Annotated in this window: 60 protein-coding genes (2 of these 60 only partly in view); 26 read left to right on the plus strand and 34 right to left on the minus strand. The window is 69.8% G+C overall.

Annotated elements, in window-relative coordinates:
• A protein-coding gene (locus tag AB0I12_RS31685; RefSeq protein ID WP_359936402.1) for an SAM hydroxide adenosyltransferase crosses the window boundary here: on the plus strand, positions 1–763 show its 3' portion. It extends 62 nt beyond the left edge of the window; the window shows 763 of its 825 coding nt (coding positions 63–825); the start codon falls outside the window, past its left edge; its stop codon occupies positions 761–763.
• Between the two features lie 3 nt (positions 764–766).
• Here the strand turns inward: AB0I12_RS31685 and AB0I12_RS31690 are convergent, their stop codons facing one another.
• Entirely contained in the window at positions 767–1,528 is a 762-nt protein-coding gene (locus AB0I12_RS31690) for a BTAD domain-containing putative transcriptional regulator (protein ID WP_359936405.1), read from the minus strand.
• A gap of 216 nt (positions 1,529–1,744) precedes the next feature.
• Here AB0I12_RS31690 and AB0I12_RS31695 point away from each other — a divergent pair, with 216 nt between their 5' ends.
• Genes AB0I12_RS31695 through AB0I12_RS31705 form a run of 3 tightly spaced genes read left to right on the plus strand, consistent with a single transcriptional unit; the run spans position 1,745 to position 4,128 of the window.
• Entirely contained in the window at positions 1,745–3,505 is a 1,761-nt protein-coding gene (locus tag AB0I12_RS31695; RefSeq protein WP_359936408.1) for a S8 family serine peptidase, read from the plus strand.
• A gap of 39 nt (positions 3,506–3,544) precedes the next feature.
• Positions 3,545–3,892 carry a hypothetical protein gene (locus AB0I12_RS31700; RefSeq protein ID WP_359936411.1) on the plus strand — a complete coding sequence of 116 codons (348 nt, stop codon included), beginning with the start codon at positions 3,545–3,547 and terminating at the stop codon, positions 3,890–3,892.
• Complete coding sequence (locus AB0I12_RS31705) at positions 3,889–4,128, plus strand: hypothetical protein (RefSeq protein ID WP_359936413.1); 240 nt, start codon at positions 3,889–3,891, stop codon at positions 4,126–4,128. Before AB0I12_RS31700 ends, AB0I12_RS31705 begins: the two co-directional genes overlap by 4 nt.
• Here the strand turns inward: AB0I12_RS31705 and AB0I12_RS31710 are convergent.
• The 4 genes from AB0I12_RS31710 to murI form a co-directional block, all read right to left on the minus strand.
• Positions 4,125–4,706, minus strand: a complete 582-nt coding sequence (locus AB0I12_RS31710; RefSeq protein ID WP_359936415.1) for a TetR family transcriptional regulator — start codon at positions 4,704–4,706, stop codon at positions 4,125–4,127. The genes AB0I12_RS31705 and AB0I12_RS31710 overlap by 4 nt on opposite strands.
• A complete protein-coding gene (locus AB0I12_RS31715; protein WP_359936416.1) occupies positions 4,703–6,187 on the minus strand; it encodes a DHA2 family efflux MFS transporter permease subunit in 1,485 nt (494 codons plus the stop codon). Before AB0I12_RS31715 ends, AB0I12_RS31710 begins: the two co-directional genes overlap by 4 nt.
• Positions 6,188–6,254: 67 nt before the next feature.
• Positions 6,255–7,001, minus strand: coding sequence for an MBL fold metallo-hydrolase (locus AB0I12_RS31720; protein WP_359936418.1), 747 nt, complete (start codon positions 6,999–7,001; stop codon positions 6,255–6,257).
• A 127-nt stretch (positions 7,002–7,128) separates the two neighbouring features.
• On the minus strand, positions 7,129–7,932 hold the full coding sequence (gene murI, locus AB0I12_RS31725) for a glutamate racemase (protein WP_359936420.1): 804 nt from the start codon (positions 7,930–7,932) through the stop codon (positions 7,129–7,131).
• Positions 7,933–8,100: 168 nt separating this feature from the next.
• Here murI and AB0I12_RS31730 point away from each other — a divergent pair, with 168 nt between their 5' ends.
• Entirely contained in the window at positions 8,101–8,463 is a 363-nt protein-coding gene (locus AB0I12_RS31730; protein WP_359936422.1) for a hypothetical protein, read from the plus strand.
• A 139-nt stretch (positions 8,464–8,602) separates the two neighbouring features.
• Here the strand turns inward: AB0I12_RS31730 and AB0I12_RS31735 are convergent, their stop codons facing one another.
• The 7 genes from AB0I12_RS31735 to clpS all read right to left on the minus strand — a co-directional run bounded on the left by AB0I12_RS31735 (position 8,603) and on the right by clpS (position 13,237).
• Positions 8,603–9,085, minus strand: coding sequence for a DinB family protein (locus AB0I12_RS31735; protein ID WP_359936424.1), 483 nt, complete (start codon positions 9,083–9,085; stop codon positions 8,603–8,605).
• Positions 9,086–9,153: 68 nt separating this feature from the next.
• Positions 9,154–10,104, minus strand: a complete 951-nt coding sequence (locus AB0I12_RS31740; RefSeq protein WP_359936854.1) for a pyridoxal-phosphate dependent enzyme — start codon at positions 10,102–10,104, stop codon at positions 9,154–9,156.
• 2 nt (positions 10,105–10,106) lie between these two features.
• The gene (locus tag AB0I12_RS31745; RefSeq protein WP_359936426.1) at positions 10,107–10,385 is read right to left on the minus strand and encodes a MoaD/ThiS family protein; all 279 of its coding nucleotides are present in this window, start codon (positions 10,383–10,385) and stop codon (positions 10,107–10,109) included.
• Between the two features lies 1 nt (position 10,386).
• Complete coding sequence (locus AB0I12_RS31750; protein ID WP_359936429.1) at positions 10,387–10,845, minus strand: M67 family metallopeptidase; 459 nt, start codon at positions 10,843–10,845, stop codon at positions 10,387–10,389.
• Between the two features lie 71 nt (positions 10,846–10,916).
• Positions 10,917–11,894: an aldo/keto reductase gene (locus AB0I12_RS31755; RefSeq protein WP_359936432.1), complete on the minus strand. Its 978-nt coding sequence runs from the start codon at positions 11,892–11,894 to the stop codon at positions 10,917–10,919.
• A 504-nt stretch (positions 11,895–12,398) separates the two neighbouring features.
• Positions 12,399–12,953, minus strand: a complete 555-nt coding sequence (locus AB0I12_RS31760; RefSeq protein WP_359936435.1) for a DUF2017 domain-containing protein — start codon at positions 12,951–12,953, stop codon at positions 12,399–12,401.
• On the minus strand, positions 12,950–13,237 hold the full coding sequence (clpS, locus tag AB0I12_RS31765; protein WP_359936438.1) for an ATP-dependent Clp protease adapter ClpS: 288 nt from the start codon (positions 13,235–13,237) through the stop codon (positions 12,950–12,952). The genes AB0I12_RS31760 and clpS overlap by 4 nt, the downstream gene beginning before the upstream one ends.
• Before the next feature lie 49 nt (positions 13,238–13,286).
• On the opposite strand from clpS, the gene AB0I12_RS31770 reads away from it, so the two are divergent.
• Together AB0I12_RS31770 and AB0I12_RS31775 are read left to right on the plus strand one after the other, a co-directional pair.
• Positions 13,287–14,621, plus strand: a complete 1,335-nt coding sequence (locus AB0I12_RS31770; protein ID WP_359936441.1) for a nicotinate phosphoribosyltransferase — start codon at positions 13,287–13,289, stop codon at positions 14,619–14,621.
• Positions 14,618–15,088 carry a MarR family transcriptional regulator gene (locus AB0I12_RS31775; RefSeq protein WP_359936444.1) on the plus strand — a complete coding sequence of 157 codons (471 nt, stop codon included), beginning with the start codon at positions 14,618–14,620 and terminating at the stop codon, positions 15,086–15,088. Before AB0I12_RS31770 ends, AB0I12_RS31775 begins: the two co-directional genes overlap by 4 nt.
• On the opposite strand, the gene AB0I12_RS31780 is transcribed toward AB0I12_RS31775, so the two are convergent.
• Positions 15,075–16,307 carry an FAD-binding protein gene (locus AB0I12_RS31780; RefSeq protein ID WP_359936447.1) on the minus strand — a complete coding sequence of 411 codons (1,233 nt, stop codon included), beginning with the start codon at positions 16,305–16,307 and terminating at the stop codon, positions 15,075–15,077. The genes AB0I12_RS31775 and AB0I12_RS31780 overlap by 14 nt on opposite strands.
• 175 nt (positions 16,308–16,482) lie before the next feature.
• On the opposite strand from AB0I12_RS31780, the gene AB0I12_RS31785 reads away from it, so the two are divergent.
• Positions 16,483–17,481, plus strand: a complete 999-nt coding sequence (locus tag AB0I12_RS31785; protein ID WP_359936450.1) for a YdcF family protein — start codon at positions 16,483–16,485, stop codon at positions 17,479–17,481.
• On the opposite strand, the gene AB0I12_RS31790 is transcribed toward AB0I12_RS31785, so the two are convergent.
• Positions 17,478–18,149, minus strand: a complete 672-nt coding sequence (locus AB0I12_RS31790; RefSeq protein ID WP_359936453.1) for a response regulator transcription factor — start codon at positions 18,147–18,149, stop codon at positions 17,478–17,480. The two genes, AB0I12_RS31785 and AB0I12_RS31790, sit on opposite strands and share 4 nt — an antisense overlap.
• Positions 18,142–19,236: a histidine kinase gene (locus AB0I12_RS31795; protein ID WP_359936456.1), complete on the minus strand. Its 1,095-nt coding sequence runs from the start codon at positions 19,234–19,236 to the stop codon at positions 18,142–18,144. Before AB0I12_RS31795 ends, AB0I12_RS31790 begins: the two co-directional genes overlap by 8 nt.
• Before the next feature lie 100 nt (positions 19,237–19,336).
• On the opposite strand from AB0I12_RS31795, the gene AB0I12_RS31800 reads away from it, so the two are divergent.
• Entirely contained in the window at positions 19,337–20,710 is a 1,374-nt protein-coding gene (locus AB0I12_RS31800) for an alpha/beta fold hydrolase (RefSeq protein ID WP_359936459.1), read from the plus strand.
• Here the strand turns inward: AB0I12_RS31800 and AB0I12_RS31805 are convergent, their stop codons facing one another.
• A complete protein-coding gene (locus tag AB0I12_RS31805; RefSeq protein ID WP_359936462.1) occupies positions 20,711–22,249 on the minus strand; it encodes a fibronectin type III domain-containing protein in 1,539 nt (512 codons plus the stop codon). It lies immediately after the preceding gene.
• Between the two features lie 256 nt (positions 22,250–22,505).
• Between AB0I12_RS31805 and AB0I12_RS31810 the strand changes: the two genes are divergently transcribed.
• The 6 genes from AB0I12_RS31810 (at position 22,506) to AB0I12_RS31835 (ending at position 27,398) form a co-directional block, all read left to right on the plus strand.
• Positions 22,506–23,129: a pyridoxamine 5'-phosphate oxidase family protein gene (locus AB0I12_RS31810; RefSeq protein ID WP_359936465.1), complete on the plus strand. Its 624-nt coding sequence runs from the start codon at positions 22,506–22,508 to the stop codon at positions 23,127–23,129.
• A gap of 5 nt (positions 23,130–23,134) precedes the next feature.
• Positions 23,135–23,731, plus strand: coding sequence for a CGNR zinc finger domain-containing protein (locus AB0I12_RS31815; protein ID WP_359936468.1), 597 nt, complete (start codon positions 23,135–23,137; stop codon positions 23,729–23,731).
• A gap of 138 nt (positions 23,732–23,869) precedes the next feature.
• Entirely contained in the window at positions 23,870–25,048 is a 1,179-nt protein-coding gene (locus AB0I12_RS31820) for an MFS transporter (RefSeq protein ID WP_359936471.1), read from the plus strand.
• Complete coding sequence (locus AB0I12_RS31825) at positions 25,020–25,886, plus strand: alpha/beta hydrolase (RefSeq protein WP_359936474.1); 867 nt, start codon at positions 25,020–25,022, stop codon at positions 25,884–25,886. Before AB0I12_RS31820 ends, AB0I12_RS31825 begins: the two co-directional genes overlap by 29 nt.
• 90 nt (positions 25,887–25,976) lie before the next feature.
• Entirely contained in the window at positions 25,977–26,753 is a 777-nt protein-coding gene (locus AB0I12_RS31830) for an SDR family oxidoreductase (RefSeq protein WP_359936477.1), read from the plus strand.
• Between the two features lie 66 nt (positions 26,754–26,819).
• Positions 26,820–27,398: a nicotinamidase gene (locus AB0I12_RS31835; protein ID WP_359936480.1), complete on the plus strand. Its 579-nt coding sequence runs from the start codon at positions 26,820–26,822 to the stop codon at positions 27,396–27,398.
• Here the strand turns inward: AB0I12_RS31835 and AB0I12_RS31840 are convergent.
• Entirely contained in the window at positions 27,395–27,643 is a 249-nt protein-coding gene (locus tag AB0I12_RS31840) for an AbgT family transporter (protein ID WP_359936483.1), read from the minus strand. The genes AB0I12_RS31835 and AB0I12_RS31840 overlap by 4 nt on opposite strands.
• 16 nt (positions 27,644–27,659) lie before the next feature.
• Between AB0I12_RS31840 and AB0I12_RS31845 the strand changes: the two genes are divergently transcribed.
• On the plus strand, positions 27,660–28,142 hold the full coding sequence (locus AB0I12_RS31845) for a hypothetical protein (RefSeq protein WP_359936486.1): 483 nt from the start codon (positions 27,660–27,662) through the stop codon (positions 28,140–28,142).
• Here AB0I12_RS31845 and AB0I12_RS31850 read toward each other — a convergent pair.
• The 3 genes from AB0I12_RS31850 to AB0I12_RS31860 form a co-directional block, all read right to left on the minus strand.
• A complete protein-coding gene (locus AB0I12_RS31850) occupies positions 28,139–28,951 on the minus strand; it encodes a hypothetical protein (RefSeq protein ID WP_359936489.1) in 813 nt (270 codons plus the stop codon). The two genes, AB0I12_RS31845 and AB0I12_RS31850, sit on opposite strands and share 4 nt — an antisense overlap.
• Positions 28,948–29,493, minus strand: a complete 546-nt coding sequence (locus AB0I12_RS31855) for a sigma-70 family RNA polymerase sigma factor (RefSeq protein WP_359936492.1) — start codon at positions 29,491–29,493, stop codon at positions 28,948–28,950. Before AB0I12_RS31855 ends, AB0I12_RS31850 begins: the two co-directional genes overlap by 4 nt.
• Before the next feature lie 74 nt (positions 29,494–29,567).
• Positions 29,568–31,421: a 5'-nucleotidase C-terminal domain-containing protein gene (locus tag AB0I12_RS31860; RefSeq protein WP_359936495.1), complete on the minus strand. Its 1,854-nt coding sequence runs from the start codon at positions 31,419–31,421 to the stop codon at positions 29,568–29,570.
• A 114-nt stretch (positions 31,422–31,535) separates the two neighbouring features.
• Here AB0I12_RS31860 and AB0I12_RS31865 point away from each other — a divergent pair, with 114 nt between their 5' ends.
• Positions 31,536–32,333, plus strand: coding sequence for a polysaccharide deacetylase family protein (locus AB0I12_RS31865; RefSeq protein WP_359936498.1), 798 nt, complete (start codon positions 31,536–31,538; stop codon positions 32,331–32,333).
• On the opposite strand, the gene AB0I12_RS31870 is transcribed toward AB0I12_RS31865, so the two are convergent.
• From AB0I12_RS31870 to AB0I12_RS31880, 3 genes are read right to left on the minus strand one after another with little or no spacing between them, the layout of a single operon-like run.
• Positions 32,330–32,923, minus strand: a complete 594-nt coding sequence (locus tag AB0I12_RS31870) for a hypothetical protein (RefSeq protein WP_359936501.1) — start codon at positions 32,921–32,923, stop codon at positions 32,330–32,332. The genes AB0I12_RS31865 and AB0I12_RS31870 overlap by 4 nt on opposite strands.
• 25 nt (positions 32,924–32,948) lie before the next feature.
• Positions 32,949–33,638, minus strand: coding sequence for a hypothetical protein (locus tag AB0I12_RS31875; protein WP_359936504.1), 690 nt, complete (start codon positions 33,636–33,638; stop codon positions 32,949–32,951).
• Positions 33,639–33,661: 23 nt separating this feature from the next.
• Positions 33,662–34,855 carry a homogentisate 1,2-dioxygenase domain-containing protein gene (locus tag AB0I12_RS31880; RefSeq protein WP_359936507.1) on the minus strand — a complete coding sequence of 398 codons (1,194 nt, stop codon included), beginning with the start codon at positions 34,853–34,855 and terminating at the stop codon, positions 33,662–33,664.
• 69 nt (positions 34,856–34,924) lie between these two features.
• Between AB0I12_RS31880 and AB0I12_RS31885 the strand changes: the two genes are divergently transcribed.
• From AB0I12_RS31885 to AB0I12_RS31895, 3 genes are all read left to right on the plus strand, one after another.
• The gene (locus tag AB0I12_RS31885) at positions 34,925–35,788 is read left to right on the plus strand and encodes a hypothetical protein (protein ID WP_359936510.1); all 864 of its coding nucleotides are present in this window, start codon (positions 34,925–34,927) and stop codon (positions 35,786–35,788) included.
• Positions 35,789–37,003 carry a fumarylacetoacetase gene (gene fahA / locus AB0I12_RS31890; RefSeq protein ID WP_359936513.1) on the plus strand — a complete coding sequence of 405 codons (1,215 nt, stop codon included), beginning with the start codon at positions 35,789–35,791 and terminating at the stop codon, positions 37,001–37,003.
• Between the two features lie 174 nt (positions 37,004–37,177).
• Positions 37,178–40,930, plus strand: coding sequence for an endo-alpha-N-acetylgalactosaminidase family protein (locus tag AB0I12_RS31895; protein WP_359936516.1), 3,753 nt, complete (start codon positions 37,178–37,180; stop codon positions 40,928–40,930).
• Between the two features lie 88 nt (positions 40,931–41,018).
• Here the strand turns inward: AB0I12_RS31895 and AB0I12_RS31900 are convergent, their stop codons facing one another.
• The 7 genes from AB0I12_RS31900 to hppD form a co-directional block, all read right to left on the minus strand.
• Positions 41,019–41,423: a hypothetical protein gene (locus AB0I12_RS31900; RefSeq protein ID WP_359936519.1), complete on the minus strand. Its 405-nt coding sequence runs from the start codon at positions 41,421–41,423 to the stop codon at positions 41,019–41,021.
• A 69-nt stretch (positions 41,424–41,492) separates the two neighbouring features.
• Entirely contained in the window at positions 41,493–42,737 is a 1,245-nt protein-coding gene (locus AB0I12_RS31905) for a HAMP domain-containing sensor histidine kinase (protein ID WP_359936522.1), read from the minus strand.
• Entirely contained in the window at positions 42,737–43,435 is a 699-nt protein-coding gene (gene cseB / locus AB0I12_RS31910; RefSeq protein WP_359936525.1) for a two-component system response regulator CseB, read from the minus strand. Before cseB ends, AB0I12_RS31905 begins: the two co-directional genes overlap by 1 nt.
• 14 nt (positions 43,436–43,449) lie before the next feature.
• Positions 43,450–44,049 carry a hypothetical protein gene (locus AB0I12_RS31915; RefSeq protein WP_359936528.1) on the minus strand — a complete coding sequence of 200 codons (600 nt, stop codon included), beginning with the start codon at positions 44,047–44,049 and terminating at the stop codon, positions 43,450–43,452.
• A gap of 138 nt (positions 44,050–44,187) precedes the next feature.
• Positions 44,188–45,564 (minus strand): FAD-linked oxidase C-terminal domain-containing protein, encoded by a 1,377-nt coding sequence (locus AB0I12_RS31920; protein ID WP_359936531.1) that lies wholly within the window; start codon positions 45,562–45,564, stop codon positions 44,188–44,190.
• A 44-nt stretch (positions 45,565–45,608) separates the two neighbouring features.
• Positions 45,609–46,082 carry a hypothetical protein gene (locus tag AB0I12_RS31925; protein ID WP_359936534.1) on the minus strand — a complete coding sequence of 158 codons (474 nt, stop codon included), beginning with the start codon at positions 46,080–46,082 and terminating at the stop codon, positions 45,609–45,611.
• 149 nt (positions 46,083–46,231) lie between these two features.
• On the minus strand, positions 46,232–47,434 hold the full coding sequence (gene hppD, locus AB0I12_RS31930; RefSeq protein WP_359936537.1) for a 4-hydroxyphenylpyruvate dioxygenase: 1,203 nt from the start codon (positions 47,432–47,434) through the stop codon (positions 46,232–46,234).
• A 152-nt stretch (positions 47,435–47,586) separates the two neighbouring features.
• On the opposite strand from hppD, the gene AB0I12_RS31935 reads away from it, so the two are divergent.
• Positions 47,587–48,069 (plus strand): Lrp/AsnC family transcriptional regulator, encoded by a 483-nt coding sequence (locus tag AB0I12_RS31935; protein WP_355697145.1) that lies wholly within the window; start codon positions 47,587–47,589, stop codon positions 48,067–48,069.
• 84 nt (positions 48,070–48,153) lie between these two features.
• On the opposite strand, the gene AB0I12_RS31940 is transcribed toward AB0I12_RS31935, so the two are convergent.
• Entirely contained in the window at positions 48,154–48,798 is a 645-nt protein-coding gene (locus tag AB0I12_RS31940) for a helix-turn-helix domain-containing protein (protein WP_355472859.1), read from the minus strand.
• Positions 48,799–48,853: 55 nt separating this feature from the next.
• Here AB0I12_RS31940 and AB0I12_RS31945 point away from each other — a divergent pair, with 55 nt between their 5' ends.
• A complete protein-coding gene (locus AB0I12_RS31945) occupies positions 48,854–49,603 on the plus strand; it encodes a hypothetical protein (protein ID WP_359936542.1) in 750 nt (249 codons plus the stop codon).
• A 4-nt stretch (positions 49,604–49,607) separates the two neighbouring features.
• Here the strand turns inward: AB0I12_RS31945 and AB0I12_RS31950 are convergent, their stop codons facing one another.
• Both AB0I12_RS31950 and AB0I12_RS31955 read right to left on the minus strand, forming a co-directional pair.
• Complete coding sequence (locus AB0I12_RS31950; RefSeq protein ID WP_359936545.1) at positions 49,608–50,840, minus strand: MFS transporter; 1,233 nt, start codon at positions 50,838–50,840, stop codon at positions 49,608–49,610.
• Between the two features lie 29 nt (positions 50,841–50,869).
• A complete protein-coding gene (locus tag AB0I12_RS31955) occupies positions 50,870–51,631 on the minus strand; it encodes a phytanoyl-CoA dioxygenase family protein (RefSeq protein WP_359936548.1) in 762 nt (253 codons plus the stop codon).
• A gap of 119 nt (positions 51,632–51,750) precedes the next feature.
• On the opposite strand from AB0I12_RS31955, the gene AB0I12_RS31960 reads away from it, so the two are divergent.
• Positions 51,751–52,398: an AraC family transcriptional regulator gene (locus tag AB0I12_RS31960; RefSeq protein ID WP_359936551.1), complete on the plus strand. Its 648-nt coding sequence runs from the start codon at positions 51,751–51,753 to the stop codon at positions 52,396–52,398.
• 14 nt (positions 52,399–52,412) lie between these two features.
• Positions 52,413–52,961, plus strand: coding sequence for an NUDIX hydrolase family protein (locus AB0I12_RS31965; protein WP_359936555.1), 549 nt, complete (start codon positions 52,413–52,415; stop codon positions 52,959–52,961).
• Positions 52,962–52,968: 7 nt separating this feature from the next.
• Here the strand turns inward: AB0I12_RS31965 and AB0I12_RS31970 are convergent, their stop codons facing one another.
• On the minus strand, positions 52,969–53,697 hold the full coding sequence (locus tag AB0I12_RS31970; protein ID WP_359936558.1) for an SDR family oxidoreductase: 729 nt from the start codon (positions 53,695–53,697) through the stop codon (positions 52,969–52,971).
• A gap of 101 nt (positions 53,698–53,798) precedes the next feature.
• Here AB0I12_RS31970 and AB0I12_RS31975 point away from each other — a divergent pair, with 101 nt between their 5' ends.
• A complete protein-coding gene (locus tag AB0I12_RS31975; protein ID WP_359936561.1) occupies positions 53,799–54,641 on the plus strand; it encodes a helix-turn-helix transcriptional regulator in 843 nt (280 codons plus the stop codon).
• A 47-nt stretch (positions 54,642–54,688) separates the two neighbouring features.
• Positions 54,689–55,176, plus strand: the 5' portion of a protein-coding gene (locus AB0I12_RS31980; RefSeq protein WP_359936564.1) for a glycoside hydrolase family 16 protein. Its footprint extends 262 nt past the window's final position; only the first 488 of its 750 coding nucleotides appear in the window; it begins with the start codon at positions 54,689–54,691; the stop codon falls past the right edge of the window.

Genomic DNA, 55,176 nt, shown 5'->3' on the forward strand with positions numbered 1-55,176 from the left:
CCGGATCGGCGCCCTGTTCGGCCAGTCGCCGACGATCGTCGCCGCCGACGGACCCGATCCGGAGTCGTTCGCCGCGCTCACCCTGCTCGACTGCCTGATCGCCACGACGGCACTGGGCGAGGACGGGCATCCGACCATCACGCTGCTGAACATCGCGCCCCGCGACGGCGTCTGGCCGAACGGCGTGCCGTTCTGCTTCTTCCACGTCGGCATGCACCTGGTCGCGAGCACCTTCAACCCTCGCGTGCTCTCGCTGGTACGGCGTGAGCTCGGCATCGACCACGTCCACGTCACCGACATCCGCGAGGCCGTCACGGCAGCCGGCTTCGGCGCGGACGACGTCGACAAGATCGCCGGCACGCAGTTCCGCAGCCTGTGGTACCTGCCGCTGCTGGCGAAATGGGTCGCCGACGGCCGCCCGGTCCCGGCGACCGAGACCGCCGTACCCGAACTCGCCGACGACGAGCCGACCGTGACCGTGGTCGACAACTTCGGCAACTGCAAGCTGGACCGCCGGCTCGACCTGGTCCCCGGCGACACCCTTTCCGTTGCCCGACGCAACGACGACGGCAGCACCGGGTACGTCGACGTGACCTGCTACCCGCACCTCACCGCCGTACCCCGCAACACCCCGGGCATCGTCCCCGGCAGCTCCGGCACCGGATTCACCGAACTCGTCATCCGCGGCGGATCGGCAGCCGAGCACTTCGGCCTGCGACCGGGCGACGCCTTGCTGGAAACAGTCCGTGCGCAGGTGGCGTGAGCATCAGGAGATCCGGAGCCGGACCAGCTCGCGGTGCTGCGAAGGATGCTGGGACGGGTGGACGACGAGCTCGGTCAGCGATGCGTCCGGTTCGGCACCCAGCTCGCGCTGCAGCAGACTGCGGTACCTCATGTAGGCGCGAGCCGCTTCGGCGAGGTTGTGCTCGGCCAGGTGGCACTCGATCAGGGCGCGCTGCGCAGTCTCACGGAGCGGGTCGGCGCAGACGATGAGCAGGGCGACGTCAAGGGCCTCGGCGTACCGGTCCCGGGCGAGCAGCCGGCGGCTCTGCGCCTCGAACGCGTGCAGCAGGCGCTGCCGGATCCGCTCGCGCTCGAACAGGACCCAGTCGTCGGACAGCCCCGGCAGCAGCTCGAGCGCGTTCACGTCCCGCGGCGCCGCAGCCAGGTCCTCGGGGACTTCGCGGTGGCCGATCAGGCGGGTTGCCCAGTCGTCCACGACGTCGAGGTCGACGACGACGTTCTGCGCGACGGCGAGGGCGTGCCGCCGGGTCTCGACGAACCGCACGCCGTAGCCGTTGAGCCGCCACAACGCCGACCGCAGGTTCGCCGCGGCACGGTCGTCGTCGCAGTCCGGCCATAACGCCCCGGCCGCGTGCCTCCGGCTGACGGCGCCCTGATGGACCGCGACGAACGCGCACAGCCGCTTGCTCGTGTCCGGGATGCGGAGCGGGCGAGCTCCGAGCGAGGTCTCCGGGCCGCTGAAGAGACGCAGAACCGGCGGGCTTCCACGCACCACACGGCTCACGAGCCAACTCACGAAATCCGGCGACATGATCGCCCTCCCCGGCCATCGGCTCCCCCCCGAAGCCCCTGATTCCTTTGATAGCACGGTCCGCACACCGCGTCATCGCCCCTGCCGGGTGCTCCGGAAATGAACAAGCGTTGGACCTTGTGCGAGTGACGCCGTGGTGACGCTGCGCTGGCAGCGTCCGCAGCGCCGGCTCACGCAAGGGAGGGCGTCATGGCCGAACGAAGGACTCGGACGACGAAGGAGAAAGCAGGCGGCGGGGGCAACCGCGGAAGTCGTACCGGCGGCAACAGCGGCAGCAACAGCGGCAGCAACGGGTCCGGCACTCCGTCTGCGTCCCTGCGGCCGGAGCGGGAACTCATCGTGGTGGCGGAGCCGTCTGCCAGGTTGCGGGCTGCGCCGTACGCCGTCGCGTCACTGGCCGGTGCGGACACCTCACAGTTGTCGGCGGTACTGACCGCCGAGGAGATCACCCTCGAGCCGGTGTTCGGGCCCGACGAGGAGACGATCCGGGCGCGCGGCGCCGCGGCACCCGCGGCAGGTACGCCGGGGCTCGCGGAGTTCTACCGGGTACGCGCCGGCGACGACCGGCTGGACGCGCTGGCCGAGCGGCTCGCGGCCGCGGACCACGTGTCCGCCGCGTACGTGAAGCCGGCGGCGGAACCGGCCTCGGTCGAGGCTCCGCCCCGTCCCGAGGTACTGCAGCCACCCGCGGCGACGCCGGACTTCACCCCGCTGCAGGGGTACCTCGGCCCGGCGCCGGGCGGTGTCGACGCGCAGTGGGCGGCCACTCAGGCCGGCGGCCGCGGCGCCACCATCCGGATCATCGACGTCGAGGGCGAGTGGCTGTTCACCCACGAGGATCTCCTCCTCAATGCCGGCGGCGTGCTGACCGGGAACCCGCCCGGGGACCCCGACTGGCGTAACCACGGCACCGCGGTGATCGGCGAGATAGGTGCCGATGACAACGGTATCGGCGTGCTCGGGATCGCCCCCGACGCCGTCGTCCGCGGCGCGTCGATCTTCGGCAACACCGGATCGGCTACCTGCATCCAGCAGGCGGCCGACGCGCTCGGCCCCGGCGACATCATCCTGCTCGAGCTGCACCGGCCAGGCCCGCGGTTCAACTTCGCACCGCGCGGGGACCAGCGCGGGTACATCGCGATCGAGTGGTGGCCCGACGACCTCGCCGCCGTACGCTACGCGGTCGGCAAGGGCGTCATCGTCGTCGGCGCCGCCGGGAACGGCGCGGAGAACCTCGACGACCCCCTGTACGACACCCCGGCGGCCGGATTCCCGGCGACCTGGCAGAACCCGTTCAACCCCGCCAACCCGTCCTCCGGCGCGGTGATCGTCGGAGCCGGCGCGCCGCCCTCGGGCACCTTCGGCCCCGACCGGTCACGGCTCGACTTCTCCAACTACGGCGCCCGGGTGGACGCCCAGGGCTGGGGCCGCGAAGTGGTGACCACCGGGTACGGCGACCTGCAGGACGGGGCGGACGAGAACCGCTGGTACACCAAGCGGTTCAGCGGTACGTCGTCCGCGTCGCCGATCGTGGTCGGCTCACTGGCCGCGATCCAAGGCATGCAGGCGGCCGCCGGCCGGGCGAAGCTGACGCCGGCGCAGGCACAGAACCTGCTGCGCACCACGGGGTCGCCGCAGCAGGACGGGCTCAACGGACCGGCCACTGAGCGGATCGGCACCCGTCCGGATCTGCGCCAGGCAATGGCGGCGCTCGTACCGGTGGTGACGGAGACCGGTATCGCCAGCCAGTACTGGGACGAGCTGACACCGTATCCGGCCGGTAGCGCACGCAGCCTGTGGTTCTTCGTCAACTCGGCCTGGCGGCATCTGGACGACCCGAACGTGGTCATCCAGGACATGGTCCAGCGGGCGTTCCTCGGCTCCGGCTCGGCCGTCCAGGTCTGGCACCAGGGGGACGTCGTCGTCGGCCTGGTCGTCTCCGGCTCTTGATCTGCTGAATTCGGTACATACTTTGCTCAAGGAGTTCTCATGACCACCACCAATCCAGTCATCCAGTCGAGCAACGGCGGTCCGGCCGCCGGTGGCGGCCGTGCAGCCACCACCACTCCGACTGCCGGGCAGCCGGCGCGGGCCGCGACGCCCGATGCGGTGGCAGCAGTCACCTCCGCGATCGCCACGCAGTACTGGATGGAGCTCGTCCCGATCCCGTCCGGCCCGATGCGGCTGTGGTTGTTCGCCGACAACGGCTGGCGGGCTTTGACCAACCCGACGGCGATCCAGTGCGACATGGTGCAGCGGGCCTTCCTCGGCAGCGGCAGCACGGTCCAGGTCTGGTACGACGACGGCACCGTGGTCGGCCTGGTGGTGTCAGGTTGACCGTTGTCGCAAGACTGTCCGGCGACGACCCCGACGCGGTCGTCGCCGCGGCAGCTGCGCTCGGTATCGCGCTGCGCCCGCTCCACCCCGGCGTCCAGGACGCGGAGCTGTCCACCTGGTTCACGGCCGGCGAGGGCGACGCCGAGGACACGATCATGGTCCGCGCGCTCCGTACGCTTCCCGGTGTCGTCTCCGCGTACGCCAAGCCGCCCGACGAACCGGCGGCCGGACTCTAGGTCAGCGGAAGACCCTCGGCCAGGAACTCGAAGGCGCGGTCGACCGTGGCGAGGTACTCCGTCATGGGCGCATCCAGAGCCGCCTCGTAGGTCGCCATGACGACGCCGACGACCGCGCCGGCCCAGGCTCTGACGGCGAAGTCGTCCGTGGGCCGACCGGTGCGTTCGGCGGCCAGGCCGGCCAGGAGGTCGACGCCTGCGTACAGCTGGTCGAGCATCCGGACCCGGAGTTCGGGGGCGTTCATCACCAGCCGCTGGCGCTCGGACTCCAGTTCCCACTCGTCCTCGGACAGTTCGCCGAAGGCCTCGCGGATCGCCGCGCGCAGGGCCTCGGTCGGCGGCAGGTCGGGCGGCTGGTTGCGGAACCGGTCGATCATGACCGGGTCAAGGCGGTCGAGGACGACGGTGTCCTCCTTGGTCGCGAAGTACCGGAAGAACGTCGCCGGCGACACCTCGGCCGCGGCGGCGATCTCCTGGACGGTGGTCTCGGCGTACCCCTGATCCCGGAACAGCCGCAGCGCGTGCTCCTGGATCGCCGCCCTGGTCTTCGCCTTCTTCCGCTCCCGCAACCCGCTCATGCACCGATTGTGGCAAGGACCCGGGTACGACGGGGCAGGAAGGCGACCGCGAGCGCGACGGACACCACCGCGAGACCCGCGCACACCCACAACGTCACGTCCATCCCGGCGACGAACGCCGCGCGCGCCGAGCGGGTCAGCTCGGGCGAGCCGATCGCGATCGCAGCCGACGCACTGTCGCGGGCAGCGTGGGCGGCCGCGGGCGGGAGGCCGGTGACGTCGAGCCGGTCGCGGTACGCCGCGTTCAGCACCGTGCCGAGGATCGCGACACCGAGCGTCCCGCCGACCTGGCGCGACGCCTGGATCAGCGCGGATCCGGAGCCGCTCCGGTCGAGCGGCAGCGCCGCGAGTGCCAGCCCGTTCATCGGCGGCAACGTGAACCCGATGCTGACGCCGACCAGGCTGACCCAGATCGCGGTGAACCCGTAGCCGTCGCCGACGTCCGTGAAGGCCCCGAGCACCAGGCCGGCCAGCATCAGCGAGAACCCGATCACCACCGAGGTCCGCGCGCCGGCCGCCTCGACCAGTCGCTCGGCGGCCTTCGCACCGACCAACATCCCGCCGATGATCGGGAGCAACCGCAGCCCGGCCTGGAACGCGTCCGCGCCCTGCACCGCCTGGAACAACTGCGGCAGCACGAACAGCAAGCCCACGAGGGCGAACGACGCCAGCGTCGCGAGCACCGTGCCCCAGGTGAAGCCGGGCGACCGGAACAGGGACAGGTCGACCAACGGGTCCGCCGTACGCCGGGCCCAGGCCCAGAACCCGGTCAGGAGCATCACCCCGGCCGCGATCCCGCCGAGCGCCCAGCCCGAGCCCCAGCCGTGCTCGCCCGCGGCGATGAATCCGTACGTCAGACAGACCAGTCCCGCCGCGGTCAGCAGGATTCCGGGGACGTCGATCTGCCGAGACCGGTGGCCGGCGGTGTTCGGGATCAGCAGCGCGACGGCCACCAGACCGACGACGACCAGCGGCAGGTTGATGAGGAAGACCGAACCCCAGCGGTAGTGGTCCAGCAGCCAGCCGCCGAGCACCGGGCCGAGCGGGATGCCGAGCGAGTTCGCCATCAGCCAGATCGTCATCGCACGCTGCCGCTCCTCGGGCGCGAACAGCAGGTTGAGCAACGACATCGACAGCGGGATCAGGAACGCCGACCCGACCCCGAGCGCCGCGCGACCTGCGATCAGCTGACCCGGTGTCTGTGCGAACGCGCACGCCGCCGACGCCAGCCCGAACACCACCAGCGCCCCGAGCATCAGCCGCTTCGGTCCGAACCGGTCGCCGAGCAGCCCGGCCGGGAGCAGCAGCGAGGCGAGCACGAGCGTGTACGCGTTGGCGAACCACTGCAGCTGGCTCGTCGACGCCTCGAGATCGGTGGCCAGCGTCGGCAGCGCGACGTTCAGCACGGTCAGGTCCAGCCCGATCACGATCAGGCTGACCGACATCGCCCCGAGGGCCCACCACCGCCGCGGATCCGGCATGACTGTCCACCTTTCTGAGATCAGCTCTAATTTGAGAGTAGATCTCAGAATTGCGCGGTGTCCAGTGTCAGATGTCGAAGACGGCGTGCGGCGTGGCGAGCTCGACCGGACCGGGGAAGGTACGGCGGGCGTTCTCGGCCTGCGTGACGCGGTCGTACCACGGCGGGACATGGGTGATGACGAGCCGCTTCACGCCGGCCTTCTTCGCGTGCTCACCGGCGTCGGACGGCGTCAGGTGCAGGTCGACCGGGTTGTTCGGCTCGTTGTCCGGCAGCGCGGCCTCGGACAGCAGCACGTCGGCGCCGCGGGCGAGCTCGATCAGCGCGTCGTTCGGCCCGGTGTCGCCGGTGTAGACCAGCGACTTGGTCCCGTGCTCGACCCGGATCGCGTACGCCGGCACCGGGTGCACCATCCGCGCGGTGCGGATCGTGAACGGCCCGACCTGCTGGACGTCCTGCCAGGCATAAAACTCCAGCTCCTCCTCCATCCCGGGCTCGAGCGGCAGGTCGTACGCCAGCGCCATGCGTTCCGACGTACCGGGCGGCCCGAACACGGGGATCCGCGGGATCGGCGCCCCGGGCGCGTAGCGCGCCGCGACGTACAGTCCGCACAGATCCATGCAGTGGTCAGGATGCAGGTGGGACAGGCCGATCGCCCCGATCTCCGGGACGGCGATGTGCCGCTGGAGCGAACCGAGCGCGCCACTGCCGAGGTCGAGGATCAGGTTGAACCCGTCGGCGGTGACCAGATAGCTCGAGGCGGCCGAGTCCGGCCCGGGCACAGACCCGGAGCAACCGATCACGGTGAGCTTCATACCTGGAACCCTACCGGCGAGTCTCGGCCTTCGCAGGACGACCGGAGGCGTCGATTCGGCTACTGCACAGGCATCCCGGCCGCGTCCGGTGCCTTGGACAACGGCCGGGTGCGACCCAGGTCACAGGTCAGCGGACCCAGGCGAACTGGTCCACGTTCGCCAGCGCGGGGCCGAGGAAGCGCGAGCCGATCGCCGCGAACTCCGCGGGATTGCCGGTCGTGACGAACCGGTGCTCGGGAGCGGGCAGGTTGTCGGGGCGGAGCAGGCCGGTCTTCGTCAGGACGCCGTAGACATCCTTGGCGCATTCCTCCGCGCTGCTGACCAGCGTGACGTTGTCGCCCATCACGTACGAGATGACGCCGGTGAGCAACGGGTAGTGCGTGCAGCCGAGGATCAACGTGTCGACGCCGGCCTCGACCAGCGGGTCCAGATACTCATGGGCCGCCTCGAGCAACTCCGGCCCGGACGTCACACCGGACTCGACGAAGTCCACGAACTTGGGGCACGCACGGGTGAACAGCTCCACCTGCGGCGCGGCCGCGAAGCCGTCCTCGTAGGCGAGCGACTGCGCGGTCGCCTTCGTGCAGATCACACCGACGCGCTGGTTCCGGGTCGCGGCGACGGCCCGGCGCGCGGCCGGCAGGATCACCTCGACGACCGGTACGTCGTACCGCTCGCGGGCGTCGCGCAGCATCGCCGCACTCGCGGAATTGCACGCGATCACCAGCATCTTCACGCCGGCCTCGACGAGATGATCGAGACACTCCAGCGCGTACTCACGCACTTCGGCGATCGGCTTCGGACCGTACGGCTGGCGGGCGGTGTCGCCCAGATACAGGATCGGCTCGTGCGGCAACTGGTCGAGAACCGCGCGGGCGACGGTGAGTCCCCCGAAGCCTGAATCGAAGATCCCCACCGGTGCGTCAGCCACGGGAAAAGCTTATACAGATCCGATCGCGGGCAGACGCGAAGTGCAGGCTTACCTAACCGGTGGCAACGACACGCCGAGGTTATCCACATCTTTACGTTATGGAATTGCCTTTTCGCGTGATGCACGCCACTCTGGACCGATGTTTGTTCGACCGCCCTTCGTGATGCCATGAACCTGACGCATCACCTCGCGGTGGTGTTGGGAACCACCGCAGCACCAACTCCACAGCCCGACCACGTGCAGGCCGCAGGGCAGGCCGCGAGTCAGGCCACGGAGTCGACCCCGGGCACGGCAGCCGATATCGCGACGGCCCTCGGGCCGACGGGATTGATGGTGCTCGTCCTCATGGCGGCGTTCGCTGCGTACGTCGTCTCGCTGTCGCTGCACCCGAATGCCAAGTGCAACCGGTGCAAGGGTGCCGGCCGGCACCGCGGCAGCATCTTCAGTTACGCCCAGCGCCCGTGCAACAGCTGCAAGGGCCGCGGCGTCCACCCCCGACTGGGCCGCAAGGTCCTCTTCAAGCAACCGTAGGCGAACATGACGTAGAACCCCTGCAGAAGGTGCCTAAGGCAACAACAGGCACCCGACGGCACGGACCGGCCCTCCGCCCGCCGGCCCGGCCACTCCCCTGATTCCTGCACGAACCCCTGCACCCCCGGACCCGGTGGTTTCAGCGCCCGGTCCGGCCGTCCAGCTGTTCCCGCAGGATGTCGGCATGCCCCGCGTGCCGGGCGGTCTCCTCGATCAGATGCACGAGCGTCCACCGCCGCGACGGCGCGCTCGACCTTCCCGGCCTGGGGCCCGGCGCCTCGAGGTCGTCCCACGTCGCGACGGCCGTGTTCGCCTCGGCGCTTGTCTCGTAGTACGCCGCGAGCACCTCCGCCGCCGTCTCGTCCGCACGCGCGCGGAACGTCGCCGGCCAGTTCCGCACCGGCTGTCCGAGCAACCAGTGCCGCTCGACCGCGGTCAGGTGCTTGATCAGCCCGAGCACGGTGGTACCCGACGGAACACCCGGCTGCCGCACAAGCTCTTCCGGCAGGCCTTCCGCCTTGGTCGCGATCGACGTCCGGAGATAGTCGAGGAAGCCCACCAGCACCTCGCGCTCACCCGGCCCGGTCGCCGGCGGGCCGGCATCACGTCTGCGTCTGGTCATCCGCCGACCCTGCCATCGGTTCGCCGAAACAGCACGAAAGGTTGCCGGACCGGCAACCAGACAAGGGCCTAGGCCCAGAGCTGGCCCTCGAGCCGGTCCTCCGCCTCGTCGATCGTGCCCTCGTAGGCACCGGTCGACAGGTACTTCCAGCCGCCGTCGGGCACCACGAACGCGATGTCCGCGGTCTCCCCCGCACGCACGCACTTGGCCGCCTGGCCGAGCGCCGCGTGCAGGATCGCGCCGGTCGAGACGCCGGCGAAGATACCCTCGTTGTCGAGCAGCTCCCGCACCCGGCGGACGGCGTCGCGCGGACCGACCGAGAAGCGGGCGTCGATCAGCGTCTCGTCGTACAGCTCGGGGACGAAACCCTCGTCGAGGTTGCGCAGGCCGTAGACCAGCTCGCCGTACCGCGGCTCGGCGGCCACGATCTTCACCGCGGGCTTGTGCTCGCGGAAGAACCGGCCGGCGCCCATCAGCGTCCCGGTCGTGCCGAGGCCGGCCACGAAGTGCGTGACCGACGGGAGGTCGTCGAGGATCTCCCGCGCGGTGCCGTCGTAGTGCGCGAGCGCGTTCGACGGGTTGCCGTACTGGTACAGCATCACCCAGTCGGGGTGCTCCTCCGCGACCTGCTTCGCGACCCGGACCGCCTCGTTGGAGCCGCCCGCGGCCGGGGAGGAGATGATCTCGACACCCCACATCCGCAGGATCTGGCGGCGCTCCTCGGAGGTGTTCTCCGGCAGCACGCAGACCATCCGGTAGCCGCGCAGCTTGGCCGCCATCGCCAGCGAGATGCCGGTGTTGCCGGACGTCGGCTCGAGGATCGTGGTGCCCGGGCGCAGCCGGCCGTCCTTCTCGGCGTCCAGCAGCATCCGCAACGCGGCCCGGTCCTTGATCGACCCGGTCGGGTTGCGGTCCTCGAGCTTCGCCCAGAGCCGCACGTCGGCCGACGGCGACAACCGCGGCAGCCCGACCAGCGGGGTGCCGCCGACCGAGTCGAGCAGGCTGTCGAAACGCATCAGGCTCAGCCGCCGGCGACGGCCGGCAGCACGACGACGACGTCGCCGTCCTTGACCTCGGTCTTCAGGCCGCCGGTGAACCGGACGTCCTCGTCGTTCACGTACACGTTCACGAACCGGCGCAGTTCCTCCGGCTCGCCCTCCACGATGCGCTCCTTGAGACCCGCGTGGGTCCCGTTCACGTTGTCGATGAACTCGGCCAGGGTCGCGCCGTCGCCGGTGACCGCCTTCGCCCCACCCGTGTAGGTGCGCAGGATCGTCGGCACGCGCAGCTCGATCGCCATATCAGTCTTCTCCTTCAGGGCTTTCTCCATAGGAACCAACCACGCGTACTTCTTCTTCCGTGACCTCGCCGTCGACGATCCGGTACGAGCGGAACTCGACCGGCCCGTCGTAGGCCGGGGAGTCGGCGCCGTCCCGCGTCGAGACCAGCACGTAGTGGGCGCCCGGCTCCTGGGCCAGGTTGATGTCGGTCCGCGACGGGTACGCCTCGGTCGCGGTGTGCGAGTGGTAGATCACCACCGGCTCCTCGTCCCGCTCGTCGAACTCCTTGTAGAGCCGGAGCAGGTCGCCGGAGTCGAACTCGTAGAACGTCGGCGACATCGCGGCGTTCAACATCGGGATGAACCGGGTGGCCCGGTCACTGCCCTCCGCGCCCGCGACCACACCGCACGCCTCGTCAGGATGATCCCGCCGCGCGTGCGCCACGATCGCGTCGTACGTCGCCTTCTCGATGACCAGCACGTCTCCACGGTACGGCGAGCGCCGCGCCGACCCCGCCAACCGCGGAGTCGGTCCAGAATGCGGACAGCGGCCTACCAGCGGTCGTGGATCTGGGGGCGGATGAGGGTGTCGTAGGTCTCCTGGACGGCGGTGAGCTGGTCCTCGGTGAGTGGCGGGAGGGTGGCGGCGGAGATGTTGCCGGCGACCTGGGCGGGGTTGCGGGCGCCGGGGATGACGACCGAGACGCCGGGCTGGTCGAGGATCCAGCGGAGGGCGAACTGGGCCATGGTGGCGCCGGCAGGGAGCCAGGGCATCAGGCGGCGGACGGCTTCCAGGCCGGTGCCGAAGTCGACGCCGGAGAACGTCTCGCCGACGTCGAACGCTTCGCCGTGACGGTTGTACGTGCGGTGGTCGTCGGCGGAGAACGTGGTGTGCTCGTCGTACTTGCCGGACAGCAGCCCGCTGGCGAGCGGCACGCGCGCGATGATGCCGACCCCCGCCTCCCGCGCCGCGGGCAGCACCTCGTCGAGCGGCTTGAGGCGGAACGCGTTCAGGATGATCTGCACCGAGGCGACGTTCGGCCGGGCGATCGCGGTCAGCGCCTCCGCGCAGGTCTCGACGCTGACGCCGTACGCCGCGATGCGCCCCTCGCCGACGAGGGTGTCGAGCGCGTCGAAGACCGCGTCGTCGGAGTACACCGGGGTCGGCGGGCAGTGCAGCTGGACCAGGTCGATGGTGTCGACACCGAGGTTCTGCCGGGACCGGTCGTTCCAGGCGCGGAAGTTCTCCAGCGTGTAGTTCTCCGGCACCTGCTCGACCCGACGCCCCATCTTGGTCGCCACGGTCAGCCCCTCGGAGGATTTCAGCACCTGCCCGACGAGCCGCTCGCTCCGCCCGTCCCCGTACACATCCGCGGTATCGATGAACGTCACGCCACCGTCGACCGCGGCCCGCAGCACCGCAAGCGCGTCACTCTCGTCCACCGACCCCCAGTCGGCTCCCAGCTGCCACGCACCGAGTCCGACCACACCGACGTCACGACCCGTCCGGCCAAGCGCTCGCGTCTCCATGAACGCAACCCTAAGCACTCCCACCACCGAGCGGCCCAGAGCCCTCCACAAGACGAAGGGTCGCGCTCAGCTCCCGGTGGTACGACGTCCGCGGTGCTCGCCATGTGCGCACCGTCGCCGGACGCCTTCACGCCCCGGCACGACCACACCGACGCCAACCACCTGCACCCATCGGCACGAGACGCGCACACGCCACAGGCGCCACCACCTTCGCACCACCGAGCCGGTTCGCAGACCCGACGCCGCCACGCCCCGGCACCACCACATCCCCCGCGCCAACCACCTCCACCCAGCACCACCCGACTCGCACGCGCCGAAGGCGGTGTCCTTGTCGCCGGAGGCGTATCCACCCGCCGCCGGCGGCGGTGTCGGTTCGCGGGCCCCGGGACCACATTCGTCCGCGCCAACCAGCTCCGCCCGTCTGCAGCTACGCGCACGCGCCGGAGGCGCCGAAAGGCAGTCGCCGCCGGAGGTGGTGTCCTTTCGTGGCGGTGGGGGTGGTGTTTACGGGCGCATGTTGTGGAGGAGGGCGGACTGGAGGTAGCCGAGCCAGTCGTAGAGGTCGTAGGTGAGGCGGCGCGGGTCGTCGTCGGCGAGCTTCTCCCAGGTGGAGTAGTCGTCCTCGTCCTTGATGTCGAGGCGGGTGCCGATCGCGAGGCGGAGATCGTTCAGCGCGCGCAGCCAGGAGAGCTGTTCGTCCGGCTCGAGCGCGATCTCGTCGGCGCCGGACTGCTCGAGCGCGGACAGCACCCGCTTGGCGTCGGTGACCTTGCCCTCGCGCAACCCGCGCTCGGTGAACCGCCGGAACTCGGCCGCCGCCATGTCGTCCTGCTGGTACGCGTCCGGGAGCAGCCGCTGCAGGACGACGTCCTCGGGCGGCGACGTCGGGCCGTCGGAGTCCAGCAGCGCCGCCAGCGGGTCGCTGGACTCGGTGGCGCGCGGCGGCAGCCCGTCGTACAGCAGCTCGACCAGGTTGCGGAGCAGGTTCGCCAGGATGTCCGCCTCGTGCTCGGCGAAACTGACGACGACGGTCTTGCGGCGCTTGCGGAACCGTGTCACGACTTCTCGCAAGTGGCCCACAGGCCGTAGGTGTGCATCGCTTCCACGTCGCGTTCCATCGCTTCCCGGTTACCGTTCGAGACCGCCGACTTGCCTTCCTGGTGCACCTGCAGCATCAGCTTCTCCGCCTTGGACTTGGAGTAGCCGAAATAGCTCTGGAAGACGAACGTGACGTAGTCCATCAGGTTGACCGGGTCGTTCCAGACGACGGTCACCCAAGGTGGGCTCAGCTCGATCGCCTCATCGACCTCGGGGCTCTCGAGTTCGCTCGGTGCGGTGGTCACCTGTCCATTCTCTCCATCATCGGTTCCGCTCTCGCAATAGGCTGCACCTGTGACCCACTCGACGGCACTCCTGACCGACCACTACGAGCTGACCATGCTGCAGGCCGCGCTGGCCGACGGTACGGCACAGCGCCGCTCGGTGTTCGAGCTGTTCGCGCGCCGGCTGCCGGACGGCCGCCGGTACGGCGTGGTCGCGGGCGTCAACCGCCTGCTGGACGCGCTCGAGCGGTTCCGGTTCGACGAGCAGACGATCGCCTTCCTGGCCGATCGCGGCGTCGTCGACCAGGCTACCCGGGACTGGCTGGCGGAGTACCGGTTCACCGGCGACATCTCCGGCTACGCCGACGGGGAGATCTTCTTCCCGGGGTCGCCGGTGCTCGTGGTGGAGTCGTCGTTCGCCGAGGCGGTGCTGCTGGAAACCGTTTTCTTGTCGATCCTGAACCACGACTCCGCGGTCGCCTCGGCGGCATCCCGGATGACCTGGTGGGCCGGTGGGCGGCCCTGTATCGAGATGGGCTCGCGGCGCACCCACGAAGGCGCCGCGGTCGGCGCGGCGCTGGCGGCGTACATCGCGGGGTTCGGCGCGACCTCGAACCTGGAGGCGGCCCGCCGGTTCGGCATCCCGAGCACCGGGACCGCGGCGCACGCGTTCACGCTGCTGCACGACCGCGAGGAGGACGCGTTCCGGTCGCAGGTGAACGCGCTCGGCAAGGGGACGACGCTGCTCATCGACACGTTCGACGTCGCCGCGGCGGTGCGTACCGCGATCGAGCTGACCGGTCCCGAACTGGGCGCGGTCCGGCTCGACTCGGGCGACCTGCCGTCGCTGGCCGGTCAGGTCCGTGAGCAGCTGGACTCCCTCGGTGCGACGAAGACCCGGATCATCGTGACCAGCGACCTGGACGAGTACCAGATCGCCGCGCTCGCGCCGGCGCCGGTCGACGGGTACGGCGTGGGTACGTCGCTGGTCACCGGCTCCGGCTACCCGACCTGCGGGTTCGTGTACAAGCTGGTCGCGCGCGAGGACGCGAGCGGTGACCTGGTGCCGGTGGCGAAGAAGAGCCCGGACAAGATCTCGATCGGCGGCCGGAAGTGGGCCCTGCGGCGGCGTTCGGCCGCCGGGGTCGCGGAGGTCGAGCTGATCGGCGTCGGTGAGCAGCCGACCGACGACGGCGACGACCGCGAGCTGCTGAAGCCGCTCGTGGAGTCGGGCAAGATCGTCGGCCGGACCACCCCGCAGGAGTCGCAGGCCCACCACCAGAAGGTCCGCGACGAGCTCCCCCGCTCCGCCAGCCAGCTCAGCCGCGGCGAGCCGGCGATCCCGACCGACTACATCGGCGACTTCAACTCCCGCAACCCGTTCCTCCCGCGGAGTCACACGTGACCGCCACCGACGGCGGATGGTCGCCGGAGGCGCCGGCCGACGAGGCGGACGTGCTGGTCGCGTTGCGGTTCGCGGACCGGGCGGCGCGGAAGGCGGTGGCCGACGAGCTGGCCGGGACCGTGCTGCACACGGGTCAGGAGCTCGTGCTCGCCAAGCTGCTGCACCACGGGTCGCTGCCGGTGGCGCGGCTCGCGAAGGTGCTCGACGTCGAGGTGCCGACGGCCACCAAGACCACGCAGCGGATGGAGGCCGCCGGGCTCGTACGGCGGGTGAAGAGCACGACCGACGCGCGACAGGTCGGCATCGAGCTGACCGAGCACGGCGTCGAACTCGCCCACACGGTCCAGGAGATCTACGACCGGGCCGGCCGCCGCGCCCTCGCCCAGCTCACGCCCGAGGACCGCCGCGTCCTCCGCAACCTGCTGTGGACCATCACCGGCACCCTCGAGGACCTCACCCAGCTCTAGCTGGCAGGAACGTGTCGAGGTAGGGGTTGCGGAACTTGCCGGCCGGGTCGTACTTCGCGGCGAGGGCGATGAAGTCCGGGACGCGGGGGTAGCGCTCGGCGAGGGTGGCGGCGTCGGCGGCGAAGACCTTGCCCCAGTGCGGGCGGGCGTCCAGCGGCGCGAGCCGTTCCTCCAGCTCCGCGACCACCGGGCGTACGGCGGTCTCGTCCTGGATCCAGGTGAAGTGCAGGGCGACCGTGTCGCGGCCCTGGCTCGGGCTCAGCCACAGGTCGTCGGCGGCGATCGTGCGGACCTCCGACACCTGGATCACCGGCGCGAACCGGTTGCCCAGGGCCCGCAGTACGTCGAACGCCTCGGCGGCCCGTGCGCGCGGGACGAAGTACTCCGATTGGAGCTCGTCGCCGTTGCTCGGCGTGAACTCGAGCCGGAAGTGCGGCAGCCGCTCGTTCCACGGGCCCGGTACGCCGCCCTGCTGGGTCGCGTAGTCGGCCGGCATCACCTTGATCGGGTGCCGCGGCCCGTCGGCGAGCGTGGCGCCCAGCCACTGCGGCTCCGGCGCGGTCAGTTCGCGGCGCTTGCGCCAGACCATGACGTCGGGGTCCACCCAGTCGGTGAACGCGCTCACGCTGTACGCGCTGCCCATCACCGCGTCCAGGTCCGATCCGAGCCGCTCCACCGGCAGCCCGTCGTACACCACCTGGCTGATCTCGTACGACGGTTGCACGTCGAGGGTCAGGCTCACGGTCACCCCGAGCGCGCCGAGCGAGACGACCGAACCGGCGAAGTCCGGGTCGTCGCGGGTCAGCGTCACGAGTTCGCCGCGCGCGTCGACGAACGTGATCGCGCTGACCGCGTCCGCGAGCGGGCCGTTGGTGTCGCCGGAGCCGTGCGTACCGGTCGAGCACGCGCCCGCGACCGAGATGTGCGGCAGCGACCCGAGGTTGTGCAGCGCGAGCCCCTGCGCCTGCAGCGCGGCCGTGATCTCGCCGTACCGGAGGCCGGCCGAGACCGTCACGCCGCGCTCGCCGACCTCGACGACCTGCGGCAGGTCCTGCACGCTGACCAGCACACCGGTGCTGTCGGCGATCCGGTTGAACGAGTGCCCGGTGCCGAGCACCCGGACCTTCTCGGCCGCCGCGACCAGCTCCTGCAGCTCCTCGACGGTCCGAGGCCGCTGCAGCTCACTCGCAAAGCTGACGTTGCCTGCCCAGTTCGTCACCTGGCTCACGTCCGACCGCCTCTCTCGACCACCCGACCCGTCCGCCCGAGCCTCGCACACCAGCTTCCGCCGCGCCTCGGTCCGTCCACACCGCGAACGACCGCGCGAGCTGTCCCGGCGGCGCCCCGCCCTGCCTCCCCCCGCTCGGCGACGGAGCGTGCTTTGATGACGCCCGATGGTCATCTGCTTCGGGATCGCCGCCTTCTGGTTCCTCGTCTTCGGCGTCAGCTTCCTGCGCGACCGGCGCCTGTTCAAGAACGGGATCTTCCTGGTTCTCGCGCTGATGTTCGCCGGCCTCGGGCTGATCTTCGCGGTCGAGAGCGTGAACGAGACCGCCGGGCGCTGGCTGGCGGTCGCGGTGCTGGCCGCGATCCCGCTCTCGATCGCGGTGCTCGCCGTGTTCCTGGTGATCAACGGCGTCACGATGCTGCGCCGGGAGCGCCGCCGGCTGTCCAACCTGCTGTCACTGCTCGTCGGGCTCGGGATCATCGGTTTCGTGGTGTTCAGCGTGCTGGTGGAGAAGATCGGCTGGGAGCCGCTGGCCGCCGTACGGTCGGTCCTGCTCGGTGTGCTGACCTACATCTCGTTCCTGTTCCTGTGCTTCCTGGTGTACGCGTTCGTCTACAGCCGGGTCCGCTCGTCCCGGAAGGTCGACTTCGTCGTCGTGCTCGGCTCGGGCCTGATCGGGTCCCGGGTGCCGCCGTTGCTGGCCAGCCGCCTCGACCGGGCGAAGCAGGTGTACGAGCGCGCCGTCCGCAGAGGCCGTTCGCCGCTGCTCGTCACGTCCGGCGGCCAGGGGCCGAACGAGGACCTGCCCGAGTCGCACGCGATGGCGGCGTACCTGGTCGAGCGCGGTGTCCCGGACGAGCAGATCCTGCGCGAGGACAAGTCGACGACGACCTGGGAGAACCTGACGTTCAGCCGTGACCTGATGGCCGGGCTACGACCGCAGTACCGCTGCTTGATCGTCACGAACAACTTCCACGCGTTCCGCGCCGCGCTGACCGCCCGCAGGGCGAAGCTGAACGGCCAGGTGATCGGCTCCCCGACGGCGGCGTACTACTGGCCGACGGCAACGATCCGCGAGTTCGTCGCGATCCTGGTCAGCCATCCGTACCTCAACGGCGGCATCTGCCTGCTGATCGCGCTCAGCGCGATCCTCCCGCACCTCTAGACTCGCCGAGGCCGCACCAGCCCGGACTCGTACGCGGCGATCACCAGCTGGGCCCGGTCGCGGGCGTGGAGTTTGGCGAGCAGGTGCCCGATGTGGGTCTTCACGGTGCCGCGGCCGACGTGGAGGTGGTCGCAGATCTCGTCGTTCGACAGCCCGCGGGCGATCAGCGACAGCACCTCGCGCTCGCGATCGGTCACGCCGTCGAGTCCGGTCAGCGGCGCCTGCCCGGGCTCGGCCAGCCGGGCGAACTCCGCGATCAGCCGTCGCGTGATCGACGGCGCCAGCAGCCCGTCGCCGGTCGCGACGACAGTGATTGCCTGCAGCAACTCCACGGGCGGGACGTCCTTCAGCAGGAAGCCGCTCGCCCCGGCCCGCAGACCGGCGTACACGGCGTCGTCGAGGTCGAACATCGTCAGGATCAGCACCTTCGTCCCGGCCGTCTCCGGTGCGGAACAGATCTGCCGGGTCGCCTCGATCCCGTCCAGCTTCGGCATCCGGACATCCATCAGGACGACGTCCGGCCGCTCGCGGCGCGCGAGCTCGACGGCCTCGGCTCCGTCGGCCGCTTCGCCGATCGTGGTCAGGCCGGGTGTGGTGTCGATCAGCACCCGGAAGCTGCCGCGCAGCAGCGCCTGGTCGTCCGCGACCAGCACCCGGATCTCACTCATGCGGCAGCCGTACGACGACCTCGAACCCGCCGGCGGTCCGCGGCCCGGCCCGGTACGAACCGCCGTACACGCCGGCCCGTTCGCGGATCCCGATCAGACCGTGTCCTTCCACCACTGCCCCACCGACGCCGTCGTCGATCACCTCGAGTTGTACGGCGTTGGCGCTGCCGGTGATCGTGATGCTGCAGCGGCAGGCGTGGGCGTGCTTCGTGACGTTCGTCAGGCTTTCCTGGACGATCCGGTAGACGGTGAGCGCGACGGCGTCCGGGAGCGGCTCGGGTACGTCGACCTTCAGCTCGACCTCCACACCGGTCGACTCGACCCGCGCGACCAGCTCCGGCAGCGCGGCGAGACCCGCCGGCGGTGCGAGGTCCGCTGGTTCGCCGGGGGCCCTCAGCAGGCCGAGCATGTGCCGGAGCTCGACGAGAGCGTCGCGGCTCGTGGACTCGATCACCGACAACGCGTCGGACACCTCCTCGGGACGGACCTGCAGGACATGGTTCGCGACACCGGCCTTGACCGCGATCAATCCCATGCTGTGGGCAACGATGTCGTGCAGCTCGCGGGCGATCCGCAGCCGTTCCGCGGCGACCGCCTGCTCGGCCAGCACCTGCGCGGCGCGGGCGGCGGCAGCCCGTCGGTCGCGGACAACCTGTCCCAGAATCCAGGCGCCGTACAAGGCGGCGATGCCGGTGAGCACGAGCGCGGCGCGGGACTGACCTGCCGGCGCGCCGGCCACCACGGCGAGGACGAGCACGACGAAGCCGACTCCGCCGGCCAGACCGATCAGGCGCCGGCTGGACAGCGGGCGGTTCGACGAGCGGGTCAGCGCGACGACGTACAGCACGTAGGCGGCGGCGAGCAGCGGATCGCGCAACGCGTCCACGAAGTACGCGATCACCGACATGACGGCGACCACGGCGAGCGCCGGCAGCGGCCAGATCCTGCGGACCGCGATCGGCAGCGCGAGCCCGATCGCCACGAGCCCCGGGCCGGTGGCGGACGTGAGCAGGACGAGGGCGGCGTACCCAACGGCGACCAGGCAGTCCGCGGCGATCAGTTGCCGCCGGCTCAGTCCGTACTCCACACGCCGAACCTAGCCGAGCCGATGGACCACCACCTCGGACCGTGGGCCGTCGGCCTCCGGTCCGATGTGCGGGCGGCGCATCCGCGAAACCGTGGGCGGCATGCTGAAACTACTCTCCCTCGCGGCGAGCGGCGTGCTGACGGCCAACGCCCTCACCCCGCCCGCTCCGACTCTCGACTGGGGCGAATGCCCCGGTGGACCAGGAACCGTCGGCATCGAGTGCGCCGGCCTGCAGGTGCCGGTCGACTGGAACCGCCCGGCCGGCCGGAAGATCACCCTGATGGTCGGCCGTCTACCAGCCACCGGGCCGAAACAGGGATCCGTGCAGGTCAACCTGGGCGGGCCGATGGGGATGAACATCGACCTGCTGCGCTCGTACGGCGGCGCGGACGCCTTCGCCGGTCTGCGCCGGACGATGGACATCGTCACCTGGGATCTCCGGGGCGGCCCCAACCTTGCCGGGATGAGCACCAACCTGCCGTGCGAGTGGACCGGCGTACGGCAGCCGCGGGTGCCGCGCGACCAGGCCGCGTTCGACGCGCTGGCAGCCGCCAACCGGGCGGTTGCGGAGAAGTGCCAGGCCAAGGATCCGGAGTTGTTCGCGGCGATGGACTCGGGGAGCCACGCCCGCGACCTCGACGCGATCCGGCGGTCGCTCGGCGAGTCGACGGTCAACTTCTACGGCGCGTCGTACGGCGGTTTCATCGGCCAGTCGTACGCCCGGCTCTTCCCGCAGCACGTCCGATCGATGGTGCTGGACGGCACCTGGAACCACAGCACCGACAACTGGGACCGCGAACTCACCCAGCTCGCCCGCGACGTGCAGACGTTCATGACCCGCTTCTTCGACTGGTGCGGTTGCGCGGCGTCGTGGCGACAGGTGGTGGCCCGGGCACAGCGCCACCCGCTGCCGGCCGGGAGCACGACGTACGACGGCAACGAGATCCGGTGGACCGGGCTGCGGCTCGCGCGTCTCGGCGAGGCGTCTTACCCGAAACTCCTGGCTGCGCTGAAGAAGGCCGCGGCGACCGGTGACGCGTCCGGCTTCGTGCCGGAACCGCCGAACGCGCCGTTCCCGTCCGCGCCGTCTCCGGGTGTTGTCGAGTGCACGGACTGGCCGCATCCGACCAGCCAACGACAACTGCAGCAGCAGGTCCGGCGGATGGAGGCCGCCGCGCCGTACACCGGGGCCGCGGGAACCATCCAGCTCGCGATGCTGTCCTGCATCGGGTGGCCGGTGCCGGTCCGCAACCCACCCGCCGCGCTGCCCGACGGCCTGCCGCCGCTGCTGATGGCGGGCAACTGGAGTGAGTACGACACCGCGTCCCGGGTCGTCGACAAGGTTCCGGGCAGCGGCTCGATCTACCACGACGGTCCGGGGCACACGCTCTACCAGTCCAACGAATGCGCCCGTGCCAAGATCGACGACTACCTCGCGAACCTCGTCGTACCGCGTCGAGGAACCAGGTGCTGATCAGCGAACCTTCACACTGACCGTCGAGCTCTTCTGGACGTTGCGGCCGTCACTGACCTCGACGCGGTACGACAACGTCTGACGGCTGGTCAGACCGGAGTCGGTGACCGAGGTGACGGTCGGCTTCGTCCAGGAGTTCGACGTCCGCGACCAGCTGCCGATCCGCGTGCTGCCGCGGTACACCGAGTAGGTGAGCGTGAGGTTGTCGCGGTCCAGCACCGTCTCGAAGGCGATCGTCACCTTGTTCGCCCGCGCGCTGGCGACCTTCGGCGCCGGCGGCCTGGCCGGAGCCGCGCCGCCCGGGGTGTTGGTGAACCGGGTCAGCCCTTCCTGCGGTGTGCCGTTGACCTCGACGAAGTCACCGCCCGCCCACAGGTCGTTGCCGCCGGAGGCGAACGACAAAGGGCCGACGAGCGTCTCGCCGCCGGCCGTGGCGTTCGGGAACCAGGGGCCGAGCTTGCCGGTGATCGCGCTGTAGACCAGCAGGTGGTGCATCCCGGTCTTGTCCGGGAACCCGCCGTCCGCGCTGCAGTCGTGCGCGTGCGACCCCTTGTAGAGCCAGTTGCCGATCGCCTTGATCGCCTCGGTCGCGCCCAGGCAGTGGCTCTGCCAGATCAGCTTGCCGGTCTTGGCGTCCGCGGCGAGCACGCCGTCGTAGCAGCCGATACCTGATCCCGCGTTGGCCGCGAACACCTTGTTGCCCTGGACTTCGATGTCCTTCACGCGACTGTCGCAGTCCGGCGTCAGCTCCGGAATCGCCTCGGCGGCGGGCATGTCGTACGCCGCGCCGGTGGCGGCACTGAGCATCGCGAGCGAGTGCGAGGAGCGCCCGCCGATCTCGACGAAGCCGCCGCCGACGAAGACCCGCGTCCCGTCGGCGGACAGCTCGATCGCATGTACGTCGTCGTCGGCGTCCGGGTCCCAGGGCAGCAAGGCGCCGGTGCTCAGGCTGACCGCCGCGATGCGGTGCCGGGTCATCTTGTCCACACTGCCGAACGAACCGCCCAGGTAGACGGTGCTGCCCGTGACCTTCAGCGCCGCGACCCGGTAGTTGACCGCCGGGTCCCAGCCGGCGACCAGCTTGCCGGTGCCGACATCGAACATCGCCACCCGGGACCGTGCGACCCCGTCGACGACGGTGAAATCACCGCCGATCACGACCCGCTTGCCGTCCGGGGAGGTCGCGACGCTCCACACCGGCCCGTTGACCTTCGGCGCGAACCGCGTCGGCGCGCCGGTGGTCCGGTCGAAGACCGCGAAGTACTTCCGCGCCGCGTCACCCACGCCGCGTGCCTTCCCCGGCGGCCGGACGCGGGTGAACAGCCCGCCCGCGAACACCAGGTTCCCGGCGACGGCGACCGCGTTCACGCTCGCGTTCGTCTGCCAGGACGACTGCTGCACCGACGACAACGCCGACCCGAACCCCGGCGGCGCACTGGCGGCGCTGCGGGTTGCGGCCTGCACTGACGGGCCTGACGGAACGAGCGCCGCGGCAACGACCGCAGCCGCCGTGACGGCACCCAGGACAGCCTTCTTCATGAGCGAACCCCCAAGGGCCCGCTCCGGCGGAAGATGCCGACCCCATGCCTCGATGACAATGCGCGATCACACGATAACTCCCGGCACACATCGCCCCACAACCGGTCCCGCCCACCAGACCCACACCTGAGACCAGCGACGCCCGACAATCTAATGATTTGACCTGCTCTGTATCGTTAGAATTCTAGTGAGTGCTCGGGGAGATACCTCATTCCCCTAACGATCACGACAGAAGACAACCATTAGGAGGCTGGCGATGGGTGCCAGGTTTGCCCAGTTGGCGTTCACCGACGCGGTGCAGGCGCAGCAGCGGCTGCACGGCAGCGATCGCGCCTACCGCCGGATGCTGGAGGGCTCGGCGAGCGGTGACGTTCTCGGTCCCGACGAAGCGACATTCGTCGGCGAACGGGACAGCTTCTACATCGCCAGCGTCGGCGAGACGGGCTGGCCCTACATCCAGCATCGCGGCGGCCCGCGCGGCTTCCTGCGCGTCCTGGACGAACGCACGCTGGGGTTCGCGGATCTTCGCGGGAACCGGCAGTACATCACCCGGGGAAACCTGGACCACTCCGATCGCGTCGCGCTGTTCCTGATGGACTACGCCCTGCAGGCACGCCTGAAGCTCCTGGGTCATGCCCGGGTCACCGAGGATCCGGATATCCTGCGCGAGCTGGTCGTCCCGGACTACCCGGGGAAGGTGGAAGGGGCCGTTCTCATCGAGATCGAGGGATGGGACTGGAACTGCCGGCAGCACATCCCGCAGCTGTTCGGCCGCGACGTCGTGGAGCAGGCCATCGGCTCGCTGCGGGACCGGATCACCGCGCTCGAGCAGGAGAACGCCCGGTTGCGGTCCGACCTGCGTCACGACGAGAGCCGGTGAACGCCATGTCCGTGCCCCTGCTCGGCGAACCGCTGCCGATCGAGCTGGCCAACACCGCGTACGCGGTGCGGGGCGAACCGCGCGACGGCCTGGAGAACGTCGAACTGTTCACCGAATGGCTGGCGGCCATCGAGGACCGGCTGCCGTGGCGGCTCTCGGCCGAGGAACTCGCCGCGATCGGCGACTTCGAGCTGACGGCGGCCCGTGAACTTCGCGAGGCCGTCCGCGACATCGCCCAGGCGATCACCGGACGCGACGCCGCTCAGGTGGCCGCCGGAAGCATGGCGGGCGCTGCTCCGTCAGTCGGGGCGGTCGAGACACTCAACCGCCACGCGCGCTGGGCGCCGTACTGGCAGGAGTTGCGGTGGCAGGGCGAGCCGGCCGCGCAGGTGCGTAGCGCGGCGCCGCCAGTCACGGCGGTCCTGTCCTTCATCGCCCAGGAAGCGATCGACCTGTTCGTACGCCGGCACGCGGACCTGCGCGCCTGTCAGGGGCCGGGCTGCGTGCTGTTGTACCTCCAGGATCGTCCGCAACGAAGGTGGTGCTCGGCCGCCTGCGGTAACCGTGCCCGCGCCGCCCGCCACTACGCCCGCCACCGCTGAGCCCGATCCGCTAACCCCCGCCGGCAGCCGAGACGTCGTCGACGTCTCGGCGATCAGGCCTGCCCTCATCCCATCCGTCCCGGCCACAGCCGTGCCCTCGGAAAGTGTGAAGACACAGATGACCCAGCTGAAGCGATCATGAGAACGGCCTTCGCCGCCCTCGCGGCCATGACAGTCTCCTTCGGATTGAACTTCTCCGCGGGTGTGTTCTTCGCCCCCGCCGCCGCTGACTACGGACTCAACACCTCGGCCCTGACGACGGCTGCCGCGCTGAGCACACTGCTCACCGGTGTCGCGCAGCCGTTCGTAGGCCGCCTGCTGGATCGCGTAGGCGCCAAGCGAATCCTCGTGCTCGGGCTGATCCTCAGCTCGGCCGGCTACTTGGTGCTCGCCGTGGTCACGCAGACGTGGCAGTTCATCGCGACGTACACGATCCTCGGCGGCCTCGGCTTCGCGAGTTCCTCCAGCCTGACCGTCAGCACCTTGATCGGCCGGGCGTACGGCGCCGACGCCGGGCCGGCGCTCGCTCGCGCCGCCATCGGGATCAACCTGGGCCAACTCCTCATGCCCTGGGCAGCGACGTCGCTGTTCGTCCCGATCGGCGTCCGCGGAACCTATGCCGTACTGGGAGGTGTCGGCCTGGCCGTGACGGCAGTCCTCGTCTGCGTCCTGCCCAATGATCCGGCAACGACCCTGTCCGGCGACCAAACGCGCGAGAGCCTGCGCGGCCGTGGTCGTGTTCTGGCTTCGTTCGGTCTGCATGCCGCGACGATGTACGTCGTCGTACTCATGCTGCCCAAGCACGCCGCCGAACTCGGCTGGTCAGTCGCCGGCGCGGGCCGCCTGGTCGCCGTCGCCGCGCTGTCGGCCGGCATCACGTCGGCCGTCGTCGCGAGCCTGTTGCGCCGGGGCCGGCGCCCCGAGGATCTCTTGCGCCTACTCCACCTGCTGCGAGCACTGTCGCTCGGTCTGCTCACCGTCGCGCAGGCCCCGGCCGGACTCGTCGCGGCCGCGGTGATCTTCGGAATGTCGTCGTTCCCGATCATTCCGCTCACCATGGCCGTGCTGTCCCGAGGGCTCGACCCGCACCGGATGGGCCGGACACTGGCCCCCGCCTGGGTCACCCATCAGGCCGCGGCCGCGAGCGGGCTCACCATGGCGGTCGTCATCGACCGTTTCACCGGCAGCTATCGCGCCTTCTTCGCCCTCGGCCTCGGCCTCGCCGCGGCCTGTCTTGTCTTACTCCGTCCCCATCACGAAGTACCCGTCAAGAATCAGGAGAGCACCCATGAACGCAGTGCGGTACGGCACCGTTGACATCGACGGCCAGCCGATCTTCTACCGGGAGGCCGGCGACCCGGCCAACCCCACCGTCGTGCTGCTGCACGGCTTCCCCACGAGTTCTGCCATGTTCCGCAACCTGCTCCGCGACCTCGCCGACTCGTACCACCTCATCGCACCCGACCACCTGGGCTTCGGCCAGTCCGGCATGCCGTCGGTGGACGAGTTCGCCTACTCCTTCGACGCGCTCACCGAGCTCACCCTGGGCCTGCTCGACAAGCTGGACGTGCAGCAGTTCGCGCTCTACATCCAGGACTACGGCGCACCGATCGGACTCCGCATCGCCAGCCGCCACCCCGAGCGCGTCACCGCCCTGATCACACAGAGCGGCAACGCCTACCTCGAAGGGTTCACCCCCTTCTGGGAACCGCTGTTCAACCACGCGAAGGACCGGGCCACCTACGAACCCGACGTACGTTCACTGCTGACAGCGGAAGCGACACGCTGGCAGTACACCCACGGCGTACCGGCACAGTTCCTGGAGCGGATCAGTCCCGACACCTGGACCCTGGACCAGTCCTACCTCGACCGGCCCGGCAACCAGGAGATCCAGCTGCAACTGTTCTACGACTACCAGCACAACCTCGACGCGTATCCCGCATTCCAGCAGTACTTCCGCCGCCACCAGCCGCCGACACTGGTTGCCTGGGGCAAGCATGACGAGATCTTCGGCGCTGACGGAGCCACCGCCTTTGCCCGCGACCTGCCCGACGCCGAGATCCACCTCCTGGACGCCGGCCACTTCGCCCTGGAAACCCACGGCGACGAGATCGCCGCGCTGATCCGCGACTTCCTCCAGCGGGTGCTGCCATGAGCGCGACCTGACGACCACAGCTTGCCTCTAGTTTGTTAGTCGGCTAAGTTTTTCTTCTTAGCCGACTAACGATAAACAGGAGGACGGGTCATGGACCTGGGTTTGAAGGACGCGGCCGCACTGGTGACGGGTGGATCGTCGGGGATCGGGCGGGCCACTGCGATCGCGTACGGACGGGAAGGCGCGCGGGTCGCGATCACCTACAACTCCCGGAAGGACGCGGCCGAGGCGGTCGCCGAGGAGATCGAGGCGGCCGGCGGTGCGGCGTTCGTCGTACCGATGGATCTGAGCGCACCGGAGACGATCGCGGCAGCGGTCGCGTCGGTCGTGGAGCACTGGGGCGGTCTGGACGCCGTGGTCGCGAACGCGGTCGACTGGGGACCGCACGACGGGCGCACCGAAAAGATCGAGGACGCCTCGCCAGAGTGGTGGACCGCGATCGTGCGGGCGAACCTCGAAGGGAACATGCACCTCGCACAGCAGGTGGCGCCCGCGCTGCGGCGCTCCGCCCACGGGCGGCTGGTGCTGGTCTCGACCGACCTGGCGGAGCGCGGCATGGGCGGCGGAGCCTGGGCGTACGGCGCGGCGAAGGCGGGACTGCACGGCCTGGCGGCGAGTCTCCAGCACGATCTCGGCGCGGACGGCGTACTGGTCAACGTCGTACTGCCCGGCATCACGCTGGAGAACGGAGCACACCGGATCATCCCGCGGGACGCGCTGGACAGGATCACCGCCGGATTCACCGCCCGGCACCTCCCGGACGTCTCCGAGATCGCCGACGCGATCCTGTTCCTCACCTCACCGCGGACGAGAGCCGTCCAGGGCGAACTCCTGCACGTCACCGGCGGCCACCTGATCCCTGCCTAATGCGGCGCCGACGGCGTCGACGCTTGTACGGTGGGTTCAGGGAGTACCCGTCAAAGGAGCGTCGCGATGGCCCGGGCACTGATCGTGGTTGATGTGCAGAACGACTTCTGCGAGGGCGGGAGCCTGGCCGTCGCCGGTGGCGCCGACGTCGCGTTCCGGATCGGCGAACTGCTGCACAAGTGGCACGAGGCCGAACCACAGGACCGCCGGTACGACTACGTGGTCGCCACCCGCGACCACCACATCGACCCCGGCGACCACTTCTCCCGCGAACCCGACTTCGTGAACTCCTGGCCCCCGCACTGCGTCGCCGGAACCGACGGCGTCGGCTTCCACCCCAACCTCGACCCGCAACCCTTCGACGCGATCTTCGACAAGGGCGAGTACGCCGCCGCCTACTCCGGCTTCGAAGGCAAGTCCCACGAAGGCGGCCACACCCTCGCCGACTGGCTACGCGCCAAGTCCGTCACCACCGTAGACGTCTGCGGCATAGCCACCGACTACTGCGTCCGCGCCACCGCCCTCGACGCCCGCAACGAAGGCTTCACCACGAGAGTCCTCACCACCCTCACCGCCGGCGTAGCCGAACCCACCACCCAACAGGCCCTAACAGACCTGCGCAAAGCCGGCGTCACGCTCACCTAGACTCCCGGGCCGAGGGGGATGCCTAGCGCCCACCAGGCCAGGAAGAGGGTCCAGGCGATGGTCATTGCCACGGCGAGGGGGACGGTGTACGACGCGAGGGTGCCGACGCCGGCGTTGTTGCGGTAGCGCTGGAGGAAGCCCAGCGCCATCACGAAGTACGGGCTCATGGGGGTGACCGCGGTCGAGCCCGAGTCGGCGGTCAAGGCTTCGGCGAGGACTTCGTCCGGTCGCGGTGACCGTCGCACGCCGTACCTTTCTCGGATGAACACGCGGACCTGGGCGGGATCGATCGCCGGCATCGTCTTCCGCGCCCTGGGCATCGGTCTCGGCGTCGCGGTGGTGGTCGGCGTGATCGTGATGATCGTCCAGTCCCGGAGCTGCGTGCCGGAGGAGGACTGCCTGGCCACGGTGGGCGGCATCGCGTACGGCGCCCTCAGCGGCGGGATCACGGTCGCGCTCGCCGTACTGCTGCTGTCGATCCGCCGCGGCGTCGGCGCGATCTTCGGCGCCGGCGCCGCGGTCGGTTCGCTGGCCCTGCTCGCTTCCCCCTGGGGTGCGATCTTCGGGTGGGCCGAACCACTCGTGCTCCTCGCGGCGATCGCGGTCTCCGTCGCCGGGGTCCTGCAACGGTGCCACCAGCCGGCCGGCGACGGCGGCCGGCGGTGGTCACGCCCTTCGCGGACCTCGATGCTGGTCGCGACAGGCGTCGTACTCCTCGCTCTGCTCCCCCTGTGTCTCGACTAGCGCCTGGCTGAGGCGAAGAGGATGACCTGCTTGTCCTTCACCAGGAAGCCGTCCTTGACGAAGTACGTCGGTGGCACCGTCTTCGGGGACGAGGTCGTTCCGTTGGCGGAGACGCGGTACTCCGGGACGGTGTACCCGCGCTGCTGCAGGATCGCCAGCACCTGGGAGACCCGGAGGTTGCGGAACTTCACACCCTGCAAGGCCTCGCCGCGGCCGTCGATCGCGCCGGTGAAGGCGATCTGCTCGCCGGGCCGCGCGGCCCGGGCGATGACTAGGGCCGCCTCACCGGCGTAGCTCTTCGGAATCAGGAACTCCGGGACGCACGGGAAGGTGCCCGCCTGCGCACAGCCCGGCGGGTCGTCGGTCTGCTTGATGTTCGGCGAGTCGGGCCCGAACACGGCCGCGGGGCTCAACCCGACCGTCGACGGCGAACCGGGCATCAGTTCGAGGGTGATGTTCAGGTGGTGCTTCTTGAACTCCTTGTTGTACCGAGCGCTGTCGGCGTACGGGTCGACGATGCGAACCCTCAGGTAGTCCCCCTCGGCGTTGAACGACAACGCCGCGCCCAGCGCCTCCTGCCGGGAGTCGCCCGGCAGTTCGACAACGGTGACCGCCGCGGCCGCGACCACCGTCGCCGCAACGAGCGCCGGCACGAGACGACGCCGGACGGCGCCTTTCCGCGTTTTGACCGGGACCGGGGAGTTGCCGATCCGGGTCAGCATCTCGGCGCGGCTCTCCTGGCCGACCGAGGCGGCCGGATCGTCGCCGGCGATCGGATCCAAGGTGCGGAGCAGGTCGATCGTGTTCATGCGCGTTCTCCTCGGGTGCGAGCGGGCTCACGGCCCGGTGTGGTCTGGCTCATCAGGCGCTCGAGCCGTCGGCGAGCGCGGTGCAGCCGGACGGTCGCCGTACTGCGTGAACAACCCAGAACTGCCGCGAGTTGCGCGGTGTCGAGCCCCTCCCACGCGACCAGGGACAGCAGTTCGCGATCGCGGTCGGACAGCTGCCGGAAGACGTCCGCGGCGTGCCGGACCTCGAGACCGGTCTCGGGATCGGCCGGCACCGCGCGGAGGTCGTCGCGGAGCTTGTCGGCCAGGCCGTGCCGTCGCGTCTCACCCCGGCGGTGATTGGCGAGCACGCGGCGCGCCACGCCGTACAACCACGGCAGCGGGTGACCGTCGGGTATGTCGTGCAGGCGCCGCCAGGCGATCAGGAAGGTCTCGGCCACAAGATCCGCCGCGTCGGCCCGCACATCAAGCCGCCGCACGAAGTATCGAAGCACGTCATCGTGATGCTGGACGAACAACCGCTCGAAGCCCGCCAGCCGGGTCCCCGGGGGAGGATCGTCCATCAGATCCCCCTCCCGGGGCCGTGTCTGTATTCGCGTCATACCCCGTCTCTGTCCGGGATTCCGCGATTCTTACCTCAACTGGTGACCGTGATCGGGGTGCCGTTGGAGGTCAGGGACCAGTCGGTGGTGTGGAAGGTCTGCGGGTCCACTGTGCCGGTGGTGGTGACGTAGTCGATCATCAGTTGGCGGATCTCGACCTGGCGGTTGTAGACGACCGGGGCGGTCTTGACGTGGGGGAAGTTGCCGCCGCCGGACTGGCGGTAGTTGTTCACGGCGACCACGAACTGCTGGTCGGCGGCCACCGCCGTGCCGTCATAGGCGAGGTCTGCGATGCGTGCGCCGACCGGTTTGGCGATGTCGATCGTGTACGTGAGCGGCTTGGTCAGCCCGCCGAGGATGTCGTAGTTGTAGTCGGGCGTGCCGTTCGGCGCGGTCGAGGTCGGGGCGTTGGTGACCTGGTCGGACGGGAACGGACCGGTCCCGGTGACCTGCTTGAAGTACTGCGCGGAGAACTCCAGGTAGTCCTTGATCTGCGCGCCCGTCATCGTCACCCCGAGCAGCGTGTTGTCGAAGACGTACAGCCCGGCCACGTCCCGCACCGAGACGTCACCGGCCGGGATCGCCGCGGCCCGGTTGAACGGCGCCGCGATCGCCAGCACCGGCAGCGACGCCTGCGGCGTACCGCCGAGCGCCTTCGACACCGCGTCGGCCTGGACGAAGTTCACGAAGTCGAGCGCCGCGGTGTCCTCCCACGGCGCGGTGGCCGCGGACATCGCCGCAGTGCAGGTGCCGATCTTCGAGTTCACGTACTCGACGACCTTGTCGTGGTCCTTCTGCAGCAGCGCGACGACCTCCGGGTCGGCGGCGACGGAGTTCGCGTTCAGCACCTGGCCGTGCCGGCCGACGACCTTCCACTGCCCGCGGACCTTCTCCAGGTCGAGGTCGAACAGCGACAGCCGCATCCCCCACTTCAGCGGCTCACTCAGCACCACCTGCTCGCCGGTGCTCTTGTTCGTGACGAGTCGCTCGGGGATCTCCAGGTGCGCGTGCCCGACGAGGACCGCGTCGATCCCCGGGACGGTCTCGGCCATCAGCACCGACGCGTTCTCCGGATACGGCAGCGCGTCGCCGTACGACGAGGACAGGTCCATCCCGGAGTGCACCGCGGCGATCACGACGTCGGCGCCGGCCTGCCGGACGCGCGGCGCCCAGATCTTGGCCAGCTCGACGATGCCGCCGAACTTCAGCTTGTTCTCGACGTTCGCCTTGTCCCAGATCGCGATGCCGGGGTTGGTCAGCCCGAGGATGCCGACGGTGATCGGCTTCTCCCCCGGCACGTGCACCCGCTTGAGCGTGTACGGCGGGAACACCGGCAGGCCCGTGGTCCAGTCCTGGGCGTTCGCGCCGAGCAGCGGGAACCGCAGCTGCCGCTGGAACTTGCGGAGGATGTCGAGCCCGTAGTTGAACTCGTGGTTGCCGAGCGCCGCGGCGTCGTACCCGATCCGGTTCATCGCCGCGGCCATCGGATGGGTGTGGCCGCCGGTGATGGGCTCGATCTTCGCGAAGTAGTAGGCCAGCGGGGTGCCCTGGATCGTGTCCCCGGCGTCGAGCAGCAGCGGGCGCGGCGCGTGCCGGTCCGCGGCGATCCGGTCCCGGACCGCGCTGACCAGCGTGGAGATCTTGGCCAGGCCGATGTCGTTGTGCGCGCTGTCGTCGTACTCGGCGTTCTTGAAGTAGTCCCAGTTGAAGACGTTGCCGTGCAGGTCGGTGGTGCCCATCACGGTCAGCCGGACGGTCTTCCCGGACCCGTGCTCCGAGGTGCCGCCGGCGTACGCCGGGACCGCCTGGAAACCGGCCGCGGCCAGCGCTGCCGCGCCGCCGATCACCGTACGTCGTGTCATCGTGGTCCGCTCACCGCTGTCAGTCATCCGCCCCGCCTCACAGGTCCGCTCGCCGGGATCTCCGGCCCGACAGCACACGATACGGGCGACAACCCCCACCCGGTGCGAGGATGGCCCGGTGGCCGCGAGAACATACCGCCCATGACCAAGCCGCCCGGCAAACTGCTGCCGTTGGTCGCCGCCCTCCTCTGCGGTGCCGTCCTCGCCCAAGCCGCCACACCCTCAGACCACTCCGTCACGTCCGCTGCCGCGCCCGTCACCCAGACGCCGAGCCACGGGCTCCAGCCCGGCACCTCCAAGCGAGGCGAGCCGTCGTCGACCAAGCAGGCCGCGCAGCCCTCCCAGCCGGCCGTCAAACCCGCGGTTGCCAAGCCGCCGGCCGACGACTGGAACCTCGCGGCGCACGGGAAGGTGCTCTACCTGACCTTCGACGACGGCCCGCAGCGCGAGTGGACGCCGAAGGTCCTGCAGGTGCTGCGCAAGCACAAGGCGCAGGCGACGTTCTTCGTGCTCGGCATCCAGGTCGCGCAGTACCCGGAGCTGCTCGCGGCCGAGCGCGCCGCGGGGCACCACGTGGGCAACCACACGTGGGACCACAAGACGCTGACCCTGCTGCCGGACGCGAAGGTGCGGCAGGAGATCGCCACCGGCGTGAAGTCCAAGTGCCTGCGCCCGCCGACCGGCGCGACGAACGCGAAGATCGCGGCCATCGCGGCGGCGTACCGGCAGCGGCAGGTGCTCTGGGACGTCGACACGAAGGACTGGGAGAAGCCCGGCGCCGCGCACATCGAGCACGCGATCCTGGCCGGCGCCCGTCCCGGCGCGATCATCTTGATGCACGACGGCGGCGGCAACCGCTCCCAGACCGTCGCCGCCCTCGACCGGGCGCTGACCAAACTCACCAAGCTCGGCTACACGTACCGCGCCCTGCCCTGCTAGCTCACGACGGCGGCGTTGCCGTTGGAGAAGTAGCGGAGGGCCTGGTCGATCGCCTCGACGGGCTGGTCGAGTGACGGTACGCCGTACAGGCCGCCGTTCTTGACGAACTTGCTGGGCTGCAGCGTGGCCAGCGCGGCCGGTTGGTCGAGGCCGCTGACTCCGGGGCTCGTGGCTGTCACGCCGCGCTGCAGGACGACCCGCAGGACAGGCTGACCGGCCCGGCGCTCGCGCCGGAAGCCGATCACCGCAGGCCACGGCAGTACGACGGGAGCGGGCGCGCCCTCGACGCCGAGCTCCAGCGCGGCCGGCGTCATACGCATCGCGTACGGCGGGAGGTCTGCCCCGGCGTACCAGCGCTGCAGCCGGAAGGACTGGATGACGCTGACGAGCGGCAGCAGCAGGGACGCGATCATCAGCAGGCCGATGTACCAGGCGTCGCCGAGCAGGATCATCAGCCACACCGAGAGCACCAGGCCGATCGTGGTCATGACCACGACGATCGCGCCGCCGATCAGCCGGACCCGGCGGACGACGGCACGGCGGCGCAGCACCTCGTCGCGCCGCAGGCCGACCACGAAGCTCTCGTCCATGCCCCGAGCTTCGCAGGCCGGCAGGTCAGCGCTGGATGCCCGCGGCGCCGTTGGAGAAGTGTCTGAGCGCCTCGTCGATGACGTGCACGGGCTGGTCGAGGGCCTTGACCAGGAACATGCCGGTCGGGCGGAGCAGCGGGTTCGGCTTGACGACGCTCCGGACCGACGGCTGGTCCAAGCCGCGGACGCCTGCGGTCGTCGCGCTCACGCCGCGGGCCAGGGCCAGGTCCAGCGTGTACTGGCCGAGCAGCTTGTGCTGCGTGAAGCCGCGGACGGTCGCCCACGGGAGCACCACCGGGTACGCCGCGCCGTCGCAGGCCAGCTCGAGTCCCTTGGCGGAGATCCGCATCGCCACCGGCGGCAACTCGTTCGTGGCGTACCACTTGGTCCGCTCGGCCTGCACGCGGTACACCAGCACGGTGCTGAGCACCAGCGGGATCATTGCCAGGATCAACAACAGCGCGAACGGCCACATCCCGGACCCGCGGAACGCGACCAGCGCGTAGAGCGCGGCGACGATGCCGATCACGCCCAGCACGAGCGTCACCCACCCGCCCCGCCGCTCGACGGTCCGCACCACCTCACGCCGGCGCAGCACGGCCTCACGGTCGACACCGACCACGAACGGCCGTCCGGGATCGTGCGGTGGCTCCTGCACCAGCACCTCCGGACTGTCCTCTGTGACCTGCGAAACCGCGTCCCCGTCCTCACTCACAGGGGACAGAATCCCACAGACGCTCAGTCCTTGCGGCGACCCGCCCAGGTCCAGGCGTAGACGCCGTCGTCGACGGCCTGGCCGCCCTCGCCCAGTTCGAGCGGCCGGAAGGTGTCGACCATCACCGCGAGTTCCTCGAAACGCTCGGCGCCGAGCGACGCCTCGATCGCCGCCGGCTGCGGGCCGTGCGCGTACCCGCCGGGGTGCAGCGAGATCGACCCGAGCCCGATCCCGGAGCCCTTCCGCGCCTCGTAATCGCCGCCGCAGTAGAACATCACCTCGTCGGAATCGACGTTCGAGTGGTAGTAGGGCACCGGCACCGACAGCGGGTGATAGTCGACCTTCCGCGGCACGAAGTTGCAGACCACGAAGTTGTACCCCTCGAACACCTGGTGCACCGGCGGCGGCTGATGCACGCGCCCGGTGATCGGCTCGAAGTCGCTGACGTTGAACGTGTACGGGTACAGGCAGCCGTCCCAGCCGACCACGTCGAACGGGTGCGTCGCGTACGTCATCCGCGACCCGACGATCCCGCCGGGCCCGTTCCCGCGGTGCTTCACCAGCACCTCGACGTCGGTGCCCTCCACCACTAGCGGCTCGGCGGCCGGGTGCAGGTCACGCTCGCAGTACGGCGAGTGCTCGAGGAACTGGCCGTACCGGGACAGGTAGCGCTTCGGCGGCGCGATGTGCGAGTTGGCCTCGATGCAGTACGCGTGCACGCCCTCCGGCCCGGGCAGCCAGCGGTGTGTGGTCGCGCGCGGGATGATCACGTAGTCGCCCTGGACCGCGTTCAGGACGCCGAACACGGTCTCCACGGTCGCCGAGCCCTTCTCGACGTACACGCACTCGTCGCCGATCGCGTTGCGGTAGTACGGCGACGGCTGCTCCGCGACGACGTACGAGATCCGGACGTCACCGTTGCCGAGCACGAGCCGCCGGTCCTCCACGGCGTTCGACTTCGACGTGTCCGTGAACAGGTCGTGCAGCTTCAGGTGCCGCGGCGTCAGCGGATGGTTCGCGACGGTGGCGAGGTCCGGCAGGTCCCACACCTGTGAGTCGACGATCGCCGACGGTACGCCGGCGTGGTACAGCAGCGACGAGTCCGACGAGAACCCCTCCTCCCCCATCAGCTCCTCGTAGTACAGCCCGCCGTCCGGCTTCCGGAACTGCGTGTGCCGCTTGGGTGGAACCTCGCCGACCTGCCGGTAGTACGCCATCTCATCCTGCCTATCCGATAATCGAACGCTTGCGTCCGCTTACCGAAAGCATCCGTTAGGCTCTGGAGCATGTCAACCGTCCCTGCCCTGTTCCGGCACCTGGTCGACGACGCGTCGATGTTCCCGCCGGGCAACCTGCCGCTGGTCGAGGCCGTCGCTACGCACCAGGCACACCGCGCAGCGCCGTACGCCGACCTGGTCGGCCCGTTCGTCTGCACCGACCGGGACCTGATGAAGGTCGCCGAGGCGGCTGCGCGCGCGAAGCCCGGCGCGGTCTCCGGCCCGTTGCGGGTGTCGGTGGTGATCTCCGGCGGTGCGGGCGGGATCGAGCCGGCCGTGCGGTGGGGCGATCGCTCCAAGGACGTCGAGGTGACCGCGGTCGAGGTGCGGTTGCGGGACGAGGACGACTTGTCCCGCAACGCGCTCCGCGTGGTCCGCGCGTGCGACGACTGTCTCGACGAGGAGACCGCGTACGTCGAGATCGGCCTGGAGGGCGCCTGGGAACGCGCCCTGGACGTCGTCGCCGACGCCGGCTACGCCGCCAAGCTCCGCACCGGCGGCCTCGACGCGTCACTGTTCCCGTCGGAGGACCAGGTCGCCGCGTTCATCACCGCCTGCCTCGACCGCGAAGTGGCCTTCAAGTGCACCGCCGGGCTCCACAACGCGGTCCGCCATACCGCGGCGGACTCGGGTTTCGAGCACCACGGCTTCCTGAACGTGCTGCTGGCGACCCGCGCCTCGCTGGACGGGGCGTCCACCGACGAGGTGGCCGCCGTGCTGGCTGAGCGACAGGGCGCCGGGCTGGCGGTGCGCGCACGCGAACTCTCCGACGAGCAGGCGGCGAGCACCCGCCGGTGGTTCACGTCGTTCGGCTCGTGCAGCATCGAGGAGCCCCGCACCGACCTGACGACCTTGCGGCTGATGGAGGACTGAATGAGCTGGATCGAGATCCCGGACGGTTCGCCGTTCGGGCCGGACAACCTGCCGCTCGGCGTGTTCCGGCACGGGGACGAGGAGCCGCGGGTCGGCGCCGCGATCGGCGACCAGATCATCGATCTCGCGCCGGTCGCGTCCGCGCAGATGCTGGACGGCGCGCAACTGTTCGCCGAGCCGACGCTGAACCCGTTCCTCGCGCTCGGCCGCCCGGCCTGGCGGGCCACCCGGAACTGGCTGCTCGACCTGGTCCGGAACCCGAACGACCGGGACGTCGTCGAGCCGCACCTGATCCCGCAGGCCGCGGTCACCATGCAGCTGCCGTTCGAGGTCGGCGACTACGTCGACTTCTACGCCTCCGAGCAGCACGCGTCGAACCTCGGCCGGCTGTTCCGCCCGGACTCCGAGCCGCTGTTGCCGAACTGGAAGCACCTCCCGGTCGGGTATCACGGCCGCGCCGGCACGATCGTTGTCAGCGGCACCGACATCGTCCGGCCGTCCGGTCAGCGCAAGGCGCCGGACGCCGCGGCGCCGACCTTCGGGCCGTCCCAGCGGCTCGACATCGAGGTCGAGCTCGGCTACGTCGTCGGGACGCCGTCGACGCTCGGAAAGCCTGTGTCCGTTGACGATTTCGAGGAGCATGTGTACGGCGTGGTCGTCGTCAACGACTGGTCCGCGCGCGACCTCCAGGCCTGGGAGTACGTCCCGCTCGGCCCGTTCCTCGGCAAGTCCTTCGCCACGTCGATCTCGCCCTGGGTCGTGTCCCTCGACGCCCTGGCCGACTCCGCCGTCCCCCTCCCGCCGCAGGATCCGCCCGTCCTTCCGTATCTGGCCGGCCAAAGCCTGACGAATTTCGACATCACCTTCGAGGTGAGGCTGAACGGCCACCTCGTGAGCACCCCGCCGTACCGCGACATCTACTGGTCCGCCGCGCAGATGCTCGCCCACATGACCGTCAACGGCGCCACCGTCCGCACCGGTGACCTCTACGCCTCCGGCACCGTCAGCGGCGCCGAGAAGAACCAGCGCGGCTCCTTCATCGAGCTGAGCTGGGGCGGCCGCGAGCCGCTGATCGTCGACGGCAAGGAACACACGTTCCTGGAAGACGGCGACGAGGTCACCATCACCGCCTGGGCGACGACAGCCAGCGGATCCCGCCTCGGCCTCGGCGAGGTCACCGGCCGCATCACCCCCGCCCACACCCCACCAGCCTGACCCTCCGCCCCTCCCTCCCACCGACGTCTTTGGGCCCTCACCAACCATTCGCGAGCGGCCGAAACGGTTGGCGCGAGCCCAAAGTGGAGCCTTCGAGCGGAAAAGTGGGGTGAAGATGTTCATTAGTGTTCGTTTCTCTTGACGAAGTTGCGGTTGCGTGCGAACTTCTTCGACATGAAACGTTCAGTGGGGTGTGGAGTACTGGCTGTAGCGCTGGCCGCCGGTGTGCTGAGCGTGCCCTCCGGGGCGCACGCCGCCGGTGAGCTGACGCTGCGGTCCGCGGAATTGACGGTCACCGTCGGGTCGGACTTCCCGCGGGTGATCAAGTACGCCGACAATGCCTCCGGGCAGTCCCTCGGCGGACAGCCGGACGCGCTCTCGACGGTCACGATCGACGGCACGGCCCGCACCGCGCATCTCGCGGCGGCGCCGACGGTCGAGGGCGGGCGCGCGTCGTACAGGCTGGCCTTCGACGCCCTGCCCGGTGTCGAGCTGGACGCCAGCCTGAGCCTGGCCGGCCGGGTGACGACGTTCGCGATCGACGCGGTGCGCGACACCGACGCGAGCCGCGTGCACACGATCGACATCCCCGACCACGACCTGGTCTCGGTGGCGAGCACGGACACCGGCGCGACCACCGCGTTCACCACGCTGGACCCGGACTCGACGCGCACGGCCGACAAGATCACGCCGGTCACCGCGGCCACTCCGGGCGAGGCGGCCGCGACCGGCGCGACGTACGCGTTCGTCAACACCAGCGGCCTGGCGGCGGGCATCGAGTCGAACTCGACGTACGACAAGCCGTCCGGGCAGTCGGTCGACGACGGCGCCCGGTTCTGGCACCGCGCCCGCAAGGCGTCCGACGGCAGCACCCGCGTCGGCGTCTGGAGCGGCCAGTGGACGTACCGCGCCGACACCTCGCCGTACACCGAACCGCTGCCCTGGGCGAAGGTCGTCGTCACCCCCGACGCGAACCAGGACCAGACGGTGGACTGGGAGGACGGCGCGGTCGCGTTCCGCTCGATCATGACCGAGCCGAACGGCGGCGACCAGGTGCAGAACCGGGTGGTCACGCACATCCCGTTCAACTTCGCCAGCCAGGCCACGCACCCGTTCCTGCGCACGCTCGACGACGTCAAGCGGATCTCGCTGGCCACCGACGGCCTCGGCCAGCTGGCGATCCTGAAGGGGTACGGCGCCGAGGGCCACGACTCCGCCCATCCGGACTACGGCGGCAACTACAACACCCGCGCCGGCGGCCTCACCGACCTGAACACGCTGCTCACGCAGGGCAAGTCCTGGAACGCGGCGTTCGGCGTCCACGTGAACGCGACCGAGTCCTACCCCGAGGCGAACGCGTTCAGCGAGGAGCTGGTCGACAAGAACGCCAAGGGCTGGAACTGGCTGAACCAGAGCTACTACATCAAGCAGCGCCCGGATCTTGCCTCCGGCAACATCGTCAAGCGGTTCCAGCAGCTCCGCGACGAGACCGACAAGAACCTGCAGGAGCTGTACATCGACGTGTACTACCAGTCCGGCTGGCTCGCCGACGGTCTGACCCGGCAGCTCGCCGGCCAGGGCTGGCAGGTCGCGACCGAGTGGGCCGACCGGCACGAGCGGACGTCGCTGTGGTCGCACTGGGCCAACGACCTGGACTACGGCGGCCCGACCAACAAGGGCCTGAACTCGAAGATCATCCGGTTCGTCCGCAACCACGAGAAGGACGTCTGGAACAGCGACCCGATCCTTGGCCAGTCCGCCATCGTCGAGTTCGAGGGCTGGACCGGTGAGACCGACTGGAACGCGTTCTACACCAACATCTGGCAGCGCAACCTGCCCGCGAAGTTCCTGCAGCAGCAGAAGATCCTGGACTGGAACAGCACCGACATCGCCTTCAGCGGCGGCATCCGCGGTGCGGTGGAGAACGGCAAGCGGACCGTGTACGCCGGGAACGCGAAGGTGCTCGACGGCGACAAGTACCTGCTGCCGTGGGACAACAACAAGAAGCTGTACCACTACAACCCGGCCGGCGGTCGCACCACCTGGCAGCTGCCCGCCGCATTCGCCGGCGTCAGCACCTTCACCGCCTACCAACTGTCGGACACCGGCCGCACAAAGCCGACCACCATCCGCGCCCAGCACGGGACCGTCACGCTCGACGCGATCCCGGGCAAGCCGTACGTGATCTACCCGGTGGCCGCGCCGAGCCCGAAGAACCCTGCCTGGGGTGAGAGCAGCCACGTCCAGGACCCTGGTTTCAACGCCGGCAACCTGGACGCCTGGAACCCCACCGGCGGCACGAAGCTCGCCACCCTCGAGAACGGCCAGCACGTGGCCCAGCTCGGTACGAAGGCGTCGTCGATCCGCCAGCGCCTGACCGGCCTGACCCGTGGTCGCACCTACAGCGCGTCCGCCTGGGTGGAGGTCGAGCCGGGGAAGTCACGGACGACGACACTGACCGTGGACGGCGTGCGCAACGAGGTCGGCCGGTCGACCGCGCAGAACATGGTTGCCTCCGACGACAAGCACGACGCGTACTACCAGCGGGCGCGAGTCGTCTTCGAAGCAAAGGGAAGCACCGCTGACCTGACCATCTCGGCAGCTGCCGGCTCGCCGCAGGTGCGCGTGGATGACGTGCGGGTCGTGGAGACCCAGCGTGCCGCGGCAGGGCTGGTTGACGACTTCGAGAACGTCGACCAGGGCTGGGGCCCGTTCGTGAAGGGTGATGCCGGCGGCGTCACGGATCCGCGGACAGTGCTCGCGCCGAAGCACGCGCCGTACACCCAGGCGGGCTGGAACGGGAAGCTCGTCGACGACGTGCTCGACGGCAATTGGTCGCTCAAGTCGCACGAGGAGAACCAGGGCCTCGTCTACCGGACCGCGCCGTGGACGGTGAACTTCCAGCCGGGCCACAAGTACAAGGTCAGCTTCGACTACGAGAGCGGCCGCGCCGGCCAGTACGCGTGGGTCCAGGGTGTCGACCGGCCCGCGTCCGTCGAGGTGAAGTCCACCCCGATCGGCGAGCAGCGGACCAAGGCGACGTTCGGCCAGGAGTTCGTGGCCGGGTGCGGCGGGGACTACTGGGTCGGTCTGCGCAAGCTCGCCGACGGCGGCGACCAGGCCGACTTCGTCATCGACAACTTCGCGGTCACCGATCTCGGGACCACGTCGGAGCCGGCGGACTGTACGTCGGTCGCGGTGTCCGGGCTGACCGGTCTCGTGTCCGGCGAGGCGAACACGGTGACCACCACGTTCACCAACAACGACGTGGTTGCTGCGAGCAACATCACGCTCGGCCTCAGCGCGCCCGACGGCTGGACCGTCACCGCGACCACGCCGGCGACGTACGCGACCGTTGCAGCGGGCACCAGCGTGACGACGACGTGGGACGTGACTCCCCCGGCCGGTACACCGGAGGGCAAGTACCCGCTGACCGCGACCGGTGGTCAGGCGACGATCAGCTCCGAGGCCGTCGTGCTGCCGCCGGGAATCGTTCCGCAGTCGCGGATCAAGGTGGTCGACGTGAGCAGCGAGGACGTCGCCACGGGCGGCGCCGCCACGATGGCGCTGGACGGAAACCCCAGCACCATCTGGCATTCCGCCTGGTCGCAGGTCAGTACGCCGGCCGGTTACCCGCACCACATGACGCTCGACCTGGGATCGACGTACCAGGTGAACGGATTCAGCTACCTGCCCCGGCAGAGTGGCACGAACGGGATGTTCAAGGGGTACGAGATCTACGTCAGCGCCGACGGCCAGGACTGGGGTACGCCGGTCGCGACGGGCCAGTTCCCGAACTCCACCGCCGTCCAGCGGGTCGACTTCACCGCCAAGCCCGGCCGGTACGTGAAGTTCGTCGGCACGAGCTCACTCAACGGCGCCGTCTTCGGCTCCGCCGCAGAGTTCAACGTCTACGGCGTTCACTGACGCGGATCAGGGGACAGCCGCCGGGGTCTGGAGACAGGAAATAGCTTGTCTCCAGACCCCGTGCGTTGTCCTCACCCCGTGACGCGGGCTACTTGGTGATGGTTACCGAGACCGGCGCGGACGCGGTGTTCGCCGCGACGACGCGGAACTTGTTCACGCCGACCCGGCCGCTCTGCACCCAGACCGAGTAGGTCGCCCGGCTGGTGACCTTGGTGGTGGCCGGGAAGTTGACCCACTTGCCGTTCTCCAGTCGCTGCACCTGGACCACGGTGTTCGTCGCGATGCCGGAGGTCTTGCCGGTGAAGGAGACCTTCGTCCAGGCCTTCGCGGTGGCCTTGTCGGACTTGATCGTGATCGACTTCGCTGCGATCGAGGCGCTGGTGCCGGTGGTGGCGGCGTTGGCCTGCAGCGCGCCGGCGATGCCGAGGCCTCCGGCGGCCAGTGCGGCACCTGCGATGACGGCGGCGGTACGGCGGATGAGCTGAGTGCGCATGATGTCTGGTTTCCCCTCGTTTTGTTGGTGTTACAGAGGAACAGACGCGGGCCCACCGGCAAAGGTTTGTTACGGCTCCGTCTCAGGTCCGGCCGGCAGAACGAGCCGGGCGAGCGCGCCGCCGCCGGGCGCTTCGCCGAAGGTCAGCTCGGCGCCGAGCACCTTGGCGTGGCCGGCCGCAATGGTCAGGCCGAGGCCGTGCCCCACACCGCGCTCGGCCACCCCGGACCGGAACCGGCGCGGGCCCTCGGCAATCAACTCCTCGGGGTATCCGTTGCCGTGGTCAACGACCGCGACGGTCCGGCCGCTGACCGTGACCTCGACCGGCGGCTTGCCGTGCCGCAGCCCGTTGACGATCAGGTTGGCCAGGATCCGCTCGATCCGCCGGGAGTCGGTCGACACCGTCTCGTCGGGCCCGACCTGGCACACGACCACGCTGTCCGGGGCGATCGCCTGCTGCATCCGCAACCGGCCGACCGCCGAGCCGACGAACGCACCGAGGCCGACCAACTCCAGGTCGGCCTGCTCCACCCCCGAGTCGAACCGCGCGATCTCGAGCAGATCCTCGACCAGCCGCCGCAGTACCTTGGCCCGGTCGCGCACCAGCTCACTCGGACGGCCCGGCGGAAGCAGCTCGGCCGCGGTGGTCAGGCCGGTCACCGGCGTCCGCAGGTCGTGGGCGACGTCCGCGGTGAAGCGGCGCTCCGCCTCGAGCTGACCGCGCAGCGAGCTGGCCATCGTGTCGAGGGCGGTCGCCAGCGACTGCACCTCGTCCTTGCCCTTGCCGACGGCTTCCGCCGCGGACGCGTCCAGGTCGCCGGCCGCGATCCGCCGCGCCGTCCCCGCGACCGCGACGATCCGTTTCGACAGGCTGCCGGCCAGGATCACGCTGACCAGCGCGACCAGTGTCACGGTGCCGATCCCGCCGAGGATCAAGGCCTGCTGCAACGCCTTCATCGAGTCGTCGGTGCTCTCGTAGTCCTGCTCGATCGACAGCACCTTGCCGTCCTTGACCGCGACCGCCGCCCACATCTTCGCGTGCGGCGACCCGGTCTTGAACGTGGCGCGCTTGCCTTCGAGCACGGCCTCGCGCAGCTGCGGCGGCAGGTCCGGATCGTCGACCTTCGCCCCGAACACCGGTACGTCGTTGGTGTCGTAGCTCTGCGCCGCGAGCTGGATCCGCTCGTCGGCGAAGCTGCGCGTGCGGTCCAACCGGGCCGACTGGGCCTGGGTGTAGACCGCGACGCACAGGACCAGGATCGCGAGCGACGAGACCAGCAGGAAGATGAGACCGAGCTTGCCGCGGAGGCCCATCAGGCTCTGAGTTTGTACCCGAAGCCGCGGACGGTTTCGATGCGATCGGCACCGATCTTGGTCCGCAGCCGCTGCAGGTGGACATCGACCAGCCGGCCGTCGCCACCCCACTCGTAGTCCCAAACCCGCTGCAGCAGCGTCGACCGGCTCAGCACCACACCCGGGTTGTTCGCGAACTCGATCAGCAGCTTGAGCTCGGTCGGCGTCAGCTGGACGGTCTGACCGCCACGCCGCACCTCCAGCGCCTCGCGGTCCAGCTCCAGGTCGCCGAACGACTCCACGCCGGAGCCGGCCGCCGGCGCCGGGCGCTCCGGGTCGGAGACCGCGCGCCGCATCACCGCCCGCAGCCGTGCCACCAGGACCTGCGTGTCGAACGGTTTGGTCACGTAGTCGTCCGCGCCCGCTTCCAGGCCGAGTACGACGTCGAGCGCGTCACCGCGGGCCGAGACCATCACGATCGGGACCGTGCTGGTCTCGCGGATCCGTCGGCACACCGAGATCCCGTCCAGCCCGTGCAGCATGATGTCCAGCATCACGACGTCCGGGTGGATCTTCTCGAATCGCTCGATCGCCTCCAGGCCGTCCTCGGCCGTGGTCACGTCGTAGCCGTGACGCTCGAGGGTCAGTTGGGTCGCCTCACGAATCACCGCGTCGTCCTCGACCATGAGGATCTGCGCTGCCGGTTCTTCCGGTACCACGAACTTCAGTCTCCCTACTGATCCGTCGAGCTCACCTTGATCATCTGCCGGCCGTTCCAACGGTAGACCTCGACCCGCCGGCCCGACGGGCAGCAGACCGGGTCGTCGATCGTCCAGATCTTCGACTCGACCACCAGGTCACCTTGCGGGCTGGCGTTCACGGTCGGTTGCTCGACGTCCAGGATCCAGACCGGTCGCGGGCCCGAGGGCTCGACGGCGATCAGGAAGATACCGAAGACGAACTTCTCCAGGGTATGGATGAGGATTATCTGTTGGGGTGTACCGCTGTGCAATACATCAACGGTCTTACCCCTGCTGAGGCAACGCGAAATCACGGTGCAATTCGAGAGCACCGACCGCGGGTACCTGCCGAGCCGCGGGTCGGCGAGCAGCGCGGCCCGGACTTTGTACAGGTCAACGGCCACTTCCGGGGTCCGGCCGGGGTGCGGGGAGGTGCTGCCGGTGCCGAACGCGACCGTCGGCGTCGGGGTGTCCGGCGGGGGCGACTCAGGCCCTTCGACCCGCAGACCGCCGCCGTTCGCACACGCGGACAGCGCCGCCGTCGCGATCACGGCGGCGACAACAGGCAGCACGGTACGGCGCCACAGACCCATCGGGCGCCTCCTACCCTGCATCCGGTCCCCCCGCGAATTAATACACGTCCTCACTTCCATGGTCCTGGCCGGACGTCACAGTCGACGGGCATGGACGTCGAGTGGCCCCGGCAGTTCTATTGCGGTTGCGTCACAGTGTCATCCGGCGACGACTTTCCCCGGATTGAGCAGGTTCTTCGGGTCCAGCGCGTTCTTGATCGCGCGGTGGACGTCGAGCGCCACCGGACCGATCTCTTCGGCCAGCCAGGTCCGTTTCAGGACGCCGACGCCGTGCTCACCGGTGATCGTGCCGCCGAGCTCCAGCCCGATCTCCATCACCCGGTCGAACGCGACCTGGGCGCGCTCGGCCTGGGCCGGATCGGTCTGGTCGAAGACGACCGTCGGATGCATGTTGCCGTCGCCGGCGTGCCCGAGGACGCCGATCGTGATGTCCAGCTCCGCGGACAGCTGCTCGATCCGGCCGATGAACTCGGCCAGCCGCGAGCGCGGGACGGCGACGTCGTCGATCATCGTCGTCCCGAGTTCCTCCAGGGCGGTCAGCGCCGCCCGGCGACCCTCGAGCAGGAGCTCGCCCTCGGCGTCGTCCTCGGCCTCGATGCACTCCAGCGCGCCGTGGTCGCGGCACAGCTTCGCGACCGCGGCGACGTCGGCCGCGCCGGCCTCGCCGCCCGCGTCGGACTGCGCGATCAGCATCGCGGCCGCCTCGTCGGGCAGGTCCATCCGCTTGTACTTGTTGACGGCGCGGATCGTCGTCCGGTCCATGATCTCCAGCAGGCTGAGCGAGACGCCGCTGCGGATGATCTCCAGGATCGCGTTGCCGGCCTCGACGCCGGAGCCGAACAACGCGGCCATCGTCTTCGGCTTGGCCGCGGCCGGGCGGAGCATCAGGGTCGCCTCGGTGATGATGCCGAGGGTGCCCTCGCTGCCGACGATCAGCTTCGCCAGGTCGTACCCGGCGACGCCCTTCACGGTCTTCCGGCCGGTCCGCAGCACGCGGCCGTCGGCGAGCACGACCTCCAGGCCGAGCACGTAGTCCGTGGTCACGCCGTACTTGACGCAGCACAGGCCGCCCGAGTTCGTGGACAGGTTGCCGCCGATCGAGCAGAACTCCCAGCTGGACGGGTCCGGCGGGTAGAACAGCCCGTGCTCGCCGACCGCGCGGGACAGGACCGCGTTGTAGACGCCCGGCTGCGTGACGACGTACCGGTCGACCGGCTCGATGGCCAGGATCCGGTCCATCTTCTCCAGCGAGATCACGATGCAGCCGTCGAGCGCGTTGGCAGCGCCGGACAGGCCGGACCGCGCGCCCTGCGGCACGATCGGCACGTCGTTCTCGTTCGCGATCCGCACCGCCGCCTGGACGTGCGCGGTCTCACGGGCCAGCACGACGGCGAGCGGCATCCCGGCCGGGCAGAACATCGCTCGGTCGTACCGGTAGCTCTCGATCCGGTCCGGATCCGTCACCAATGCCTCGGGCGGCAGTACCTGACGCAGCTGCTCGACAACCTCACTCATACTGCGAGCCTAATTACTACTGCGCGGTACCGTGCACCCCAGTCTCAGCGCGTGCGTTTGGTGACGTTCTCCGAGATCTCCTCGTAGCCGCCGCCGTAATTGTGGTACTCCCGGCCGATCGCGGCGAACGTGATGCTGCCGCTCGTCGCCTTCACCTTGGGCGTGCGGCAGGTACGCTGCCCCTGGATGACCGAGCCGTTGCCGCCGCTGCTGTCACAGCTGAGCACCCGCCCGTTGTTGCCGCCGCCGTACTGCACCAGGAAGGCGTTGGCCTTCGCATTGGCGACCAGCGGCGACGCCATGGTGATCTCGGCCCAGTACTGATAGCAACTGTCGCGGACGAGCCGGACCGTGCCCCAACTGGGCGGCTGATGGTTACGCAGCATCGGCGCCGATGCGATGGACCTCGCGCCCGAGCAGCTGGCGGCCGTGGCCGCCTCGGCCGGGAGGGCGGACAACGCAAGAGCGCCCGCGCCGGCCAGGCCGGCGGTGCTGAGCAGAATGCTCAGTGTCTTCATGACGAAACCCTTCCTGAATGCACGCCCCGACGCGCACTCAGGAAGGCACACTACGCGAACGGAGCCTGCCCGGACAGTCATTCCGGTAATCGGACGGCAACACGCCGTGTCCAGTTGCTTTTGGCAAGCTTTTGATCGTCAAACCTGCCTCAGAGGTTGCCGCGGCGCTCCTGTTCGCGCTCGATCGCCTCGAACAGCGCCTTGAAGTTGCCCTTGCCGAAGCCCAGCGAGCCGTGCCGCTCGATCAGCTCGTAGAAGACCGTCGGCCGGTCGCCGATCGGCGCCGTGAAGATCTGCAGCAGGTAGCCGTCCTCGTCGCGGTCGACCAGGATGCCGCGCGACTGCAGCTCCTCGATCGGCACCCGCACCTCGCCGATCCGGGCCCGCAGCTCCGGGTCCTCGTAGTAGGAGTCCGGCGTGTTCAGGAACTCCACGCCGTTGGCCCGCATGATGTCCACGGTGCGCAGGATGTCGTTGGTCGCGAGCGCGATGTGCTGCGCGCCGGCGCCGTCGTAGAACTCCAGGAACTCGTCGATCTGCGACTTCTTCTTCGCCACCGCCGGCTCGTTCAGCGGGAACTTCACCCGGTGGTTGCCGTTGGCGACCACCTTGCTCATCAGCGCCGAGTAGTCGGTGGCGATGTCGTCGCCGATGAACTCCGCCATGTTCACGAAGCCCATCACCTTGTTGTAGAAGGCAACCCACTCGTCCATCTTGCCGAGCTCGACGTTGCCGACCACGTGGTCGACGGCCTGGAACAGCCGCTTCGGGTGCCCCTCGGGCCGCGTCACCCGGGTGCTCGCCGCGACGAAGCCCGGCAGGTACGGGCCGTGGTACCGGCTGCGGTCGATCAGCGTGTGGCGGGTGTCGCCGTACGCCGCGATCGCCGCGCGGCGGATCGTACCGTGCTCGTCGGAGACGTCGTTCGGCTCCTCGAGCACGACGGCCCCGACCTGGCGGGCGTGCGCGATGCACTTGTCGACGTCCGGCACCTCCAGCGCGAGGTCGGCGACGCCGTCACCGTGCTTGCGGTGGTGGTCGAGCAGCGGGCTCTTCGGGCTGACGCCGCCGGAGATCACGAAGCGGGCCGAGCCGGACTTGAGCACGAACGCCTTGCTGTCCTTGGAGCCGGTCTCGGGGCCGGAGTAGCCGACCAGGTCCATGCCGAACGCGAGCTGGTACCACTTCGCGGTCTGCGTGGCGTTGCCGACCACGAACACCACGGCATCCATCGCGGTGACCGGGAACGGGTCGGTGCTCTCGTCGTACGGCACCAGGCCGACGAGCTGCTTCAGCTGGTCGAGGTCGAGATCGGCGTCGAGCTCTGCGGGGGTGAGGTCGGTGCTGGTCATCGGCTGCTCCTCCGGATTCGGATCGGTACGCCGAGCCTTGTTCCTGGGAGGCAGGTTGCGCAACAGTTCCTTGTTTCACCGGGCAGTCTGCACACTGATCTTCCGGGATTGCTAGGCTATTTGGTCAGTCTGACTATCCGCGGAGGGTTGCTATGGCGGTGGATGCGCTGGACGCCCGGATCCTCAGGTTGTTCGCCGCCGAGCCGCGCGTCGGCGTACTGGAGGCGTCGCGCCGGCTGGGAGTCGCGCGCGGCACCGTCCAGGCGCGTCTCGACCGGCTGCAGCGCGACGGCGTGGTCCGCGGCTGGGGCCCTGACATCGACACCAGCGCGATCGGTTACCCGGTGACGGCGTTCGCGACCCTGCAGATCGAGCAGGGCTCGGGTCACACCACGGTCGCCGAGGCCCTCGCCCGCATCCCGGAGGTCCTCGAGGTCCACACGATCACCGGCGCCGAGGATCTCTGGTGCCGCATCGTCGCCCGCTCCAACGCCGACCTCCAACGCGTCATCGACCAGGTGGTCATCGTCCGCGGCATCCAACGAGCCTCGACGGTGATCGCTCTGGCCGAACAGATCCCGCACCGGGTACTTCCCCTGGTCGAGGCGGCGACCCGAACCTCCACCACTCACTAACCGGCCCGGAACGGCGTACCCGTCCGGTCGCCAGGCGGGGCATCGTCCGCGGAAGTGAGCTTGGTGAGTGCCGGGGGTCCGGCTTCAGGCGAGGCGTTTGGCGACTTCTACTGCGGCTCGGGCTACCCGGGGGCCGACGAAGTCGCGGTCGAGTTTGCCCAGGACGACTACGCCGATGGAGGCCTCGACGCCGGGGACGCCGAGGACGGGTGACGACACGCCTTGCGCGCCGGCCTGGAGTTCGCCGGAGGTGACGACGAAGGGGCGGCCGGCGGGGTCGGGTTTGCGGCGGCCGGCCAGGATCGCCTTGCCGGCGGCGCCCTGGTCGAGCGCGTGCCGGGAGCCCATCCGGTAGGACACGTGATAGTCGGTCCAGCTCGGCTCGACGACCGCGATCGCGAGCGCCTCCTCACCGTCGGCGACCGTGAGGTGCGCGGTGGCGCCGGTGTCCTCGGCCAGCGAGCGCAGAACCGGCAGCGCGGCGTCCCGCAGCGTCGGCTGCACCCGCCGGCTGTAGTGCAGGACGGCGAGTCCGAGCCGGGCCCGGCCCTCGCTGTCGCGGCGCACCAGCCGGTGCAGCTCGAGCGTGTTCACCAGCCGGTACACGACCGTCCGGCTGACCCGCAGCGCCGCCGCGAGCTCGGTGATCGAGAGCCCGTCGGGGGCGTCCGCGAGCAACTCGAGGACGGTGAGTCCCCGGTCGAGCGTCTGCGAGGTCTCGGCTGGCACCTTGTTAGCGTATCCGTTATTCGGTCGCGGCCCGATGGGCCCGTATCTTGCTGCCGTGCGAAATTACTGGTCGCTGCTCCCCGCCGTCGTCGTGATCGTGGGCCTGATCCTGGTCTATGCCGTTCCGACGATCATCAATCCGCAGTGGACGAGCTCGATCACAGCGCTGTTCCGCACCGCCCCGCTGCCGGACGACGCGACCCCGGAGGAGGCCCGCCGCGCGGCCGGCATCCTCGGCCCGCAGCAGCTGAAGTCACGCCGGATGCTGGCGATCGCGATGGTCGTCGGCGCCGTGGCACTGATCGGTTTCAACATCTCGCTGAACCGCGAGGCGGTCGGTTGCTACAAAGCCGCGCGGGCGTTCGGGGCGATCGACGGCCCGGACGACAAGGATCCGTGCATCGACAAGATCTACGGCACCTTCATCGGTGACGGCAGCGGCACCCCGGACGAGGAGAACCCGCAGCCGGCGCAGTACTACCAGCTGATCAAGGGGAAGAAGCCGAAGTACCTGAAGTGGATCCAGAACGCGCCGAAGTACGACGAGGCGGACCTGGTGATCGGTACCGTCGGCAAGTGCGCGGCGGACCTCAAGGTCGAGCAACTCGAGGACAAGATCCGGGTGACGATCGACGTCGACGTGCCCTGCCCGGAAGACAGCAACATGTCGATGACGCCGATCAAGCTGAAGGAGCCGCTCGGCGACCGCAAGCTCGTCACCGTCGACGACAAGCCGATGACCGAGATCAACCCGGACCTGGACTCCTGGTTCACGGTGCTGAAGAGGCTCGCGACCGGCGGCTGATTCCTCAGCTCAGCGCCCGGGTCCGCGAGTCGTAGACCCGGAACGGCCGGTTCCGCGCCAGCAGGATCAGGAGTCCGGTGATACACACCGCGGCACCGCCGAGCAACGCGACGGTCGGGCTGGTCAGCGACGCCGTCGTCCCCGCGACGAAGTCCCCCAGCCGCGGGCCGCCGGCCACGACCACGATGAACACCCCCTGCAACCGCCCGCGCATCGCGTCCGGCGCCGCGGACTGCAGCACCGTGTTCCGGTACGCCGAGCTGACCATGTCGGCCGCCCCGGACATCGCGAGCAGCGCGACGCCCAGCCAGATCGTCCGCGACAGCCCGAACAGCCCGACGGCGGCGGCGTACACCGTGATCGCCAGCACGATCGCGACACCCTGACGGCGTACCCGGGTCACCCACCCGGAGAAGATCACGCCGATCAGCGCCCCGATCGCCGGCGCGGCCTGCAGCAGGCCGACGGTCCGGACGCCGCCGCCGAAGAACGCACCCGCGACGGCCGGGAACAGCGCCCGCGGCTGCGCGAACACCATCGCGAGGATGTCGGCGAGGAAGGTGGCCAGCAACGCCGGCGCCGCGCGCAGGAACGTGAACCCTTCGAGCACCGAACGCAGCCCGGCCCGCCGTACGGCGCCGGTCGGCGGCACCGGCGGGAGCCGGAACAGCGCGTACAGCGCCGCGGTGAACGTGATCACGTCGACCAGGTACGCCGCCGCGAACCCCTGCCAGGCGATCACCGCCGCGCCGAGCAGCGGCCCGGCGGTGAAGCCCAGGTTGAACGCGGCCTGGCTGAGCGTGTTCGCGGCCGGCAGCAGTTCAGGACGGATCAGCCGCGGGATGATCGCGGACCGCGCCGGGTTGTTGACCGCGAAGCAGGCCGACTGGCAGGCCACGACGGCATACAGCACCCCGACCTGCTCCCAGTCCAGGTGCGACTGCAGCACCAGGACCATCGAGAGCAGCCACAACCCGGTGGACGAGACCAGCGCGAGCGTACGGCGGTCGATCGCGTCGGCCATCGCGCCGCCGTACAGCCCGAAGACGATCAGCGGGACCAGTGAGAACAGCCCGACGAGCCCGACCGCGAACGTCGAGTGCGTCAGCGCGTACACCTGGATCGAGACGGTCACCGCCGTCATCTGCTGACCGAGCTGGGACACCGTCGACCCGATCCACAGCCTGCGGAAGTCGGGGGACTCACGCAGCGGACGGATGTCGGTGAGCAGACGCACGGTGCCAACTTATGTCACACCGTGAAAAATCAGACAGCCGGGAAGAGCTCGTGCTCGAGCGGTTCGCCGACGGTCAGGCCGACGCCGTCGGTCACCACGTGGCCGGCGCCGGTGTACGTCGCCGCCGCGTCGATGTAGATCGCCACGTGCGCGATCCGCGGGTCGTCGGTGAAGTTCGGCGTCGCGGAGTGCGCCAGGTAGGCGTTGTGGAAGGTGCAGTCGCCGGCCTGCAGCGGGATCGTCAGCCGCTCCTCCCAGCGCAGGTCCGGTGCGGCGCGGAACATGTCCTCGTGGTCGGACAGGTCCTGGCTGCGCAGGTCCTGGTGATGCTGCGAGCCCGGGATGAACGTCATACAGCCGCGCTCCACCGGTACGTCGACGAGCGCGACCCAGGCCGACAGCGAGGCCCGCGAACCGGCGTGCGGCCAGTACGGCGCGTCCTGGTGGAACTCGGTCGCAGCGCCGTTGTGCGGCGGCTTGATCAGCAGCTGGTCGTGCCAGATCCGCAGCGGTACGCCGGCCAGCGCGGTCGCCGCCGCGGCGAGTCGCGGATCCAGCGTGAGCTCCCGCAGGACGTCGTTCTGCCGCCAGACGTTGACGTACTGGTTGAAGATCTTCGACTCCTTGAACAGGTCGTCGGCGCCGGAGGTCCACTCGGCCGCAGCGGCAGCGAACCGGGCCGCCTCGTCGCGGCCGATGATGTTCCGGATCCGGACGACGCCGTCGCGGCGGTAGGCGGAAATGATCTCTTCGTCGAGCACCGCGGGTGCCGTAGGGTCGGTCGTGGTCATCGAGGGCTCCTCGGATTCCGTCGTACTGGAAGGTGTTTCCAGGGTCTCGGACCCGCGGCCGCGCCGACAGGACGAGGTTGACCGCCAGTTGACCGGAATTCACCTCTGGGAGGTTGGTTGTGCACAACGTGCTGAGCAGTGCAGTCTTCCCGGACCTGAGGCTGCCGGTCGCCGGCGAACGGATCGAGCTGGTCGCGGACGTCGCGGTGCACAGCCACGCGTTCTTCGAGATCGCGGTCGTTGTCGCCGGGCGGGGCACGCATGTGTCGGCCGGCGGCGAGGTCCAGCTCGCGCCGGACTCGGTGGTGGTGATCCGCCCGGGCGAGTGGCACGGGTACGTCGACTGCCAGGGCATGGTCGTCCGCAACGCCTATCTGGGGCCGGACGTGTTCGGCCTGCTCTCCGGCGCCCTGATCCCCGCAGCCACGGGCATGCGGCCGGCACCGCACCCGGCGGTGCAGCACGCGATGCGTCTCCTGGAGTCCGACCTCGCCGCGCCCTGGACCCTCGAACAGCTCGGGGCGAGCGTCAACCTGGCGCCCGGGTACCTGATCCGGCTCTTCGGCAACTCGGTCGGCATGTCCCCGATGGCGTACCTGAACCGCGTCCGCGCCGAACGCGCCGCCGGCCTGCTGATCGAGACCGAGCTGCCGATCAGCACCATCGGCGCGCTGGTCGGCTGGCACGATCCGAGCCACGCGACCCGCAGATTCCGCTCGACATTCGGACTGAGCCCCTCCCGGTACCGGTCCGCTTTCAGACCGTAAGCAAAGATGTGCTCATGAGTTCGTCGCTGCGTACGCCTGACCCGAATCCCGGCTGGCTCTCCGAGTTCGCGCTCGCGGAGACCCGCACGCGGGTACCGATCCTGTACGTCGAGGCCGTTCCGGCGCGCGTCGACCCGTCCGGCCGGATCGAGCACATCGGGGTGCTGCTCCGGACGTCCGCCGCGACCGGCGAGATCACCCGCACGCTGGTCTCGGGGCGCGTCCTGCACAACGAGTCGATCCGCGACGCGCTGCAGCGCAACATCGAGAAGGATCTCGGGCCGGCCGCCTTCCCGCGGCTCCCCGCCACGCTGGTCCCGGTCACGGTCGCGGAGTACTTCCCGTTCCCCGGCATGACCCCGCTGCACGACCCGCGCCAGCACGCGGTCGCCCTGGTGTACGTCGTACCGGTCACCGGTGAGTGCAACCCGCGCCAGGATGCGCTCGAACTCACCTGGCTGACCCCGGAGGAGGCGCTGGCCCCGAGCCTACTCAACGACATGGAGGGCGGCCGGGGACAGCTGCTCAAGCAGGCCCTCGCCTGGTCCGGCGCGATCGTCTGACGCTCCGTCACCAGGGCAGGCGGCCCTCCTCGGCGTACACCTGACCGGTCGGGCCGTCCGGGGCGAGGGTCGCAAGCCCGACCGCGACGGCCGCACCCTGCGCCGGGGTGCGCGCCGCGGTCCAGCCGCCCATGTCGGTCGCGCAGTTGCCGGGGTCGGCGGCGTTCACCAGGATGCCGCTGCCGCGCAACTCGTTGGCGAGCATGACCGTGACCATGTTCACGGCCGCCTTCGACGCGTTGTAGCCGAGCGTCAGCACCGTCGACATCCGCGACTCCGGATCGCCGACCTGCTCGAACGACGCCAGCGACGTCGACAGGTTCACGATCCGGGCCGCCTCGGCCTGGTGGAGCAGCGGCAGGAACACCTGCGTGACCCCCACGAGCCCGAGCACATTGGTCTCGAACGCCGATCGCAGAACCGCGGCGCCGATCCGCGAGACCGCGTCGTCGCCCTCGGGAATGATCGCCGCGTTGTTGACCAGGACGTCGAGCCGCCCGTACTCCGCCGCGACCCGCTCGGCCGCAGCCCGCACCGACTCCTCGTCCGTGACCTCCAACTGGAGGCCGACCACATCCAGGCCCTCGGCAACCAGTTCCTTCACCGCGAGCTCGCCGCGCTCCAGATCCCGCGACCCGGCCAGCACGGTGAACCCGGCCTGCCCGAGCTGTCGTGCGATCTCCTTGCCGATGCCTTTGTTGGCGCCCGTGACGAGCGCGATCTTCGTCGTGTTCATGCCGTCAACCCTGAGCGAATCCGGCCCGGCGAGGCAGAGTCGGCCGAGGCTGGGATCGGCGGTCCCTGTTTGGCCGTGCGCGCGCCTGGGATCCTGGGACCATGGATCGCGACGGGCTGGCGGAGTTCCTCCGGGTACGACGGGAGGCGTTACGCCCCGCCGACGTCGGACTGCCCGCCGGTCTGCGCCGCCGTACGCCCGGGCTCCGCCGGGAGGAGGTGGCGAGCCTCGCGACGATGTCCACGGACTACTACACCCGTCTGGAGCAGGGCCGCGGCCCGCGCCCGTCCCGCGCGGTGCTGACCGGTCTCGCCCGCGCGCTGCGGTTGTCCGACGACGAGCGCGATCACCTGTTCCGGCTCGCCGGCGAGCAGCCCGGTCCGCCACCCGGCCCGCCGACGGAGGTGCGGACCGGCGTACTGCGGATGCTCGCGCGCCTCGACGTACCGGGGCTGGTGCTGGACGCGAAGTACGACGTCCTCGCGTGGAATCCGCTGGCCGCGGCGCTCATCACGGACTTCTCCGCGCTCCCGCCGCGGGACCGGAACCTGCTCCGGCTCCGCTTCCTCACCGACCGGCAGACCGACCTGTTCGGCGAGGAGGCCACCCGGGAGTTCGCCCGTGACGCCGCCGCCGATCTGCGGGCGGCGACCAGCACCTACCCGAACGATCCGGCCATCGCCCGGCTCGTCGACGACCTGCTGGCGGGGAGTCCCGAGTTCGCGGAGATCTGGGCGCGGCACGAGGTCGGGCGGCAGCAGTCGCTGTGCCAGACGATCTTCCATCCCCAGGTCGGGCGGGTCGACGTGATCTGCGAAGTCCTGGTGGTGCCGGAGCGCGACCAGCGCGTGGTGCTGTACACGGCGGAGCCGGGGTCGGCGTCCGAGCAGGCGATCCGGCTGCTCGACGTGATCGGCCTGCAGGAGTTGACAACCAAGCCCTGATCAAGCGACTGTTTGATCCGTTGGTTTCCGACGGAGGGGCTTGCCTGATGCGTAAGTTACTTACCGCTCTGGTCGTGCTGGGGTTGTTCGTCGTCCCGCTGCGGGCCGCCGACGCCGCACCCGGCGCGCTGGTGTTCGCGGACGAGTTCGACGGTACGGCGATCGACCGGACGAAGTGGGCCATCCACTCGAACGCCGAAGCCGACCAGTGCCTGGGCAACAAGGGCAACCAGCAGCTCGAGTGGCACACCTGGGACGCGCTCGCGGTGAGCGACGGCAAGCTGACGATGACGGCGCGGAAGAACAACCCGGCGACCGGGTACGAGTGGTCCGGCGCCCTGATCACGACCGGGCAGGCCTGCGGGCACGAGCCGTCGCAGTCGTTCGCGGTGAAGACCGGCGACTACGTCGAGACCCGGCTGAAACTCCCGGCGGACAAGGGATTCTGGCCGTCCACGTGGACCTGGAACGGCAATGGCTCGAACGAGCAGGACACGTACGAGTTCTACAGCGACAACCATCGGGCGCTGTATCT

It is taken from the genome of Kribbella sp. NPDC050459 (genome assembly GCF_040655315.1).
Classification (GTDB): Bacteria; Actinomycetota; Actinomycetes; order Propionibacteriales; family Kribbellaceae; genus Kribbella.

Coding starts and splice junctions, on each gene's coding strand:
- AB0I12_RS31695 (WP_359936408.1), top strand. CDS start 1,745: ATGGCCGAACGAAGGACTCGGACGACGAAGGAGAAAGCAGGCGGCGGG.
- AB0I12_RS31700 (WP_359936411.1), top strand. CDS start 3,545: ATGACCACCACCAATCCAGTCATCCAGTCGAGCAACGGCGGTCCGGCC.
- AB0I12_RS31710 (WP_359936415.1), bottom strand. CDS start 4,706: ATGAGCGGGTTGCGGGAGCGGAAGAAGGCGAAGACCAGGGCGGCGATC.
- AB0I12_RS31715 (WP_359936416.1), bottom strand. CDS start 6,187: ATGCCGGATCCGCGGCGGTGGTGGGCCCTCGGGGCGATGTCGGTCAGC.
- AB0I12_RS31720 (WP_359936418.1), bottom strand. CDS start 7,001: ATGAAGCTCACCGTGATCGGTTGCTCCGGGTCTGTGCCCGGGCCGGAC.
- AB0I12_RS31730 (WP_359936422.1), top strand. CDS start 8,101: ATGAACCTGACGCATCACCTCGCGGTGGTGTTGGGAACCACCGCAGCA.
- AB0I12_RS31735 (WP_359936424.1), bottom strand. CDS start 9,085: ATGACCAGACGCAGACGTGATGCCGGCCCGCCGGCGACCGGGCCGGGT.
- AB0I12_RS31745 (WP_359936426.1), bottom strand. CDS start 10,385: ATGGCGATCGAGCTGCGCGTGCCGACGATCCTGCGCACCTACACGGGT.
- AB0I12_RS31755 (WP_359936432.1), bottom strand. CDS start 11,894: ATGGAGACGCGAGCGCTTGGCCGGACGGGTCGTGACGTCGGTGTGGTC.
- AB0I12_RS31785 (WP_359936450.1), top strand. CDS start 16,483: ATGGTCATCTGCTTCGGGATCGCCGCCTTCTGGTTCCTCGTCTTCGGC.
- AB0I12_RS31790 (WP_359936453.1), bottom strand. CDS start 18,149: ATGAGTGAGATCCGGGTGCTGGTCGCGGACGACCAGGCGCTGCTGCGC.
- AB0I12_RS31800 (WP_359936459.1), top strand. CDS start 19,337: ATGCTGAAACTACTCTCCCTCGCGGCGAGCGGCGTGCTGACGGCCAAC.
- AB0I12_RS31805 (WP_359936462.1), bottom strand. CDS start 22,249: ATGAAGAAGGCTGTCCTGGGTGCCGTCACGGCGGCTGCGGTCGTTGCC.
- AB0I12_RS31810 (WP_359936465.1), top strand. CDS start 22,506: ATGGGTGCCAGGTTTGCCCAGTTGGCGTTCACCGACGCGGTGCAGGCG.
- AB0I12_RS31815 (WP_359936468.1), top strand. CDS start 23,135: ATGTCCGTGCCCCTGCTCGGCGAACCGCTGCCGATCGAGCTGGCCAAC.
- AB0I12_RS31820 (WP_359936471.1), top strand. CDS start 23,870: ATGAGAACGGCCTTCGCCGCCCTCGCGGCCATGACAGTCTCCTTCGGA.
- AB0I12_RS31825 (WP_359936474.1), top strand. CDS start 25,020: ATGAACGCAGTGCGGTACGGCACCGTTGACATCGACGGCCAGCCGATC.
- AB0I12_RS31830 (WP_359936477.1), top strand. CDS start 25,977: ATGGACCTGGGTTTGAAGGACGCGGCCGCACTGGTGACGGGTGGATCG.
- AB0I12_RS31835 (WP_359936480.1), top strand. CDS start 26,820: ATGGCCCGGGCACTGATCGTGGTTGATGTGCAGAACGACTTCTGCGAG.
- AB0I12_RS31845 (WP_359936486.1), top strand. CDS start 27,660: ATGAACACGCGGACCTGGGCGGGATCGATCGCCGGCATCGTCTTCCGC.
- AB0I12_RS31850 (WP_359936489.1), bottom strand. CDS start 28,951: ATGAACACGATCGACCTGCTCCGCACCTTGGATCCGATCGCCGGCGAC.
- AB0I12_RS31855 (WP_359936492.1), bottom strand. CDS start 29,493: ATGGACGATCCTCCCCCGGGGACCCGGCTGGCGGGCTTCGAGCGGTTG.
- AB0I12_RS31860 (WP_359936495.1), bottom strand. CDS start 31,421: ATGACTGACAGCGGTGAGCGGACCACGATGACACGACGTACGGTGATC.
- AB0I12_RS31865 (WP_359936498.1), top strand. CDS start 31,536: ATGACCAAGCCGCCCGGCAAACTGCTGCCGTTGGTCGCCGCCCTCCTC.
- AB0I12_RS31870 (WP_359936501.1), bottom strand. CDS start 32,923: ATGGACGAGAGCTTCGTGGTCGGCCTGCGGCGCGACGAGGTGCTGCGC.
- AB0I12_RS31880 (WP_359936507.1), bottom strand. CDS start 34,855: ATGGCGTACTACCGGCAGGTCGGCGAGGTTCCACCCAAGCGGCACACG.
- AB0I12_RS31885 (WP_359936510.1), top strand. CDS start 34,925: ATGTCAACCGTCCCTGCCCTGTTCCGGCACCTGGTCGACGACGCGTCG.
- fahA (WP_359936513.1), top strand. CDS start 35,789: ATGAGCTGGATCGAGATCCCGGACGGTTCGCCGTTCGGGCCGGACAAC.
- AB0I12_RS31895 (WP_359936516.1), top strand. CDS start 37,178: ATGAAACGTTCAGTGGGGTGTGGAGTACTGGCTGTAGCGCTGGCCGCC.
- AB0I12_RS31900 (WP_359936519.1), bottom strand. CDS start 41,423: ATGCGCACTCAGCTCATCCGCCGTACCGCCGCCGTCATCGCAGGTGCC.
- AB0I12_RS31905 (WP_359936522.1), bottom strand. CDS start 42,737: ATGGGCCTCCGCGGCAAGCTCGGTCTCATCTTCCTGCTGGTCTCGTCG.
- AB0I12_RS31915 (WP_359936528.1), bottom strand. CDS start 44,049: ATGGGTCTGTGGCGCCGTACCGTGCTGCCTGTTGTCGCCGCCGTGATC.
- AB0I12_RS31920 (WP_359936531.1), bottom strand. CDS start 45,564: ATGAGTGAGGTTGTCGAGCAGCTGCGTCAGGTACTGCCGCCCGAGGCA.
- AB0I12_RS31925 (WP_359936534.1), bottom strand. CDS start 46,082: ATGAAGACACTGAGCATTCTGCTCAGCACCGCCGGCCTGGCCGGCGCG.
- hppD (WP_359936537.1), bottom strand. CDS start 47,434: ATGACCAGCACCGACCTCACCCCCGCAGAGCTCGACGCCGATCTCGAC.
- AB0I12_RS31935 (WP_355697145.1), top strand. CDS start 47,587: ATGGCGGTGGATGCGCTGGACGCCCGGATCCTCAGGTTGTTCGCCGCC.
- AB0I12_RS31955 (WP_359936548.1), bottom strand. CDS start 51,631: ATGACCACGACCGACCCTACGGCACCCGCGGTGCTCGACGAAGAGATC.
- AB0I12_RS31965 (WP_359936555.1), top strand. CDS start 52,413: ATGAGTTCGTCGCTGCGTACGCCTGACCCGAATCCCGGCTGGCTCTCC.
- AB0I12_RS31970 (WP_359936558.1), bottom strand. CDS start 53,697: ATGAACACGACGAAGATCGCGCTCGTCACGGGCGCCAACAAAGGCATC.
- AB0I12_RS31975 (WP_359936561.1), top strand. CDS start 53,799: ATGGATCGCGACGGGCTGGCGGAGTTCCTCCGGGTACGACGGGAGGCG.